We start from the raw sequence: 56,692 nt of genomic DNA, 5'->3' as shown, positions 1-56,692 counted from the left end.
CTGGCCCGCGCGTCGGACGACCAGCGGCGGCGGTTGCAGGAGGCGACGGTGGCCGTCGTCGCGCGGATCCACGGAATGGACGTGGCCGCCGACGAGGTGGCGTTCCTCGGGGATCTGTCGGCCGACGGGGACAGCGCGCTGCGCGCCCACTTCGAGGGATGGCGCGCGTATTACGACTGGGCGCACGGAGAGCAGCCGATTCCGGTGCTGGAGCGGATGTTCGGATGGTTGGAGGACCACTGGCCGGACGAGGTGGGGGCGCCGGTGGTGAGTTGGGGCGACGCGCGGATCGGCAACGTCATGTACCGGGACTTCGAACCGGTGGCGGTCCTGGACTGGGAGATGGCCGGGATCGCGCCCCGGGAGGTGGACCTGGGATGGCTGGTCTTCCTCCACCGCTTCTTCCAGGACCTCGCAGCGTTCTTCGGTCTCGCGGGGCTGCCCGGGTTCCTTGCCTTCGGGGACGTGGCCCATTACTACGCCGAGCTGACCGGGTACGTGCCGCGAGATCTTGAGTTCTACGAAGCCTATGCGGCATTACGGCAGGGCATTGTGATGGGGCGGGTGAACCAGCGGCGCGTACGGTTCGGCGAGCAGGAGGCGCCGGCCGAGCCCGACGGTCTGGTCAACCACGCCGCGACCCTTGAGCAGATGCTGAACGGCAGCTACCGGACCGGGACAGGGTACTGAGTTCGGGCCCGTATGATCGGCGGGACCGACAGGGCCGACCAGGGAGGGAACCGATGGCCGACGTGCCGCGGACGCCGGTGATTGTGCAACTCGACGCGGCTGTCCCGCCCGGCGAGGAGGCGGAGTTGCGAGAAGCCCTGGCTGAGGCCGGGTTCGACGTGTTCGCCCAGGACCTCCCGAAGGTGCGCGGCGCCGAGAACCTCGACGCGATCGCGCTGCTGATGATCCCCTTGCACGCCTTCCTCACCACGGCCGGTGAACACCTGGCCGCGGACGCGTACGCACACTTCAAGTCCGGCATCCGACGGCTTCTGCGCCGGCCCGCGAAGGACGCGGCCAAGCCGGCGCCGCTGATCGTGCAGGACACCACGACCGGCCTGAAGATCGTGATGGAGCGCGACCTGCCCGACGAGGCCTACGAGGCCCTGCGGACCCTGGACCTGACGACGTTCCGCTCCGGGCCGATCGACTGGGACGGCGGCCACAAGCGGTGGCGGTCGGTGGTGGACGAGGCCGACGGGGTCTGAAGCCGGGGCTGGATCGGGTCGGATCGGATCGGGCCGGGTCGCGCCATCGGGCCGGGCCGGGTCGGTCGGATCGGGTCAGTCGGATCGGATCGGGTCGGTCGGGTCGTGCGATCGGCCTGGCCGCGCCATCGGGCCGGGCCCGGATCCCTCCGGCCGCTACCGCACCATCCCCCGGCCGCCGCCGATCCCCCGGGCCCCCGAGGCGGTCGGCTGCCGGTTCACCGGGGTGATCACGTCGATCTGCGCCTCCGAGCTCCGTCTCGGACCGGACCACCGCGCCGGCACCGCGTCGATGCGGTGCGCGAGCGCGTAGGCCACCGCCTCGTAGTTGACCCTCCACCCACGGAAGTGCGGCCAAGCCTCCTCGGGCGTGCGTTCGAACTCGTACCCCTGGGCCCGCATCCGCTGCACCCCGTACAGAAACTCGTCGTACGTCAGCGTGATCGGATCCTCCGGCGACGGATCCGGGTTGTACGGCACCCGCTCGGTGCGGGCGATCTCCCGAAGCGTCACAAAGCCGCTCCGCAGCGCCATCCGGATCTCACCGACGTTCTGCGAAGGATTGAACGACACATGCAATGCCGCCGCGTCCAGCACCGCCAATAGCGCGATCAGCCAGTTGCGGTGCGCCCGCGGCGACCGGAAGTAGATCAGTACCGGATAACTGGTATGGCTCTCGGAAACATCCGCCGTCCACCGCTCCCAGCCCCGATAAAGATCAGGCAGCTGATCGCCAAGATTGACCATCGCATAGCGGGCGAGAATCTCCGGCCCCCATGCGGGCCCGCCCGCGCGGGCCTCCAACATCGTCACCTCGGTCTCGCGCCGCGCATAAGCGGCGTAGAGCGCCGGAAGGTACCCGACCAGAAGACCGATGGACACCGGTCCGGTCACGGCGGCGGCGAAGTCCACGGCATTGAGCCGGGACTTGTCCGCCGAGGCGAACCCGAGCGTGAACAGCGACGACCCGGCTTCCCGGGCCGACGCGCGCCACGACAGATCGGCCACCGCGTAGTTGATCATCGCGTAGCCGATCAGGAACGCGCCGATCCACCCCACCAGCTTGACGACCACCGACAGCGGGCCGGCGTAGGCCAGGATCCGGTCCTTCGCCTCGTAGGTCTTGAACCGGTCCGCCAGCGCCTGGAACGACAGGTAGACCGCACGGCCCAGGAGGTTCGACAGCCCCGGCCGGAACACCCGCGGCACCACCAGCGTCCGCACTTCCGACATGAAGGTACCCAGCACCACCAGGACCCCGACCACGCCCCACATCGCCCGCACAGCCCCAGCTCCCGTGATCATCGATGCCCTCTTGGGGCGATGGTAATAGGCTCAGTGCCATGTTGCGTCTTGGCGTCTGCATCATGCCCGATCGTCCGTTCCGTGAGGCCGCCGCCCGCTGGCGCCGCGCCGAGGAGCTCGGCTTCGCCCACGCGTGGACCTACGACCACATCACCTTCGGCGGCATCCCCGACGGCCCCTGGTACGACGCCGTCACGACGCTGGCCTCGGCCGCGGCCGTCACCGAGCGGATCCGGCTGGGCACCCTGGTGGCGACGCCGAACTTCCGCCATCCGGTGCCCTTCGCCCAGGAGGTCATGTCCCTGGACGACGTCTCCGAGGGCCGTTTCATCCTCGGCTACGGCGCCGGCTCCTACGGCCCGGACGCCGGCGTGCTGGGCTACGGCGAGGACGGCAAGGGCTGGACGCCCCAGGAACGCGGCGCCCGCTACCGGGAGTCGGTCGAGATCCTCGACCAGCTGCTCAGCGCCGGTACCGAGGGCCGGACCCGCACCACGTACCGCGGCACGTACTACAGCGCGCTCGACGCCCGGATGGAGCCGGGATGCGTGCAGCGTCCCCGGGTGCCGTTCGGCCTGGCCGCCACCGGGCCGCTGGGGCTGCGCACCGTGGTGGAGCACGCGCAGATGTGGATCGCCGACGACACGCTCGCGGGCCGGGACGGGGAGATCACCGAGGACGTCACCTGGGCCGCGCTGGAGAAGGTGACCAAGAAGCTGGACGCCGCGCTGGAGCGGGAGGGCCGCGATCCGGCGACCCTGCCGCGGCTGCTGCTGTCCGGACGCTCGCCGCTGCGGACGATGGATTCCAAGGCGCGCTTCGACGAGGTGTCGGCCCGGGTCGAGAGTCTGGGTTTCACGGACTTCGTGGTCCATTACCCCCGCGAATCAGGTACTTACGCCACCCCTGCGCACGTCCTTGACGAGATCGCGCCCGCGAACGCCTGAACCCTGCCTTACTCTATGTCACCATGGCGAACATAGACGTCCAGGGGTATCTCCGCCGCCTGGGCACCGTCGACCCCGGAAAGCCCACGATCGAGGGGCTTTTCGCGCTGCACCGCGCCCATGTGGAACGCGTCGCGTACACCTCCTTGCAGGTCCATCTCGGTCAGCGCACGACGCCGGACCCGTTCGAGTCCGCCGCCCGCATCGTGGGCGGCGAGGCCGGGTACTGCTACCACCTCAACGGCGCGTTCGGAACGCTGCTGGAGGCCCTGGGCTACGACGTCACCTGGCACCGCGGGCGCGTGTGGTCCCCGCCGCCGCGCGGGCGCGGGCTGGGCCCGATCCAGGACGAGCCGAACCACCTGGTGCTGCTGGTGGAGGTCGAGGACACGCTGTACTACTGCGACACCGGCCTCGGCGACGGCCTGCACGAGCCGCTGCTGCTGGTGCCCGGCGAGGTGACGCAGGGGCCGTACACGTACAAGCTGGAGCGGGTCCACTTCGAGAACGCCACCACCGGCTGGAGCTTCACCCACGACCCGAAGGCGGACTCCTTCACCGGCATGGTGTTCGAGGAGCGGATCGCCTCGCTGCCGGACTTCCTGGCCCGGCACGAGTGGATGGAGACCGATCCGGAGTCCGGGTTCGTGAAGAACCTGGACGTGTACCGCCGCGACGCCACCGGGGTGGACCACCTGCGGGGCGCGGTGCTGACCCGGTCGGACGGCACCACCACCAGCCGGCGCGAGCTCACCGATTCCGACGAGTGGTTCGACGCCCTGGCCGACGTCTTCAGCCTGCGGCTGCCGGGCATCGGCGAGGCGGCGCAGGAGCGGCTGTGGAAGCGCGTCTGGATCCAGCACACGGCATGGGCCGCCGCGCAGCCCTAGTGGCGCCGTGGCGGGCACGGGCGAGGCGGTGGTGGGCACGGGCGCGACCGGCACGGGGGTCGGCGCTCGACAGGCGCCGGTTTCCGCACCGCGGGAGCGCTCGGTGCCGGGGGACGGCGCTGTGCTGCGCGTCGCCCTCCCCCGGCGGCTGTCCGGTGGTTCGGCAGTGTTCCGGTCGGTTCGGCAGTGTTCCGGTCGGTTCGGCAGTCAGCGGTCAGCGGTCAGCGGTCAGGTACCGGCGATCGGCAGCTGGCGGTCAGTGTTTCGGCGCTCGGCGGTCAGCAGTCGGCAGCCAGAACTTAATCAGGCTTCCTCAGATCCGGTTGAGGTAGTCCGATTCCGGTCCGAACCCGCCGCAACAAGCCACTCCGGCCGACCGCCGGCCAATTGCCGACCCAATCGCCAAAACCGATCGCCGAAACCCATCGCCCTCGGGCGATCGCCGACCATCGGCCGCGGCCGGTCGCCAAAGCGGATCGCCGCGCCAGCCGGCCCGCTACAACCAGCCCTCGACGAAGTCCGCGGTGTCCTCCCACGACTTCACCGGCACCGAGCGGATCCCCATCGCCTGCACCGGATGGTCGTTGCCCTGCGGGTCGAGCCGGTCGCCCAGGAACAGGATGTCGCCCATCTCCACGCCGAGCTCGGCCATCAGCTTGTGCATGCCGTAGGCCTTGTCGATGCCCTTGGCGGTGACGTCCACCGAGGTGGAGCCGCCGCTGCGCACCTCCAGGCCGGGCAGCCGCTCGGCGGCCCAGGCGCGGAGCCGCTCCTTCTTCGCGCCGTCCGGGTCCCACGCGGACTTCGCGGACACCGGGGCGCTCTGGCCGAGCGCGGAGAAGGTGATCTGGCTGCCGCGGTCCTCGATGATGTCGCCCCAGGTGTGCTCCTCCCACAGCCCGAGCTCCTTGGCGCCCCGCGTCAGCACGTCGACGACCTCGTCCTTGGTCTGCCGGGGCAGGTCCTCGGCGTAGATCTCCTGCCAGGCCCCGTCGCGGAACAGGTAGTAGCGGGTGCCGTTGGTCGGCATCAGGTTCAGCCGGGCCAGCTGCTCCGGGGCGGCCGGCAGGTGGTCCAGCAGCTGGGCCTGGAACTGCGGGAAGGCGCCGCCGGAGATGACGCAGACCTGCACCTCCGCCAGCAGGCGGACCAGCAGGCCGGCCATCCGCGGGGTGATCGCGGTCTTGGACTCGGCCAGGGTCCCGTCCAGGTCGAAGGCGACGACACGGGCATCAGGGTCGTGATGATGGGTCATGGCTCCATATCACCCCAGATGGGTCAGCAGGGCCAGCGCCGAGGCCAGCACGCCGGCCGAGACCACCGTCGCCGAGCGGGTGACCAGCGGCTGGCCGCGTTCGGCGGCGATCCGGTATGCGGACAGCGCGGTGCGGGCCAGCACGCCGGCCACCGCCGCGGTGAGCAACGGCTGCGCCTTGGCGGGCAGGCCGAGCGAGCCGACCGCCAGCATCCCGACCGCCGGCGCGGCGCAGGCGACGGTGAGCCAGAGCACCGCGGCCCGGCGCCGGTGCTCCTCGGCCCCGAGCAGCGCGGTGAGCGCGAAGCCCTCACTGGCCGCGTGCACGACCAGGGCCAGCACCAGCGGGGCGGAGGCGGCCACGGCCAGCGCCGAGCCCTCCAGGGCGCGATGCACGCCCAGCGCCGCGGCGGTGCCCACGCCCCCGGCCAGGCCGGGCTCGCACGGGCAGCCGCGCTTCATCAGCACCCCGGCGGCGACGAAGCCCAGCGCCCCGACCAGCGCCACCGCCGGCCAGCCGACGCCGGTCTCGCGCACGTCCCCGGCCACGTCCGGGCCCAGGTCCGCGACCACCACCGCGAGCAGCGCGCCGCAGGAGGCCGCCAGCGGGACCGCCGAGGCGCGCGGCGAGCGCCGCCCCAGATCGGCACCCATGAGTGTGGCGGCGGCGATCAGCGCCACCCCCAGCCAGCCGTCGAAGGTTCCCATCCCAGCCCTCCCCTCCACCGATCCCCCAGGCCACTGTTCACTGAGTGTGACCGACCCGGGCGAATCATGACAGACCCCCACGGGGTATCGAATCCCGGGTCGTCACGGAACAGGGCGCGGACGAGGAGAGGACCCCGCGGGAGGCCCTCGGAAGACCAGGCGGCGCCCGGCAGCTCCTGAGCAGCTGCCGGGCGCCGGTGCGCCAGACCTTATTACGGGCCGACCGTCTCCCACCACCGCCGTTATGGAGACGCTATGCAGCCCTGTCCGAACGCTTACAGACGGGCCACTCCGTCCCGGCGCGCGGCGTCGGCGACGGCGGCGGTCACCGCCGGGGCCACCCGCTCGTCGAACGGGCTGGGGATGACCTGGTCCGCGGACAGCTCGCCGGCCACCACGTTCGCCAGCGCCTCGGCGGCGGCCAGCTTCATGCCCTCGGTGATCCGGGAGGCCCGCACCGACAGCGCGCCGGCGAAGACCCCGGGGAAGGCCAGCACGTTGTTGATCTGGTTCGGGAAGTCCGAGCGGCCGGTGGCGACCACGGCGGCGTACTTGCGGGCCACGTCGGGGTGGATCTCCGGGTTCGGATTCGCCATGGCGGCGATGATCGCGTTCGGCGCCATCGTCGCCACGATCTCCTCCGGGACGGTGCCGGAGGAGACGCCGATGAACACGTCGGCGCCGCGCATCGCCTCGGCCAGCCCGCCGGTCAGGCCGGCCCGGTTGGTCAGCGCGGCCAGCTCGGTCTTCACCGGGCTGTGCTCCAGGTCGGGGCGGCCGGTGGCGACGATGCCCTTGGAGTCGACCACGGTCAGGTCGCCGATGCCGGCGTCGAGCAGGATCTTGGCGATCGCGACGCCGGCCGCCCCGGCGCCGGAGATCACCGCGCGCAGCGTGGACAGCTCGCGTCCCACCACCTCGGCGGCGTTGCGCAGCGCGGCCAGCAGCACGATCGCGGTGCCGTGCTGGTCGTCGTGGAAGACCGGGATGTCCAGGCGCTCCTGGAGCCGGCGCTCCACCTCGAAGCAGCGCGGGGCCGAGATGTCCTCCAGGTTGATGCCGCCGAAGCCGGGGGCCAGCCGGGCCACGGTCTCCACCAGCGCGTCGACGTCGGTGCAGTCCAGGCACACCGGGACCGCGTCCACGCCGCCGAACTGCTTGAACAGCACCGCCTTGCCCTCCATGACCGGCAGCGCGGCCAGCGGGCCGATGTCGCCCAGGCCCAGCACCGCGGTGCCGTCGGTGACCACCGCGACGGTGTTGGACTTCCAGGTGTAGTCCATCGCCAGCTCGGGGCGTTCGGCGATGGCGGTGCAGATCTCCGCGACGCCCGGGGTGTAGGCCAGCGACAGATCGGCGCGGTCGCGGAGCGGGACGGTGGCGCGGACCTCCATCTTGCCGCCGCGGTGCAGGCTGAACACCGGCGGCTCCACCGGCGCCGGGACCGGCGCGGCGAGCTGGTCGTCGAGGAACTGGGAGGGGATGAGCTGCCCTGACATGGCTGACCCCTTAGCTGCCGCCCTGGGCGGCGTATTGAGGGAATGGACGAGGGACGGAACAAGAACGGGAAAGCGGGGAAATCGGGGATCGCGGAAGGGAACCGGTCGGGTCGGATCGGCTGAACGGTGGTGCGGGACTGGTGAACCTGTTGAGGGGTTGAGGGGAGGTTCGCCCGGCCGGCGGCGCTGCAGTCGGATTGTCTCCGTACCACGCTCCGCCCGCCGCTGATGGATCCACATCGACGCTGTCGCATCGAACAAGCGGGTTCGCCCGTGATGCGATTTTTACATGGCTGCCTATGTTCAACAGCACTTTGCCGGTGCAAGGATTCCAGCACCGTACCCCATGAAGGTGGCTGGAGCGGGGTGCGACCACCCACGAGGAGGAGAACAACATGCGAGCCGGGAGAACTCCCAAGGCCGTCATAGTCGGGGCCGCGGGGATCGCGCTGGCCCTCACCGCCGCGGGCTGCGGCAGCGGCAGCAAGCCGGGCGCCCCGGCCACGTCCGGCAGCGGCACCAGTGCCGCCAGTTCGTCGAGCCCGGCGCCGGCCACGTCCTCCTCGGCCTCGCCGTCGGGCAGCAGCTCGTCCTCGGCCGCCGCCGGTGTCGACAGCACCGCCGCCGCGCTGCTGCCGGACTCGATCAAGAGCAAGGGCACGCTGACCTTCGCCACCGACCCGAGCTACCCGCCGAACGAGTCCAAGGACGCCAACGGCCAGATCGTCGGCTGGGACGTGGACCTGGGCACCGCGATCGCGGCGAAGCTGGGCCTGAAGGCCTCGTTCACCGAGGTCACCTTCGACGACATCGTCACCGGCATCTCCACCGGCAAGTACGACGCCGGCATGTCCTCGATCACCGACAACAAGAAGCGCGAAGGCGTCGACGACTTCGTGACCTACTTCAACGCCGGCACCAAGCTGATGGTGGCCAAGGGCAACCCGAAGAAGCTGACCGGGTCCGGCGCGACCGACCTGTCGCTGTGCGGGATGACGGTCGGCGTGGAGAAGGGCACGGTCCAGGAGACCGACGACATCCCGAACCGCAACAAGGCGTGCGAGGCGGCGGGCAAGAAGGACATCAAGACCCTGTCGCAGGACACCCAGGACCAGATCAACCAGTCGCTGGGCACCGGCCGCTGCGACGCGGTGCTGGCCGACTCCCCGGTCGTGGACTACTACGCCAAGAGCGGCAACTTCGAGGCGGTCGGCGACATCTACGCCGGCGCGCCCTACGGCATCGCGATCGCCAAGAGCAACAGCGGCCTGTCCCAGGCGGTCCAGGCCGCGCTGAAGGACCTGGTGCAGGACGGCACGTACCACCAGCTCACCACCAAGTACGGGATCCAGGCCGGCGACTACACCACGCCGGGCCTGAACCAAGCGACGAGCTGAGCCGGCCTTGAGCGAGATCAACCCGGCGGCGGACGCGGACGACGCGTCCGCCGCGGTGCTTCCCCGGCCGCCCGCGATCCGCGCGGTGCCGCTGCGCCGGCCGGGCCGGGTGCTCAGCGCGCTGGTGCTGCTGGTGCTGCTGGCGATGTTCGGCCACATGCTGATCTTCAACCCGAACTTCGGCTGGGACCTGGTCGGGCAGTGGCTGTTCTGGCACACCATCACCGCGGCGGTCTGGATCACCCTGCAGCTGACCGTGCTGGCCATGCTGATCGGCGTGACCGGCGGCGTCGTGCTGGCGGTGATGCGGCTGTCGGACAACCCGGTGTCGTCCTGGGCGGCCTGGGCCTACACCTGGTTCTTCCGCGGCACCCCGGTCCTGGTGCAGCTGCTGTTCTGGCACGAGATCGCGGCCCTGGTCGGCCAGGAGGTCGGGTTCGGCATCCCGTTCGGCCCGCAGTTCCTGCACCTGCACACCAACGACGTGATCACCGACTTCGGCGCCGCGGTGCTGGCCCTGGGCCTGAACGAGGCGGCGTACATGTCCGAGATCGTGCGGGCCGGCGTGCTGTCCGTGGACGAGGGCCAGACCGAGGCCGCGGCCTCGCTGGGGATGCGCCGGGGCAAGATCATGCGCCGGATCGTGCTGCCGCAGGCGATGCGGGTGATCATCCCGCCGACCGGCAACGAGACCATCAGCATGCTGAAGACCTCCTCGCTGGCCTCGGTGATCGGCGTGGTGGAGCTCACCGACGCCAGCGAGTCCGCGATCCACCTGTACTTCAAGGCGATCCCGTTCTACGTCGTGGCCGCGCTGTGGTACCTGTTCTTCACCACGGTGCTGTCCATCGGCCAGTACTACGTCGAGCGGTACTACGCCCGCGGCTCGTCCCGCAGCCTGCCGCCGACCCCGTTCCAGAAGCTGCTGCGGGCCAACCTGCTGCTCCGCCGCCGCCGCGACCCCTATACGGAGATCCGGGAGGGCCTGCGATGACGGCCGACCACATCCTCGGGGTGCCCACGTCCCTGCCGGCCGTCAACATCGACACCGTCTACAAGTCCTTCGGGCTGCTGAACGTCCTGCGGGGCGTCTCGATGGCGGTCCGCGAGGGCGAGGTGGCCTGCCTGATCGGCCCGTCCGGCTCCGGGAAGTCGACGCTGCTGCGCTGCGTGAACCACCTGGAGAAGATCGACGCCGGGCTGATCAGCGTGCACGGCCGGCTGATCGGCTACCAGGAGCGCAACGGCCGGCTGCACGAGATGCACGACCGCGACGTCGCCAAGCAGCGGCGCGGCATCGGCATGGTGTTCCAGCGCTTCAACCTGTTCCCGCACAAGACCGCGCTGGAGAACATCGTCGAGGCGCCGACCCAGGTGCTCGGGATGGCCAAGGAGGCCGCGGTCGCCGAGGCCCGCGAACAGCTGGCGAAGGTGGGGCTGTCGGACAAGGCGAACAGCTACCCCAGCCAGCTGTCCGGCGGGCAGCAGCAGCGGGTGGCGATCGCCCGGGCGCTGGCCATGCGGCCCTCGCTGATGCTGTTCGACGAGCCCACCTCGGCCCTGGACCCGGAGCTGGTCGGGGACGTGCTGGCGGTGATGCGCGAGCTCGCCGAGTCCGGCATGACGATGATCGTGGTGACCCACGAGATGGGCTTCGCGCGCGACGTCGGCGACACCGTGGCGTTCATGGACGGCGGGGTGATCGTGGAGCACGGCGACGCCCGTCAAGTGATCTCCGAGCCGGAGCACGCCCGCACTCGAGCCTTTCTGGCGAAGGTCAGATAACCCGTACCGGAATGCCCTGTTCCCCCGGCCCCGGCCCGCTCGCGCGCCAACCCCGAGGCCGGGAACAGGGCGTCTGAGTGCGGTTTCGTGCGCGTTCCGGTTAAAGGTCCGATGGCATGATTGTTGAATCGGGAATGAATTGACCCTCGCGTACGGTCCCCGAACGGCGTACCGTCATGGCTACGAATCGAGCAGAACGTCGGGCATCGGACGCCTGTCGTACTGAAGGCGAACTGACGGCGAACAAGGACGAAGGCAGTGGAACTCGCATCCTACGCAGATCGGGCGGTGTCACTCGTGAACACCGCCGACCCCTATCGGCACCGCGACACGCTCACCACTTGTGAGCAGGCCAAGGAGCTGCTGGCGCCGGAAGGCCGGTGCCGGGTCACCAACGCCGACGTCGCGGAGCTGCGCGCCATCCGGGACCGGCTGCGCGAGGTCTTCGACGCCGCGGAGTCCGGCCGGGTCCCGCGGGCCGTCCAGGTCCTCAACTCCCTGATGAAGCAGTACCCGATCCGCCCGGTGGTCACCGACCACGACGGCGCCTCCTGGCACCTGCACCTGGCCGAGGGCGCGCCGACGATCGCCGCGGTCTACGGCGCCAAGGCCGCCATGGGCCTGGCGGTGCAGGCCACCGAGCTCGGCTTCGACCGGCTGGGCGTGTGCCAGGCCGCGCCGTGCCGCGAGGTGTTCATCGACACCTCGACCAACCGCTCGCGCCGGTACTGCTCGGACCGCTGCGCCACCCGCGCCAACGTCGCGGCCTACCGGGCCCGGCGCAAGGAGCAGGCCCGCGCCGCGGCGGCGAACGAGGCGGCCCAGGCCGGCTCCGCCGAGACCGTGGGCACCGCCGGCGGCAAGGTGATGGCGGCCGCCGCCACCTCCCGCTAGCGAGCTCCCAGCCCCACTGGGAGCTCGCCCGAAAGCGCTGACGCGCCGGCCCCGCCGGCGCGTCAGCGCTTTCCCGGGATCCGCGCCACCCGCAGCGGGTCCCGCAGCCGCAGCACGGCCCGGGCCAGCACCAGGCCGTCCGGCACCGCGCCGAACTCCCGGCTGTCCGAAGTGACGAACGCGTTGTCGCTCTCCAGCCACCAGCCCCCCGCCGTGCGCCGGACCGCGCGCTTGACCAGCAGCAGGCCGTCGGCGCGGGCCGGGTGCCGGGCCAGCACCACGTCCCCCGTCCGCACCAGCGCCGCGGTGGTCCGCCGGGCCAGCACGAAATCGCCGTCCCGCAGCGCCGGGGCCATGGACGGCCCGCTCACGCGGTGCACGGACCACCGGGCGGGCCGGCGGGCGGAAGGTCTCACAGGGCCCACCATGCCACGCGTCCGATCATGCGGGGCAGTAGGGTCGGGGACATCAGTTGTCCGCGCATCCGGCGCACCAGATAGGGGAACCTCACATGTTCTCGCGGATCTTCACCCGCTCCTCCTCCGTCCACGCCCACTGCGACCTGCCGTGCGGGGTCTACGACCCGGCACAGGCCCGGATCGAGGCCGAGTCGGTCCTGGCGATCACCAAGAAGTACGCCGACTCCTCCGACGAGGCCTTCCGGACCCGCGCCATCGTGATCAAGGAGCAGCGCTCCGAGCTGGTCAAGCACCACCTGTGGGTGCTGTGGACCGACTACTTCAAGGCCCCGCACTTCGAGAAGTACCCGCAGCTGAACACCCTGTTCAACGAGGCCACCAAGCTGGCCGGCGCGGGCGGCACCAAGGGCTCCATGGACCCCGCGGTGGCCGAGGACCTGCTGGCCAAGATCGAGGAGATCGCCAAGATCTTCTGGGAGACCAAGCAGGCCTGAGCCGCTGCGGCGGCCCCGGCCGCGACCGGCCGTCCGACACCGGAAATCCTCCGGCGCCGGACGGCCTTTTTATCGCCCGAACGGGGTACGTTGAGCGTGAGGGACAGGCACCGCGGGTGCGTCCGGGCAGCAGCCGGGCCCGCATTCGGCGTACGATCCGCAGCAGAATGATTCACCCCAGCAGCGGAGGTGTCGTGCATCAGCACTCTGCCCAGCAGACGGCCGTCCCCACACTCGCCTCTACGAGCGCAGGAAGCGGAATGGGACAACAAAACGGTGGTCCGCAGGACTTCGTCGAGGTACGCATCCCGGCCGAGGGCGCGTACCTGTCGGTGCTGCGGACGGCGACGGCGGGCTTGGCGGCTCGGCTGGACTTCACCCTGGACGAGATCGAGGACCTGCGCATCGCCGTGGACGAGGCCTGCGCCATCCTGCTCACCAAGGCGGTGCCCGGCTCCGGGCTGACCTGCCGGTTCGAGCTGCGCGACGGCGCGCTCGCGGTGGACGTCTCGGTCCCGACGCTGGACGGCAAGACGCCGGCCCGCGACACCTTCGCCTGGACCGTGCTCGCGGCGCTGGCCGGGCAGGTCGACGCGCACGTGTCGGAGGCCGCCGGCCCGGACGGCCCGGCCGGCCCGGCGATCGGGCAGACCGTCACCATCAGCATGCTCAAGCAGCGCGGCGTGGGAGCTCCGTGAGCGCCGCCGAGGAGATCCCCGTGCGCGCCTCCGAGCCCGACGAGATCCCGGCCGCCCGGCGGGCCGGGTACGGCGAGGACCGGCCCGGCGCGGCCGCGCCCGCCGGCTCGGAGCCGGACGCCCTGGACGAGGTGGACGGCGAGCCGGAGCTGGACCCGGAGTTCGACGAGCCGGTCCTGGACCTGGACGAGGAGGACCTGGCCCCGGACCTGGACACCGAGGAGGGCCCCGAGCGCGACACGCCGGCCGCCGGCCCGACCTACCCGCTGCGCCGCCCGCCGCGGCAGGGCGGCCCGCACGCCGAGGCGCACGCCCGGGCCCGCGAGCTGTTCGCCCGGCTGAACGAGCTCCCGGAGGGCTCCACCGAGCGCAAGCAGATCCGCGACGAGCTGGTCCAGATGCACCTGCCGCTGGTGGAGCACCTGGCCCGGCGGTTCCGCAACCGCGGCGAGCCGCTGGACGACCTGACCCAGGTCGCCACCATCGGCCTGATCAAGTCGGTGGACCGCTTCGACACCGAGCGCGGCGTGGAGTTCAGCACCTACGCCACGCCCACGGTGATCGGCGAGATCAAGCGGCACTTCCGGGACAAGGGCTGGGCGGTCCGGGTCCCCCGCCGCCTGCAGGAGCTGCGGCTGTCGCTGACCAGCGCCACCAGCGAGCTCTCGCAGCGCAACCGCCGCTCCCCCACGGTCGCCGAGCTGGCCGAGTACCTCAAGATCAGCGAGGAGGAGGTCCTGGAGGGCCTGGAGTCGGCGAACGCCTACTCCACGCTGTCCCTGGACGTCTCCGAGGGCGGCGACGAGGACTCGCCGGCCGTCGCGGACTCGCTCGGCAGCGAGGACGAGGCCCTGGAGGGCGTGGAGTACCGCGAGTCGCTCAAGCCCCTGCTGGAGCAGCTGCCGCCGCGGGAGAAGAAGATCCTGCTGCTGCGCTTCTTCGGCAACATGACGCAGTCGCAGATCGCCGAGGAGATCGGCATCTCCCAGATGCACGTCTCCCGACTGCTGGCCCGCACGCTGGAACAGCTGCGCGCCCAGCTCCTGGTCGACGAGTGACCGCGCCGCCGGACCCGCGGACCAGCGAAACCGGAACCGCGGACCGGCGGCACCGGGCAGCCGCCCGGACTCATGAGGTGGGACAGCCGGGCGATTGATTCCTGGGGGCGTCGACACCCCCGGGATCGATCGCCTAGTCCCGACGCCAGTCGCGCGTCAGGGCGGCGGTCGAGGCCGGAGCGAACACTCCGGCCAGGCCGGCCACCGCGGCCGCCACCGTGGGCACCGCCCCGACCCAGAACCCGGCCTTGACCATGAAGTACGCGATCCACAGCGAGAGCAGCTGGAGCATCACGGCGGGCGTGCGCGCGCGCATGTTCGCCCGCAGCAGCCCGCGCGCCACCAGCGGCAGCGGGGCCGCCAGGATCAGGAAGGTCACCGCCACGGCGATCGCCTGGCCCTGCTCGCGCGGGGTCCCGACGAACGCCTCGACCAGCAGCCACACCGTGTAGCCCAGGGCCACCAGCGCCTGGACCGCCACGACGGCGGCGGCGGCCAGCAGCGGACGCGGCACCTGGGGCGCCGGCGCGGCGGAGTCCGGTACGGCCTGCGGGGTCGGATTGCTCGGCATACGCAGGAGGGTAGCAACGGGACCGGCGGCTCAGGCGGCCGACCGCGACGATCCGGCCCGCCCCGGCCCGGCCGACCCCCGGCCGACCCCGGGCAGCCTTCCGGGTCGCGAATCCGGGTCGCATACCGTAGTGCCGATACGACCCAGTAACCTGTGGCCCATGCGCGCGCTCCTGGTCATGAACCCCAAGGCGACCAGCACGACCACCCGCACGCGCGACGTGCTCTCCCACGCCCTGGCCGGCGAGCTCGAGACCGAGATCGGCGAGACCGGCTACCGCGGCCACGCCGCCGAGCTGGCCCGCTCCGCCGCCGAATCCGGGTTCGACCTGGTGGTGGCGCTCGGCGGGGACGGCACCGTGAACGAGGTCGTCAACGGGATACTGAGCGCCGACCTGCCGCCGGGCGTCCCGCGACCGGAGCTCGGGGTGGTCCCCGGCGGCTCCACCAACGTCTTCGCCCGCGCGCTCGGCCTGCCCAACGACCCGGTCGAGGCCACCGGGGTGCTGCTCGACGCGCTGCACGAGAACCGCTCGCGCCCGGTGTCCATGGGCCAGGCCGACGACCGCTACTTCACCTTCACCGCCGGCTTCGGCTTCGACGCGGCGGTGGTCGGGATAGTGGAGGACCGGCGCCGGGCCGGCCACAAGTCCACCGGGGGCCTGTACGTCCGCTCCGCGCTGCGGCACTTCTGGAACGGCCTGGACCGGCGCAATCCCCCGATCGGCATGAAGCTGGCCGACGGCACCGAGATACCGGGACTGTTCCTGGCCATCGTCACCAACACCTCGCCGTGGACCTATCTGGGGAACAAGCCGATCGTCATCACCCCGGAGTCCACGTTCGACGACGGGCTGGACCTGTTCGGCATCACCAAGATGTCCGGCGGGGCGGCGCTGCGGATCGTCAGGCAGATGTTCACGGACTCTGAGAAGCTGGTGCGCGGAAAGAACGTCTGCGTGCATCACGACCTGACCGAGTTCACACTCACCGCGGCGGTGCCGACCGACTTCCAGGTGGACGGCGACCACCTGGGACTGCGCGAAAGTGTGACGTTCCGCGCGATTCGCGACGCGCTGCGCGTGAAGATGTGATGACATAGAGTCACGGCCGGTTCCGCAAGTCCTGACAACGCCGAGGAATCCCAGGTAATCGCCCGCTCCAGCACCTTTGGAGTTGTCGCCAGCGCTGACTTGCTTCCTTGGAAGGCAAGGTGTGAGCGAGGAGACACCCTGGAAATCCAAAAACATCGGACCAAGGGCTTGTGCACCGGCCGGAACCCCTGACAACCTTTGGTGAGGCACCTGTCGGCGGATCACCCGGCTTGGTGCGGTTGGACGATGAGGGAAAGAGCGGTACGGATCTTGTCCGGACCGCGGTTGTTCCTTTGCGTCTCGCCTCGTGAGCCGATCGCGTCCGCGCATCCGGCCGAGGCCAACTGCCCCAGAAGTTCGAGTGGTCCCGGTCGCCGGGGTTACTAGTGAAAGCGTTCACATTCACAAGGATGAGAACGCCGGAACCGGTGGCCCCCGTACGGCCGTCCACCAGTGGCAGGCCCGCCGTGATGAACGTACACAGGCGTACAACAGCAGGACCCACAGTGACCGGACACCCGCGTCCGGCGTTGTGGCTGTAGTAACCCGGCGTGCTGGACACCGCCGGACCCGCCGGGACCGTGGGGGACCTGGACGGGTCACCGGCGTCCGCACGGCGGCACCGCACACACGTACACCACGAATCCTAAGGAGTGGACCCCATGGACTGGCGCCACCGCGCTGCCTGCCGTGACGAGGACCCAGAACTCTTCTTCCCCATCGGGAACACCGGGCCCGCGCTGCTGCAGATCGAGGATGCCAAGGCTGTTTGCCGTCGTTGCGACGTGGTCGACCAGTGCCTGCAGTGGGCGCTGGAGAGCGGCCAGGACGCCGGCGTCTGGGGCGGGATGAGCGAGGACGAACGCCGCGCCCTGAAGCGCCGCGCCGCCCGGGCCCGCAGCCGGATGGCCTGACCCGACGCACAGTATCCGCCGCTTCGGCGACCGCCGAGGCCGTGCGGAACGATCACACCGCGAGTGCACGACAACTGAAGCAACGTGTGTATATCTCCGTACTGCGGCGTTCTTGGACCGCAGTACGGACGCCGAAGGTGAGCGGTCCGCAAAGGCCGCTCTCTTGGTTTTCCGGGATCTTTCTCCGGTGGGGTCCGGCTCCAGCGTAGCGGAGCCCTGTTACCGCTTCATTGCCGCCCCCGTCCACCCCTTTCACGGCTGGGGAGCGTCGCCGACCTCCAGCTCCAGCACGGCCACCGCGCCCCGGCCGCCGGGGGCCGGCCGAAGGTCGAAGCTGCCGTTGAGATCCCCCTGAACGAGCGTTCGGACGATCTGTAGTCCGAGGTTCCCGGCCGTCGCGGCGTCGAAACCCGCCGGGAGCCCGTTTCCGTCGTCGGTCACCACGACCCGCAGCCGCGGCCCCCAGCGGTAGGCCTCCACCTCCAGCGCTCCGCCCCGGTCGGCCAGGCCGTGCTCCAGCGCGTTCTGCAGCACCTCGGTCAGCACCATCGACAGCGGGGTGGCGACCTGGGCCGGCAGGATCCCGAACCGGCCGGTGCGCCGGGTGCGCACGGTCGGCCCGCCCGGACCGCCGGTGCCGACGTCCACCACCATGGCCAGCACCCGGTCGGCGATGTCGTCGAAGTCCACCCGCTCGTCCAGGGTCTGCGACAGCGTCTCGTGCACCAGCGCGATCGAGCCCACCCGGCGCACCGCCTCCTCCAGCGCCGCCCGGCCGGCCTCGCCGTCGATCCGGCGGGCCTGCAGCCGCAGCAGCGCGGCCACGGTCTGCAGGTTGTTCTTCACCCGGTGGTGGATCTCCCGGATCGTCGCGTCCTTGCTCACCAGCTCGCGCTCGCGCCGCCGCAGCTCAGTGACGTCGTGCACGAGCACCAGCGCCCCGGTCCGCTCGCCCTGCGGCCGCAGCGGGATGGCCCGCAGCTGGACCACGGCGCCGTTGCCCTCGACCTCGGCCTCGCGCGGCTTGCGCCCGGAGGCCACCACCTGGAGCGCCTCCTCCATCGCGCCCTTGACCGGCGCCAGCGCCGCGGTCAGGTCGCCGAGGTGCTCCCCCACCATGTCGGCGGCGTAGCCCAGGCGGTGGTAGGCGGACAGCGCGTTCGGGCTGGCGTAGACGACGGCGCCGTCGGCGTCCAGGCGGATCACGCCGTCCCCGACCCGCGGCGAGTTGTCCTGCTGGTCGCGGGACTCCGGGTAGGGAAATATCCCCTCGGCGATCATGCGCGCCAGGTCCGCGGCGGTCTGCAGGTAGGTCAGCTCCAGCCGGCTGGGCGTGCGCGCGGCCAGCAGGTTGGTGTTGCGGGAGATCACCGCGATCACCCGGTCGCCGCGGCGCACCGGGATCGCCTCCACCCGGACCGGGACGTCCTCGCGCCACTCCGGGTCGCCCTCGCGGCGGATCCGGCCGGCGTCCAGGGCCAGGTCCAGCATCGGCCGCTCGCCGCGCTTGATCGTGGAGCCGACCAGGTCGGCGGTGTAGCAGGTGGGCCCGGTGTTCGGGCGCATCTGGGCGACCGCGACGTAGCCGGGCGCGGCCGCGGCTCCGGCGCCGTTCGGGACGCCGGTGCCGTCCGGGTCCGGCTCGGCCTTCAGCGGCGCCCACAGGACCAGGTCGGCGAACGACAGGTCGGCCAGCAGCTGCCAGTCGGCGATCAGCAGGTGCAGCCAGTCCAGGTCCGCCTCGTCGAGGTCGGTCCGGGCGTGGATCAGGTCGTTCATGGACGGCATGGTTCTTGGTATCACACACCGAACCCCACAACGGTTCCTCGATCACCTTGGCAGTCCGGGCAGGTCCGGGCCCCCCCGCGGCGCCCGGTAGCCTCGTGCTCCGTGAGCACTGTCGACGACCACCGCTCCCCGCGGGACCCCTTGTCCTGGCTCGCCGAGCGCGCCGAGCACCGGCGGGCGGCCGGCCTGCGGCGCCGCCTGGTGCCGCGTCCGGCCGACTCGCCGCTGATCGACCTGGCCGGCAACGACTACCTGGGACTGACCCGCCATCCGGAGGTCACGGCCGCGGCGATCGCGGCGATCCGGGAATGGGGCGCCGGCTCCACCGGCTCCCGCCTGGTGACCGGCACCACCGAGCTGCACGCCGAGCTGGAGGCCGAACTCGCCGGGCACGCCGGGACCGAGTCGGCGCTGGTCTTCTCCTCCGGCTACCTGGCCAACCTCGGCGTGCTCACGGCGCTGGCCGGACGCGGCGACCTGATCGTCTCCGACAGCCTGAACCACGCCTCGCTGATCGACGCCGCCCGGCTGTCCCGCGCCCGGATCGCGATCACCCCGCACAGCGACGTCGACGCGGTCGCCGCCGAGCTCGCGAACCGGAGCGAGGAGCGGGCGCTGGTGGTGGTCGAATCACTGTTCTCCGTCGACGGCGACACCGCACCGCTCAGAGCCCTGCACACGGCCTGCCGGGCGCACGGGGCGGTTCTGGTGGTGGACGAGGCCCACGGGTTCGGTGTGGCCGGTCCTGGGGGCCGCGGGGCGGTCTTCGAGGCCGGACTCGCCGGCGAGCCGGACGTGGTGGTCGCCGCCACGCTCTCCAAGGCGCTGGCGTCGCAGGGCGGCGCGGTGCTGGGGTCGGCCGAGCTGACCGCGCACCTGGTGGACGCCGCCCGGTCGATGATCTTCGACACCGGGCTGGCCCCGGCCTCGGCCGGGGCGGCGCTGGCCGCGCTGCGGCTGATCCGGCGCGACCCGGGCCTGCCGGAGCTGGTCCGCAAGCGGTCGTGGGAACTGTACGAACTGGCGCTGGAGCTGGGGCTGCCGGCCACCGCGCCCAGCGGCGCCGTGCTGTCCGTCGTGCTCGGCGAGCCGGCGGCCGCGGTGGCCGCCGCGGCGTACTGCCTGGAGCGCGGAGTCCGGGTCGGATGTTTCCGGCCACCGTCGGTCCCGGACGGCCTTTCGCGGCTCCGTATGACGTCACGTGCGGATTTATCCGATATGGAAGTGGATCACATCCGCGCGGTCCTGAGCGAACTCGCGAAAAAACAACCATAGGTCTAGACATCCACGATTGGTCTAGTCCACAATCTCTAACCGTGACCAGCATCTCTGCTCCGCGCGTCCTCGTCGACGGACGCCTGGCGGGCCCCTCGACCGTCGTCATCGACGACGGTGTCGTGGCCGAGGTGCTGGACGGCGCCGCGCCCGACGCCGACATAGCCCTGACCTCGGGTGTTCTGACGCCCGGCCTGGTGGACATCCAGACCAACGGCTGCTTCGGCGTGGACTTCATCACCGCCACCGACGAGGACTGGCACCGGGTCTCCGAGCAGCTGCCCGGCACCGGCGTCACCGCGTTCCAGCCGACCTACATCACCGCGCCGCTGGACGTGCTGCTCGGCGGCCTGGAGCGGGCCGGCGCCGTGTTCGGCGCGCTGACCGGCGCCCAGGCGATGGGCATCCACCTCGAAGGACCGTTCCTGTCCCCGCACAAGCCGGGGGTCCACGACCCGCGGTACCTGGTCGCGCCGACGCCGGAACGCGTCGGCGCCGTGCTGAACACGCTGACCGCGGACGGCACCCGGGGCCTGGTCACCATGGTGACGCTGGCGCCGGAGCTGGACGGCGGCCCGGCGGCGGTGCGCCACCTGGCCAAGGCCGGCGTCCGGGTCTCGCTCGGGCACACCGACGCGCTGGCCGAGCAGGTGCTGGCCGCCGCCGACGAGGGCGCGACCCTGGTCACCCACATCTTCAACGCGCAGCGCCCGCTGAACCACCGGGAGCCCGGCGTGCCCGGCGCGGCGCTCTACGACACCCGCTTCACCTGCGGGCTGATCGCCGACCTGCACCACGTGGCCCCGGAGATCTGCACCCTGGTCTGGCGCGCCGCGCCGGGCCGGGTGGCCCTGGTCACCGACGCCATCGCGGCGGCCGGAATGCCCCCGGGCGAGTACGAGCTGTCCGGGATCCAGGTCTTCCTCGGCGAGGACGGCGTGCCGCGCGACGCGGCCGGCGTGATCGGCGGCTCGGCCCTGACCCTGGACCGCGCGGTGCGCAACATGATCGGCATCGGGCTGGACGAGGCCTCCGTGCTGGACGCCGCGACCCGGGTCCCGGCCGACGCGATGGGCCGCCGCGACCTCGGCCGGATCGAGCCCGGCGCCCGCGCCGACCTGGTCTGGTTCAGTGACGGGTACCACCCGCTGCGCACCTGGGTCGCAGGGCGTAGCGTATTCGAGGCCGGTTCCGGCGCCGAGGCGCCGGCCGACTCCCAAGAACTGGCGAGGGAACGCCAGCCCGCCTAGCCCTGACAGGCGCGGGAACGGCGTTTCCGACCAGGCCGCCACCCGGCGGCGACGCTCCACGAGGCTCCGCACGCCTCGCCGGGCGGCCGGGACGGCGGCGAACCAAGAAGGCCGCGGGCTAGCGCGGCGGTGGAGGTTGAGGGGCCGACACCGCCGCGGGCCCGGGGCCGGACGGCACCGGCGGCCGTGAGACCGGTCACATCGGAGCCGCCCGCACAGGTCGCCCGCACAGGTCGCCCACACAGATCTCCCGCACAGGTCGCCCACACAGATCTCCCGCACAGGTCGCCGACACAGATCTCCGAACAGCGACGACTTCCGGACAGCATCGACTTCCGAACAGCATTGCGCGGGCCCGCCGAGCCTCGGCGGGCCCGCGCAATGCTGTTCGGCGCGAAGGGTCCGGCACGAGAGGTCCGGCGCGAAGGGTCCGGCGCGAGCCGAACGGCCGCTACCTGCTCAGCGCGGCCTGGAGGTGCTCCAGCACAGTCGAGTCCGCACCGGTGCCCGTGCCCTCGCCGGTGCCGGTGCCGGTACTCGTCCAGGAGATCCGCAGCAAGGTCACCCGGTCCCCCACCTGGACCGCGTAGGAATGCGTCACCACCCGGGCCCCGTCGGCCGCCGTCTGCCGCCACAGCCAGGACACCCCGGCCTCCGTGTTCACTCCGGGCGAGGCGGCGTCCGCACCGGTACCGCCGCGGCAGGCCTTGGTCGAACCGGCGGTCCGCAGGCCGGCCAGGACGGTAGCCGCGCGGGCGCTGTCGGAGAACGTGAAGACCTCCTGGAAGGCGTCCAGCCGACCCTCGAACTCCCCACCGCTGAAGACCACGTTCCGCACGCTCGGGCCGCCGTTCGGATCCGGGGACACCGGGCACGGGCCGTAGTAGATCTGGGAGAGGTTGACCAGATTGGGCTGCACCAGTTTCTTCGGCTTCCAGTGCGCCTGGTCGTAGCCCGGCCACAGCTCGGGCTGGAGCAGGCCGTCGTCAGCGTGGGCCGCTCCGACCGTCCCGCCCCCGGGAGCCGCCCCCGCCGGCCCGCCGAGCGCGGCGGTCACGCCCAGCGCGCCGCCGACCGCCGCCACCCCGGCCACCGCGACCCCGCCCCGGGCCCTCAGGGTGCGCCTGCGTCCCCGGCGCACCGCGTCCGCCGCGCCGGGGAGCCGGCCGCGCTCCGCGGCGTCCTGCGCGGCCCGCGTCAGGGCGTCGTCGAACTCAGACATTGGTCACTGCCTCCTGCGACTCGTCGGCGTACTCGGACAGGTGCTCGGCCAGTGCCCTGCGACCCCGGGCCAGCCGGGACTTCACGGTCCCCTCCGGAACCCCGGTCTCGGCGCGGATCTCCGCCACGCTCAGGCCCACCAGGTGGTGCAGCACGATCACCCGCCGCTGGTCCGCCGGAATCGCCCGCAGCGCGGCGATCAGCGCCAGCCGGTCGGGCGAGGCGCCGGGGACCTCCTCGGGCCGGGCACCGCGCCGATGGGCCAGCAGGCGGCTCGTGGTCCTGCGCCACGCGCTGATCGTGATCCGGTACGCCACCGTGCGGACCCAGCCCTCCGGGTCCTCGTAGGCCGCGACCCGCCCCCACCGCTGCCAGGCCCGCGCGTAAGCCTCCTGCAACGCGTCCTCGGCCTCGGCCAGGTCGCCCGTCATCGCGTAGACATGGCCGAGGAGGCGGCGTGACGACGCGGCGTAGAACGCCTCGAAGTCGGCCTCCGCCGGTGCTGAACCCATGGCTCCCGCCCTCCGTCCGATCGATGGCGTCCAGTGCCACCGATCGGACACGCGGCACACGGCGGTCCGGTTCCCCGCCGGCGAGGAAACCGGCGGAGAAAAGCGGAAGCCCGCCGGTCGTCAGACCGGCGGGCTCCGCCTCGGATCCGAACTCCGATCCGTGATTCTCCGTGTTCTGTGTTTCCGTGCTTCCGTGCTCGCGTGCGTCAGTGCGTCTCGGTGACCTTCGCCAGCGCCCGCGGCGCGTCCGGGTTCAAGCCCCGGTTCATCGTCACGTGGTAGGCCAGCATCTGCAACGGCAGGATCTCCAGGATCGGCGAGAGCTCCTCCGGGGTCCCGGACGGCAGCACGAAGCCCGCCGTGGCCCCGGCGACGTGCTCGGCCGAGCCGACCACCACCAGGTCCGCGCCGCGCTCCCGGAGGCGCTCCAGCACCGGTTCCAGGGCCGTGCCGCCCACGCCCTCGGCCGCGACCGCGACCACCGGGCTGACGTTGTCCACCATGGCCAGCGGGCCGTGCAGGAGGTCCGCGCCGGAGAAGGCGTGGGCCGGCAGGTAGCTGGTCTCCATGATCTTCAGCGCCGCCTCGCGGGCCGTCGGGTAGGAGTAGCCGCGCGCGGTCACCACCAGGCGGGAGGCGAACCGGTAACGCAGCGCCAGCTCGGCCACCTCGGCGTCCCGGGCCAGCAGGCCCGCGGCCAGCTCGGGCAGGGCCTTGGCGGCCGAGCCGTCGCCGCCGCGCAGGGCGTCCACCAGCAGCCACAGGGTGAGCAGCTCGGCGGTGTAGGTCTTGGTGGCCGGGAGCGCGAGCTCCGGGCCGGCCAGGACGTCCAGGCCGAGCTCCGAGGCCTGATTCACCGGGGAGCCGGCGACGTTGGTCACGGCCAGGGTCAGACCGCCCCGGGCCTTGGCCATCTCGGTATACGCGACCAAGTCCGGAGAGCCGCCGGACTGGGAGACCGTCACGCACAGCGTGTCGGTCAGGTCCGGCTCCGCCCGGTACGCCGTCGTCGTCGACATGGAGGTCAGCCCGACCGGGAGGCCGAGCGTGATCTCCATGAGGTACTTGGCGTAGTACGCGGCGTTGTCACTCGTGCCGCGCGCGGTGAGCAGGGCGAAGCGCGGACGCGCCGCCCTGATCCGCTCGGCGGCCTCCCGGATGCGCGGAAGCCCCTCGGTGAGGATCCGCTCCAGCACCGCCGGCTGTTCGGCGATCTCCCGCGCCATGATCTCGCCGGACTTGGTCGCACTCACTCAGGCCGTCCCTTCGACCAGCACCCGCGCGACCGCGAGGCCGGACACCAGCGCCGCTCCGTGCGAGGCGACCTGCGTCGCGCCCACGGACTTCTCCCCCAGACCGTACGCGATCCCCATCTCGACCACGACGGCGTCGGGTCGGACGGCGGTCACGGCGGCCAGGGCCGAGGCCATCCAGGCGTGCCGGTGCGCGTCGCGCACCACCAGCACCAGCGGCCGCCCGGCGGCGGCCGCGACGGCCTCGGACACCGCGGCGGCGGTGTAGGACAGGGCACTCTGCGTCGGCCGCTCGCCGTCCGGGGAGTCGCCGGCGAAGCCGGTCACCGCCCCGGGCTGCACGAAGCGCACCGCCGTGCTGCCGGCCGGCAGCTCGGCCAGCACCGGGCTCAGTCCCCACGGCACCGCGGTGCCCGCGGCGTTGTTGGCGACCGGCACGAACTCCAGCACCGCGGCCGGCCCGGTGAGCGGGGCCAGCGGCGGGCCGGAGACGGACACCGCGCGGCGCGCGGCGGCCAGGCCGACGGACTCGCCGTGCGCCCCGTTCGCGGTCGGGACCGCGGCCGGCGGCGCCGGGACCCCGGCGCCCCCGGTCGGCGCCGGACCGGAACCGGCAGCGTGCGTCCCCTCCTCGAGCGTCGCACGCTGCGCGGCGGCCCAGGCCCCGAGCTCGCGCACCCGGGTCGCGGCGTCGTGCAGCCGCTCGGCCGGCAGCCGGCCGGCCTTGACCGCGGCCACCAGCGCGTCCCGGAGCATCAGGTAGTCGACCTCGTCCCGCAGCCCGCCGCCGACGCAGACCGCGTCGACGCCGGCGGCCAGCGCCAGCACCGTGCCCTCGGCGACCCCGTAGGTGTCGGCGATGGCGCCCATCTCGATGCCGTCGGTGACCACCAGCCCGGTGAAGCCGAGCTCGCCGCGCAGCAGGTCGACCAGCACCTTGCGGCTCATGGTCGACGGGAACTCGGCGTCGTAGCGCGGGGCCAGGATGTGCGCGGTCATCACCGACTTCACGCCGGCGGCGATCGCGGCCCGGAACGGCGCCAGGTGCTTGTCCCACTCGGCGTCCGAGTGCTGCACCAGCGGCAGGCCGTGGTGCGAGTCCACGGCGGTGTCGCCGTGGCCGGGGAAGTGCTTGGCACACCCGGCCACGCCCACCGCCTGCAGGCCGCGCACGTAGGCCGCCGAGTGCCGCGCCGCCACCTCGGGATCGGACCCGAAGGACCGGGTCCCGATCACCGGGTTGTCCGGGTTGGTGTTGACGTCGCAGTCCGGGGCGTAGTTCAGGTTGATCCCGGAGCGCCGCAGCACCTGGCCGATCTCGCCGGCCACCCGGGCGGTCAGCTCCGGGTCGTCGACGTGGCCCAGCGCGTAGTTGCCGGGGAACGCCGACCCCGTGGCGACGTCGAGCCGGGTGACGTCGCCTCCTTCCTCGTCCACCGCGACCAGCACGTGCGGGTTCTCGGCCCGCAGTGCCGCCGACAGCTCGCCGGTGCGCTCCGGCGTCGCGGCGATGTTCCGTCCGTAGTAAGCGATCCCTCCGAGGCCGTCCTCGGCCAGGGCGCGGCGCACCCAGTCCGGGACCCGGCCGGAGTCGTCGTTGACGAACCCCGGCTGGAGCACGGCCGCGGCGTCGCGGAGAAGCTGATCCCCCATGCGCCGCGTGCCCCTATCCCTTGACCGCGCCGGCGGTCAGGCCGGTCGCGAGGTTCTTCTGGATCGCCAGGAACAGGATGACCACCGGGATCGAGGTGATGGTCGCGCCGGCCATCAGCACGCCCCAGTCGGTGCCCCGGGAGCCCACCGCGGTGTCGATCAGCCACGCCTGCATGTTCTGCTTGCGGTGGTCGTGGTTGATCGTGGTGATCAGGATGAACTCGTTCCAGGCCTGGATGAAGCCGTAGACCGAGGTGGCCACCAGGCCGGGGCCGGTGAGCGGCAGGATGATCCGGATGAAGGTCTGCCACCGGCTGCACCCGTCGACCATCGCCGCCTCGTCCAGCTCGCGCGGGACGTTGGAGATGAAGCCGCGCAGGGTCCACACCGTGTAGGGCACGGTGAACACCAGGTAGGTGATCACGATGCCGATCAGGGTGTCGTTGAGCTTCAGGTCCTGCATGGTCTGGGTCACCGGGATCACCAGCACGACCAGCGGGACCATCTGCACCATCAGCACGGTGAAGATGACCGCCTTCTTGCCGTAGAAGGCGAACCGGGCGATGGCCAGCGCCCCGAAGAACCCGATCACCAGCGAGATGCCCACCGCGCCCAGCGTGATCACGAAGCTGTTGCGCAGCGAGATCGCGAAGTTCTCGGCGTGGAAGGCCCCGGTGAAGTTCTGGAACGTCGGGTGCTCGGGGATGAAGTGCGGCGTGTAGTCCTGCCACTCGTTCTGCTTCTTGAGCGCCGTGTTCACCATCCAGTAGGCCGGGAAGCCCATGATGATGAAGACCAGGACGCCGACGGTGTTCCACAGCGCCTTCCGGGACGACTTGCGCCCGGCGCCGGCGCGGCGCGGCGGCGGTGCCGGGGCGACCGCTCGGCGGCGTCCCGTGCCAGTGCTGACGGTCATATGTCACCGTCTCCGATCCGCAGCATCTGCCGCACGTAGAACACCATCATGCCGAGCATCGCCAGGATCGTGAGGATCGAGATGGCGGCGCCCAGGCCGTAGTCGCTGTGTCCGAAGGCCTCGGTGTAGGAGAAGATGCCCAGCACCTGGTACATCGGCTCGGGCTTGTTCTGCCGGATCACGAAGGCCTGGCCGAACAGCTGGAAGTCCCAGATCACCGACAGCGAGGTGGCGATCACCAGCAGCGGCTTGATGGTCGGGTAGGTGACGGTGCGGAACACCTGGATCGGGTTCGCGCCGTCCATCCGCGCCGCCTCGCCGAGCTCCTTGGGCACCATCGACATGCCGGCCGACAACGTGACCGTCAGGAACGGCAGCGCCTGCCAGATGACCAGCGCCATGATGACGATCCAACCCTGGGTCTGGTTGACGAACCAGTCGTGGGTCTTGAAGCCGCTGAACCCGAGCTTGGTCAGCAGGTAGTTGACCACGCCGAAGTTCGGGTCGGTGAACCAGGCGTACAGCTCCACCGCGACGATCTGCGGGATCGCCCAGACGAACAGCAGCAGCACCATCAGCGAGGTGCGCAGCCACTTGGACACCAGGTTCAGCAGCAGCGCCAGACCCAGTGCGAACAGCATCGAGAACACCACCAGCAGGATGGTGATGATGAAAGTCCGCTCCACCGAGGACCAGAACTCCTTGTCGGACAGCACGTCCGAGAAGTTCTGGAACCCGACCCAGTCGCCGGGCTGGTTGGTGTAGAGCTGACGCTTGCTCTGGTGCTGGAAGGCCAGCATGACGATCTTGTACAGCGGGACCCCGAGGGTCAGCACGATCACCAGGATCGTCGGGATCACCAAAACATACGGAGTCGACTCGAACCTCCGCCGCCGCTTGACGCCTCTGCGCCCGCGGGTCGGCGGCGGGTCGAGCGTGCCGACGGGTTCCATCACCGCGGCCATGTGCACACCTCAACTCGTCGAAAGGGCCGTGCCGCAGCGCGGCACGGCCCCCACCGGTAACTTCGTCCGGGCCGTCGATCCCGCACCCTATTCAGGAGCGGGATCAACGCTCCCCACGCCGATCAGCCTCAGCTCTTGTTCAGCAGCTCGGCGATCTTGTCGTCGGCGGCCTTCGCGGCGTCAGCCACGCTCGACTTGCCGGTGGCGATGCTCTCCAGCATGTTCTGCAGCACGTTGCTGGACTCCACGTCCGCCCAGTTCGGGGCGACCGGGGTGAACCAGCTGGACGCGGCCTGGTCGGCCACCTGCTGCGAGATCGCCGGGCCGACGGCCTTGGCCAGGTCCGTCTTGTTGTTCGGCAGGTTGCCCAGCTTGCCCTCGGCGGCGTTGGACGCGGCGTTGGTGTACAGCTGGACCCACTCGGCGGCGAGGTTCTGGTTCTTCGACTTGCTGGTGATGCCCAGGACCGAGCCACCGAGGAAGGCCGGCGAGGGCTTGTCGGCGGTCGGGCCCGGCAGCGGCGCGGTGTCGACCTTGCCCTTCACCTTGGTGTCCTGCAGCGGCGACTTCGGGTCGTTCGGGTTCTGGTGCACCTGCTGCACGGCGCCGGCGTGCCACGCCGAGTCGTACTCGAAGCCGACGTTGCCGGTCTCGAACAGGGTGTCCTGGTCCGACTCGTCCTTGCTGTGGCTGGCCGCGGTGGAGTACTTCGAGACCAGGTCAGCCCACTGCTGCAGGCCGGCGATGGACTTGGGGTCCTCCAGGTTGCCCTTCCACTTGCCGTCCGAGCCCTTGAGGGCGAAGGAGCCGCCCTGGCCGTAGACGAACGAGCCGGCCTGGTACCAGTCCTTGCCGGGCGCGTCGTAGGTGACGAAGTTGGAGTTCGAGGCGTTCGCGGCCTTGATCTTGTCCAGCGCCGCGGTGAAGTCCGCCCAGGTCTTCGGGAACGAGGCGACCCCGGCCGACTGGAGCAGGTCGGTGCGGTAGATCAGGGTGCGGGTGCCCGCGTAGTAAGGAATGCAGTACAGGTGGCCGTCCTGGGTGCAGGGGGCCGACAGGCCGTCCAGCCAGGTGTCGTTGTTGTCGAAGGTCGACTTGACCGACGACACGTCGGCGAAGGCGCTGTTGAAGGCGTACTTGGAGGCCTCGGTGTTCCCGACCTCGATCACGTCCGGGGCGTCGCCGCTGCCGGACAGCGCCGCGTCCAGGTTCGTGAGGTGGTTGCTCCAGGTCTGCCAGTTGATCTTGACGTCGGCGCCGGTCTTCGCCTTGAACTGGTCGGTGGCGTTCTGGATGATCTGCATCCAGTCCTTGTTGTCCTTGGGGTCCGAGACCAGCCAGACGTTCAGGGTGGTGCCGGCGGCGTTGTCCTTCGGGCCGGACAGGGCCGGGGCGTTGGTCGCGGTGACCGAGCCGCCCTGCGACGGGGCAGTCGTCGCGCCCTTGTCGGACTTGGACGAGCTGCACGCGGAGGCCATGAGCGCCACGGCGGCTGCGGCCGAGGTCAGGGCGATGAGCTTGCGCTGCATGCCGTACTCCTTGGGTGGGTGAGGGATCTGGACGATCCACAAGACCGACCGCGCGTCACGGCAACCCTGAGCGATGCCGTCGGCGTGCTGCGTCATAATTCGGTGTGAACCGGTCTGATGGATCTGTTGGCGTGTGGAGCGTTCGGAACCGGGGGGCAAGCGCCTCCTGAAGCGTTTCCCCGCCGTTCCCGATTGGTTTAGACCAGTCCGGAGACTGGCATAGACCAATCGGACCGTCAAGACTCTCCGGGTCCGGTTGTCCAAGCCGTTACCAAGACGCAACCAGCCCTGATCGATGCCTCGCCGCCCCAGGTAAAGGCCGGTATCCGAAGAAAGGCTCGGAACGCGGGGGGACGAGATCGTCCGGCTGGACACACGCGCGGGTCCATGGCACTTTGGGCCACGAGGAGGGGCCGTCCATGACCGCAGAACCCGCGAACATCGCGCTGGAGGCGCACGCCGCGGCGCCGGCGCTGGAATCAGCGCTCGAAACCGTCCGGGTGCCCAAGTACTACCGCCTGAAGCAGCACCTGCTGGACCTGACGCAAACGATGCCGCCGGGGACTCCGGTCCCGCCGGAACGCCTGCTGGCGACCGAGTTCGACACCTCGCGCACCACCGTGCGCCAGGCGTTGGCGGAGCTCGTCGTCGAGGGCCGCCTGGAGCGGATCCAGGGCAAGGGCACCTTCGTGGCCAAGCCGAAGGTGGCGCAGTCGCTGCAGCTGACCTCGTACACCGAGGACATGCGGGCCCAAGGCCTGGAGCCGACGTCCCGGCTGCTGGAGATGGAATACGTCGCCGCCGGCGTCGAACTCGGCGAGCGCCTGGGCATCCGCGCCTCGGCCAAGGTGCTGCGGATAAGCCGGCTGCGCCTGGCCAACGGCGAGCCGATGGCGATCGAGACCACGCACCTGTCGCAGCAGCGTTTTCCCAACCTGCGCAAGCTCCTGGGCCGCTACAGCTCGCTGTACACGGCGCTGGCCGAGGAGTACGGGGTGCACCTGGCCGAGGCCGAGGAGACGATCGAGACCGCGCTGGCCACCCCGACCGAGGCGGGCCTGCTGGGCACCGACACCGGCCTGCCCATGCTGCTGCTGTCCCGGCACTCCATCGACACCGGCGGCGAGCCGGTGGAGTGGGTGCGCTCGGTGTACCGCGGCGATCGTTACAAGTTCGTGGCCCGCCTGAACCGACCCGAGGACTAGCCGTATCCGGCAGGCCGGACCGCCCCAGGACCCGGCTCCGAGGTGTCCCAACTCACCCCGCCGTTCGCCGGGTGGGACCCTCGCGCTCCCGTAAAGTCGGCGCGTGTCCATCGTCGTAGTCACCGGAACCAACACCGACGTCGGCAAGACCGTCGTGACCGCCGCCGTCGCCACCCTGGCCGCCGCGCGCGGCGCGTCGGTGGCGGTGGTGAAGCCGGCGCAGACCGGCGTGTCCCCGGACGAGCCGGGCGACCTGGCCGCGGTCCGCCGCCTGGCCGGCGTCGCCGATCTGCACGAGTACGCGCGCTATCCGGACCCGCTGTCCCCGGCGGCGGCCGCCCGCCGCTCGGGCCTGGCGCCCCTGGACCTGGACGACACCGTCCGCCGGATCCGGGAGCTGGCCGCGACCCGCCGCCTGGTGCTGGTCGAGGGCGCCGGCGGCCTGCTGGTCCGGCACGACGAGGACGGCACCACCCTGGCCGACCTGGCGCACGCGCTGGCCGCCCCGGTGCTGCTGGTCGCCCACCCGAACCTGGGCACGTTGAACATCGCGGCCCTGACCCTGGAGGCGATGGCCGCGCGCGGCCTGGACCTGGCCGGCATCGTCCTGGGCAGCTGGCCGGACGACCCGGACCTGGCCATGCGCAGCAACATCCGCGACCTGGAGACGATCGGCGCCCGGCCGCTGGCCGGCGCCCTCCCGGCCGGGGCCGGCGCCCTGGATCCGGCCGAGTTCCTGCTCGTTTCCCGCGCCGGTCTGGCCCCGGCCCTCGGCGGCACCTTCGATCCGGCACAATTCAGGCAGACCTGGGACCCTCGGAAGGCGGGCTGAACGACCATGACCACCACGGACCACGACCTCCTCACCACGGCCCGGAGCCAGGTACTGGACGAGGGCACAGGCCTGACCGAGGAGCAGGTGCTCCAGGTCCTGAACCTCCCCGACCAGGCCCTGCCGGCGCTGCTGCACCTGGCCCACGAGGTCCGCGAGAAGTGGTGCGGCCCGGAGGTCGAGGTCGAGGGCATCGTCTCGGTCAAGACCGGCGGCTGCCCCGAGGACTGCCACTTCTGCTCGCAGTCCGGCCTGTTCCCCTCCCCGGTCCGCGCGGCCTGGCTCAACATCCCCGAGCTCGTCGAGGCGGCGAGGCAGACCGCGGCCACCGGCGCGACCGAGTTCTGCATCGTCGCCGCCGTCCGCGGCCCCGACGCCCGCCTGATGCAGCAGATGCGCGAAGGCGTGAAGGCGATCCAGGAGGCGGTCGACATCCAGGTCGCCGCCTCGCTCGGCATGCTGACCCAGGAGCAGGTCGACGACCTGGCCGACATGGGCGTCCACCGCTACAACCACAACCTGGAGACGGCCCGCTCGCACTTCCCGAACGTGGTGACCACCCACACCTGGGAGGAGCGCTGGGACACGCTGACCATGGTCCGCGCGGCCGGCATGGAGGTCTGCTGCGGCGGCATCGTCGGCATGGGCGAGTCCCTGGAGCAGCGGGCGGAGTTCGCCGCCCAGCTGGCCTCCCTGGAGCCCGACGAGGTCCCGCTGAACTTCCTCAACCCCCGCCCGGGCACGCCCTTCGGCGACATGGAGCCGCTGAGCGCCCAGGAGGCCCTGAAGACCATCGCGGCCTTCCGCCTCGCGCTGCCCCGCACGATCCTGCGCTACGCGGGCGGCCGGGAGATCACGCTCGGCGACCTGGGCACGGAGCAGGGGCTGCTGGGCGGTATCAACGCCGTGATCGTCGGTAACTACCTGACCACGCTGGGTCGCTCGCCGGAGGAGGACCTGGCGCTGCTGACGAAGCTGGAGATGCCGATCAAGGAGCTGTCGAAGACGCTGTGACGGCCGGGACGGTCGTCGGGGAAGGCCGGGTCCCGGCCTTCCCCGGCGGCGCCTCCCAGCGGCGCCCCGACAGCGAAGCACCGGTCTGGCGTTCCTCAGAACCGCTCGTCGAGCTTCATGGCCAACCCGTCCATCAAGGACCAGCAGTCGGCGTCGCCGAGAACGTCGGAGTCGTTCACGCTGACCCGGTCGCCCCCGTGGACCAGCTCCAGCCGGCAACCGGCCGGAAGCACTCCGTACTCGGCGATCGATCCGTGCGCCAAATGCCGGGCCTTCAAGAACCCGGCTTGTGTGACCTCGTTCCGAGCGGCCAGCGCGTCCTCGCCGCCCTGGAACGCGTAGTCGACGCGCGCCCCGCCGCTCGCGACCCACTCGTTGGCGGCCGGCACTCCTTGCTCACCCGTGACCGTGCCCTGCGACGACTCCGCGAACAGTTCCGCGGCGTCGACACGGCTGAAGATCTTTGCCGGATCGGCCACCGCCGGGCCGCTGTCCGACCACTGCGCGGTCGCCACCGCCACCGCCGCCGTCACGACCCCGACGCCCACGACGCCACCGCCGGCCCACACCGCAACCCTGCCTCCGCGCCGCTTCATCCACCCATCCTGGCCTACCCGACGCGCACCGTCCGTGCCCACCCCGCCAGCAGCTGCAAAGACGCCTCCGACGAGGACCCCGCCGGTGCCGTGTGCATGACCAGGGCCTGATCCGGATCGTCCGGCGCCCGGAACGTCTCGTACTCCAGCCAGATCTCGCCGACCACCGGGTTCCGGTACATGTACCCGCCGTGCGTCTTGTCCCGGACATCGTGGCGGGCCCAGACCTCGGCGAAGTCGGGATTCCCGCACAGTTCCTCGACCAGCGCCCCCAGTGACGGGTCCGACGGGTACCGACCCACATCGAGTCGCAGATAGGCGGCGATATCCGCCATCTTCATCTCCGGCCGGGCGAACAGCGCCCGGAACCCCTCGTCGTGGCACACCAGCCGCGCGAGGTTCCGTTCGCGCGGCGCCAGCGCCCCGAAATCCGTCAACAGCGCCGCCGCCAGCTGGTTCCATCCCAGGACATCGGTCCCCAGCCCGACCACGTACGCCGGCACGTCCCCCGCGGCGTCCAACAGCCGCTGCAACCCCGGCCGCACCCGCTGGGCCTCCAGGCCGCCCTGGCCCGGCCCCTGATCCGCGGATCCCTGATACGGCCGGGCCAACCGGTACAGGTGCTCCCGCTCCGTGGCGTCCAACCGCAGAGCCCTGGCCACCGCGTCCAGCACCTCTTCCGAGAACTGAAGCGTCCGCCCCTGCTCCAGCCGCACATAATGGTCCACGCTCACCCCGGCGAGCAGCGCCAGCTCCTCACGCCGCAGCCCCGGTACCCGACGCCGCCCGCCGTAGTCCGGCAGCCCCAGCTCCGCCGGGTTCAGCCGGCCTCTCCGTGATCGCAGGAACTCACCCAACTCCGCGCGCCTGTCGATGGTCACGATCCTCCCCAACGCCTCGATGCATCCTGGTCATCCCGTGCCTAGGCAACACATGCTCCTGGGTACCCGCGCGCGCAGCGCGGATCGTGGTGGTCATGACGAACGCGAACCCCCTCGAAAGCCCCGCCACCAACCATGGCACCACCGCACTGGACACGGCTCCTCTGGACACGGCTCGTCTCGGCACCACCGACATGCACATCACGCGCACCGGCTTCGGCTCCTGGGCCGTCGCCGGCAGCGGCTGGGCCTACAGCTGGGGCAGCACCGACGACGCCGACTCCGTCGCCGCCATGCGCCACGCCGTCGACTCCGGCATCAACTGGATAGACACCGCCGCCTACTACGGCCTCGGCCACTCCGAGGAACTCGTCGGCAAGGCGATAGCCGCCTACTCCGACGCCGACAAGCCTTACGTCTTCACGAAAGTAGGGCTCGTCGGCGACCCGGACGCCCCGGGGCAGCCTCCGGTCCGCACCATGAACCCCGCGAGCGTCCGCCGCGAGATCGAGGGCTCGCTGCGCCGCCTGGGCGTCGAGCGCATCGACCTCTACCAGGTGCACTGGCCCGACACCGGAGAGGCCTTCGTCTACGGCGAGGAAGGCGACGGCACGGTCTCCCCGAACCAGACCCCGCTCGACGAGTACTGGCAGCTCATGGCCGACCTCAAGGCCGAGGGCAAGGTCCGCGCCATCGCCCTGTCCAACCACGGCCCCGACCTGATGACCCCCGCGGAGCGCATCGCCCACGTCGAAGCCATCCAGCCGCCGTTCTCCGCGATCAACCGCTCGGCCGCCGCCGACATCGCCTGGGCCCATGAGCACGGCACCGGCGTCATCGTCTACTCGCCCCTGCAATCCGGTCTGCTCACCGGCACCTTCTCCGCCGACCGCGCCGCGAACCTGGCCGAGGGCGACTGGCGCCGCACCGCGCCGGACTTCACCTCCGGCCTGTCCGCGAACCTCCGGCTGGCCGAGGCGCTCCGGCCGATCGCGGTCCGGCACGGCGCGAGCGTGGCCGAGGTGGCGATCGCCTGGACGCTGGCGTGGCCCGGCGTCACCGGCGCGATCGTCGGCGCGCGGACCGCGGCCCAGGTCGACGGCTGGCTGCGGGCCGGCTCGCTGCGCCTGACCGCGCCGGACCTGGCCGAGATCGCCGACGCCGTCAAGGCCACCGGCGCCGGGGTCGGTCCCGCCACGCCGTGACCCGCCCGGAGCACCCGGAACCCGGCCGCCCGCGCGGCCGGGTCTATCGTGCGCCTATGACGGACGCCGCACCGAAGACCACGTCCACCTCAGCGTCGGCCACCGCTTCCGGCCCGGCCGATGCCTCCGCGGCGGCCAAGGCTTCCGCAGCAGCCAAGGCTTCCGCGTCGGCCACCGACCCGGTCCCGGTCACCGTCATCCCCGCCAATCAGGCCCCCTGGGACGACCTCCGCACCGTCTTCGGCGACCGCGGCACACCGCACGACTGCCAATGCCAGTGGTTCAAGCTCCTGGCCAAGGAATGGCGGGCCACGCCGAGGCGGGACCGCGAAGCGCTGTTCCGGAGCCAGACCCACTGCGGCGACCCCGACGCGGACACCACCGGCCTGGTCGCCTACCTCGGCGAGGAACCCGTCGGCTGGTGCGCGGTCGAGCCCCGCCCCGAATACCCGCGCCTGCCGAAGCTGAGAATCCCGTGGACCGGCCGCGACGAGGACCCCGACGACCCGGCCGTCTGGGCCGTCACCTGCTTCGTGGTCCGCACCGGCTTCCGGCGCCGGGGCGTGAGCCGCGCCCTGACCGCCGCCGCCGTCGATTACGCCCGCGAGCACGGAGCCCGCGCCGTGGAGGGCTACGCGCTGGTGACCGTGCCCGGCAAGGAGATCGTCTGGGGCGAGTTGTTCGTCGGCGCGCAGAGCGTCTACGAGGACTGCGGCTTCACGGAGGTGAGCGCGCCGACGCCGCGCCGACGCGTCATGCGGATCGACTTCACCGGCTGAAACCGCGACTCCGCCCCGCCCGACCCTTGCTAAAGGCATCCTCGGCCGGAAAGCTACTGACTCGTAACTTAGCCGCCCCGCCGACCCCAGCAGGTGACGCCGTGACCGAGCCGCAGCACCCCGACTCCGCCCCCACCCCGCTGCACGGCGGCCAGATCGCCGTCGAGATCGCCCGCGCTCACGGCGTCCGCACCATGTTCACGCTCTCCGGCGGACACGTCTTCCCGCTCTACGACGGCGCCGTGAAGGCCGACCCGCCGATGCCGATCCTGGACGTGCGCCACGAGCAGACCGCGGTGTTCGCCGCCGAAGCCACCGCCAAGCTGACCCGCTGCCCCGGCCTGGCCGTGCTCACCGCCGGTCCCGGCATCACCAACGGCGTCTCCGCCGTCACCACGGCGCACTTCAACGGCTCGCCGCTGCTCGTGCTCGGCGGCCGCGCCGCAGACTCCAACTGGGGCAAGGGCGCCCTCCAGGAACTCGACCACCCTCCGCTCCTGGCCCCGGTGACGAAGCACTCGGCGACCGTCCACACCACCGCGACGCTCGCCGCGGACCTCGACGACGCCTTCACCCTCGCCGACGCGCCGCACCGCGGTCCGGTCTTCCTCGACCTCTCCCTGGAAGCCGCGTTCGACGTGGACGCCAAACCGCTCCCGCCCGCCCCGACCGCGGCCTCCGGCCGCTCCGTCGCGCCCGACCCCGAGTCGCTGGCCGCCATCGGCACCCTGCTGGCCCGCGCCGCCAAACCGGTCCTGGTCATCGGGTCCGACGTCTGGATGGACGGCGCCGAATCCGCCGCCCTGGCCTTCGCCGAGGAGACCGGCGTCCCGGTCATCACCAACGGCATGGGCCGCGGCATCCTGCCGCGCGGCCACCGCCAGCTGGTCACCCGCGCCCGCTCGGCCGCGTTCGGCGGCGCGGACCTGGTGATCGTGGCCGGCACCCCGCTGGACTTCCGCCTCGGCTACGGCCTGTTCGGCGGCCGGGACGGGAATCCGCTGGCGCCGGTCGTGCACCTGGCCGACTCCCCGGAGCAGCTCAGCACCCATCTGGGACTGGCCGGCGGCGCGGCGGGCGACCTGGCGGCGGCCTTCACCGGCATCGCCGAGTCCTGGCGCGGCGCGGCCAAGCCCGGCGCCTACGCGGACTGGCTCAGCACCCTGCGGGACCGGGCCGCGGCCGCCGTCGCCACCGACACCGACCTGCTCACCGCCGCCTCCGACCCGATCCACCCGGCACGCATCTACGGCGAACTCCTGCCGCGCCTGGCCGACGACGCCGTGGTGATCGGCGACGGCGGCGACTTCGTGTCCTGGGCCGGCCGGTTCGTGGAGCCCGCGCGGCCGGGCTGCTGGCTGGACCCGGGCCCCTACGGCTGTCTGGGCACCGGCCTGGGTTACGCGATCGCGGCCCGGCTGGCCCGGCCGTCGTCGCAGGTGGTGCTGCTGTTCGGCGACGGCGCGGCCGGCTTCTCGCTGATGGACGTGGACACGCTGGTGCGGCACCGGCTGCCGGTGGTGATGGTGGTCGGCAACAACGCGTGCTGGGGCCTGGAGAAGCACCCGATGCAGGCTTTGTACGGGTACGACGTCGCCGCCGACCTGAACCCCGAGGCCCGCTACGACAACGTGGTGCGGGCGCTCGGCGGCGGCGGGGAACTCGTCACAGACCCGCGCGGGATCGGCCCGGCACTGGACCGCGCCTTCGCCTCCGGAGTGCCCTACCTGGTCAACGTCGCCACCGACCAGGGCATCGCCTATCCGCGATCGACCACGGGGCTGTAACTCCCGTAGTCTCCAGGCTCGTGACTGACTGGGTGACCATAGCCTCGCTGGCCACCGCCGGGACCACCGTGGTCCTGGCGGCGGCCACGCTCTCCTCGGTCCGAGCCGCCTCCCGCGCCGCGGCCGCGGCCGAGCGCGCGGTCCAGGTGGGCCTGCGGCCGGTGCTGCTGACCTCCCGGCTCGGCGACCGCGACGAGAAGGTCTTCTGGGCCGACGACCACTGGGCCCTGGTGCCCGGCGGCCACGGCTACGCGGAGATCGTGAACGGCAACATCTACCTGGCGGTGTCGGTCCGCAACGTCGGCACCGGGCTGGCCGTGCTCCAGGGCTGGGACGTCCACTCCGAGCGCCGCAACGCCGAGGACGCCCACACCCCGCCGGGCGAGCACCGCCGGATGATCCGCGACCTGTACATCCCGGCGCACGACGTCGGGTACTGGCACGCGGCCCTGCGCGACGCCGACGACCCGCGCTACGCGGGGTTGGCGGCGGCGGTCAAGGAGCGGCGGGCGTTCAGCGTGGAGGTGCTGTACAGCGACCACGACGGCGGGCAGAGCAGCATCAGCCGCTTCATCCTGCGGCCGCGCGGCGACGGGAACGGCGGTTCGGACTGGATCGCCGGGACCGGACGGCACTGGAACCTGGACCGGCCCGATCCGCGGTCTACGCAATACGGGTGAGAACGGCGGCAGGGCGGCAAAACCAGTGGCCGCGGGCTGCGGACCGGAACTAGCGTCGGGCGCATGAGCCCCGCCCCGACCGCGCCGGACCCCGCGAACTGGCTCGACCACAACCGCGCCAACTGGGACGAGCGCGTCCCGATCCACGCCGCCGGCGCCTTCTACGACCTGCCCGGCTTCGTCGCCGGCCGTGAGACGGTGCCCGCGTTCGCGCTGGCGGAGGTCGGCGACGTGCGCGGCAAGCGGCTGGTGCACCCGCAGTGCCACATCGGGACCGAGACGCTGGGCTGGGCCCGGCACGGGGCGTCGGTCACCGGTCTGGACTTCTCCCGGCCGGCGCTCGACACGGCCGCCGGGCTCGCGGAGCGGATCGGCGTCGAGGACTCGCGGTGGGTGGCGGCGAACGTCTACGACGCGGTCGAGGCGCTGGACGGGGAGCAGTTCGACATCGTCTACACCGGCCTGGGCGCGTTGTGCTGGCTGCCGGACGTCGAGCGCTGGGCCCGGGTGATGGCGGCCCTCGTACGGCCGGGCGGGTTCCTGTATCTGGCGGAGTTCCACCCGTTCGGCAACACGCTGAAGCCCGACGGGCTGACGGTCGAGTACGACTACTTCGACCGGTCGCCGCAGGTGTGGGACGAGCCGGGGACGTACGCGGATTTCGAGGCGGAGACGGAGCAGAACGTCACGGTGCAGTTCGACCACGGGCTCGGGGAGATCGTCAGCGCCGTGATCAAGGCCGGGCTGCGGCTGGAGTTCCTGACCGAGCACGAGATGACGATGTTCAAGCGGTACGACGTGCTGGAGGAGCGGGACGGCTTCCTGTGGATGCCGGAGGGGCATCCGCGCGTGCCGTTGATGTACTCGCTGCGGGCGTCGAAGGCAGCGGGCTGAGTCAGGGGTCTGCGAGCGCCGTACACACTGCCGGCGTAGCCACGTTTGCGTTCGCGTTAGCTACAGCTTGGCCATGAACCGCTGCGCGTCGACGATCACCCGGGTGATCTCGCCCTCGCCGACCAGGCGGCCGTCGCCGTCGTGCGCGGCCACCGTGAAGCGCAGGAGGCGGTCGTCACGGTGCGCGAGCTCGGCGGCGGCGGTGACGGTCCCGCCGACCGGCGTCGGGTAGAGGTGGTCGAAGCGGACGCGGGTGCCGACCGTGGTCTGGCCCGGCGCCAGCAGACCCACGGCGGCGGCCACCGTCGCCTGCTCGGCCAGGGCGATCAGGCGCGGCGTGCCGAGGACCGGCAGGTCGCCGGAGCCGACCGCCTGGGCGGTGTCGGCGGGGGTGACGGGCAGGATGATCCGGGCACTCGGGGTCTGATCGTCGGTCACGCGTAGACACTACACAGGCTGTGGAAGACGCCCCGGCCGCGCATGAGCTCGTCCCAGGTGCCGCGCTCGACCACGCGGCCGGCGTCCAGGACCACGATCTCGTCGACGTCCTCCAGCCCGGCGAGGCGGTGGGTCACCAGCAGCACGGTCTGCGGGAGCGCGAGCAGGTCGCGCAGCAGCGCGTCGGCGGTCGGCGGGTCGAGGTGCTCGGTGGGCTCGTCGAGCAGCAGCACCGGGAAGCCGGCGAGCAGCGCGCGGGCCAGCGCCAGGCGGCGGTGCTGCCCGCCGGAGAGCCGGGCGCCGTGCTCGCCGACGAAGGTGTCGAGGCCGTCGGGCAGGGTGCGGACCCACTCGGCGAGGCGGGCGTCGGCCAGGGCGGCTTCGAGGTCGCGGTCGGTGGCGTCGGGGCGAGCCAGGCGCAGGTTCTCGCGCAGGGTGCTGTCGAAGACGTGGGCGTCCTGGGCGCACAGGCCGATGACGCGGCGGACGTCGTCGGCGGCCAGGGCGGTCGTGGGCACCCCGGCGAGGACGATCCGGCCACCGCCGGGCTCGACGAAGCGGAGCAGGGCGTTGACGAGGGTGGTCTTGCCCGAACCGCTGGGCCCGACGACGGCGACCTTGCGGCCGGGGGCCAGGTCGAGATCGAGGCCCTGGAGCGCCGGGACCGCGCGGCCCGGCCAAGTGACTTCGAGGTCTTCGACGACGACGGCGGGAGCCCACTGCGGCCCTCCCGCCGTATGCGGAACGGGAACGGGAACCGGAAGCGGCAGGGGGTGCTCGGGCTCCGTCACCGCGTCGGGCGCGTCGAGAACCTCCCGCACCCGCCGCTCGGCCGCCCGCGCCCGGCAACGAAACTGGAGCGCTTGGGGCATACCGGCCGTCGCTTCGAAGATCGCCAACGGTGTCAGGACGACGACTGCGAGCAACAAGCCGTCCATCGCCTTGGAATGCACGGCTTGCAGGCCCACGAACGCGGCGGCCCACACCGTGGCGCCGGTCGCCAGGACCGCGAGAGCGGCGCCCAGAGCCCTCGCAGCGGCCGAACGCCGCTCCGCATCGGTAAGGGCCCTGTCGGCCTCCTGGAGGCGCGCCAGGCGGCTCTGGACGGCATCCGCGGCGATGAGGTCGGGCGCGCCGCGCAGCAACTCGTGGAACTCGGTCGCGAGGCGCCCCCTCCCCGGAGCCACCGCGGCATCCGCACGCCGCGAAACCCCCGACGCCACCACAGGAATCACCACACCGGACGCGACCAGCCCGCACCCGGTCACCACGGCGGCGGCAGGCAACGCGGCAGCGAGCGCCAGCGTGGCCCCGACCCCCACAACCACCGCCGAGAGCGCCGGAATCAGAAAGCGGACATAGCGATCCTGCACAGCATCGACATCGGCCACGAACCGCGACAACAGATCGCCGCGCCGCCGCCCCGGCGCCTGCCGCGCCAGCCGCTCGTAGGTCCGCACCCGCAACCCGGCGAGAACCCGGAACGCGGCATCGTGCGCCACCAACCGCTCCGCATAGCGGAACACCGCGCGACCGATGCCCAAAGCCCGCACCCCGGTGATGGCCACCATCAGCACCAGAATCGGCGGCTGCTGCGACGCCCGCGAGATGAGCCACGCCGAGGTCGCCGCCAGACCGGCCGCCGAACCGAGGGCCAGGGCGCCGAGCATGGCGGCGAGCGCCAAGCGCGCGACCGGCGGGCGGGACACCGCAGGGCCGACTTCGAAATCGCTCGACTCCGACGCGCTCCCGATCTCCGCCGACTCCTTGACCGCATCGTGCGCTGGCATGGCTTGGCCGCCACCGCTTCCACCCTCAGCACCTAGCGCAAGTGCTACCGAGCCACTCGCACCATCCAGCTCGCCCACCACCAGACCTTGGCTGGCACCGCTTCCACCAAGCGCGAGCATCACCGAGCCGCTCGCACCACCCAACTCGCCGACCGCGAGCGACTCCCAACCATTCGCACCATCCAGCCCGCCCACCGCCACGCCCTGGCCGGCACCGACCGCGAGCGACTCCCCATCGTTCGCACCATCCAGCTCGCCCACTGCCACGCCTTGGCCAGCACCGACCGCGAGCGATTCGAAATCGTCCGCGCCACCCCGATCGCCTACCGCCACGCTTTGCCGAGCACCGTTTTCCGCGCCAAGCACCAGCGACCCCCACCCATCCGCACCACTCCCACCCCCCCCACAACCACCACCCGGTCCGCCACCCCCACCAAAGCCGCCCGATGCGCCACCACGATCGCCGTCCGCCCCGCGACCAGCCGCCGCACGCTCGCCACGACCTCCGCCTCCGCGGCCGCGTCGAGGGCCGCCGTCGGTTCGTCGAGGAGTACCACCGGGCGGTCGGCGAGGAAGACTCGTGCCAGTCCCAGGCGTTGCCGTTGGCCTGCTGAGAGTCCGTGGCCGCGTTCGCCGAGCGGTGCCGACAGGCCGCCGGGCAGCGCGGCCACGAACTCCGCCGCCGAGGCCGCGCGCAGTGCGGACCAGACCTGGGCGTCCGTCGCGTCGGGGCGGGCCAGGCGCACGTTGTCGGCCACCGTGCCCGCGAACAGGTGCGGGTGCTGCGGCAGCCAGGCGACGGCTCCGCCGGCGGCGGCGGTCCCCGACTCCGGGGCCGCGAAGCCGAGCAGGGCCTTCAGCACCGTCGACTTCCCCGCGCCCGAGGCGCCGACCAGGGCCACGCATTCGCCAGGGGCGACGGTCAGCGAGAAGGCGGTCAGCGCCGGCTCGGTGCGGTCCGGGTACCGGACCGTCAGGTCCCTGATGGTGATGCCGGATCCCGCGGAGCGCTGGGCCGGCATCGGCGGCGCCGTCGCCAGCACCTCCAGCGCCTCCTCCGTCGCCGCCTTCCCCTCGGCGCTCGCGTGGTAGAACGCCCCCGCCTGCCGCAGCGGCCAGTACGCCTCCGGCGCCAGGATCAGCACCAGCAGGCCGGTGCGCAGGTCCAGCGTTCCGGACACCAGGCGCAGGCCGATGCCGACCGCGACCATGGCCACCGAGATGGTCGAGGCCAGTTCCAGCACCAGCGAGGACAGGAACGCCAGCCGGAGCGTGCGCAGGGTCGCCGCGCGGTTCCGGTCGGTCGCCCGGCGGATCGCGGCGGCCTGGGCCCGGGCCCGCCCGAACACCAGCAGGTCCGGCAGCCCCGCCACCACGTCCAGGAAGTGTCCGGCCAGCACGTCCAGCGTCCGCCGCTGCCGCTCCACCTGGGCCCGCGTCGCCAGTCCCACCAGGGCCAGGAACAGCGGGATCAGCGGCAGGGTCACCAGGACGATGAGCCCTGATTCCCAGTCCGCGCCGAACAGCACCGCCAGCACCGCCGCCGGGACCGTCACCGACAGCACCACCTGCGGCAGGTAGCGCGCGAAGTAGCCGTCCAGCGCGTCCACGCCCCGCGTCGCCAGGGTCACCAGCGCCGCCGTCCGGCGGTCGGCCAGCCATTGCGGCCCCAGCGCCAGCGCGTGCGCCGCCAGTCGCCCGCGCAGCTCCGACTTCACCGACGCCGCCGCGCGGAACGCCGCCGCCTCCGTCGCCCAGGCGATCGCCGCCCGCGCGGTGACGCAGACCGCCAGCCACGTCAGCGGCCCCCACAGCGCCGACGGCGCCGCGCCGCGCTGGAACCCGGCCACGATCAGCGCCGCGAGCGCCCACGCCTGCCCGATCACCGCCACCGCCGCCAGCGTGCCCAGCGCCGCGCACGCCGCCACCCACGGCCGCACGGCCCGCGCGTGCCGCGCCAACCGCCGATCGAGCATCAGTGCGCCGCCGGGATGTTCCGGACCCCGATCCGCTTGCGGAACACCCAGTACGTCCAGCCCTGATACAGCAGCACGATCGGCGTGAACACGCACGCCACCACCGTCATCACGGTCAGCGTGTAGTGCGAGGACGAGGCCGAGTGCACCGTCAGCGACCACTCCGGGTTCAGCGAGGAGGGCATCACGATCGGGAACATCGCGATGAACATCGACGCCACCATCGTCGCCACCGCCGCCCCGGACAGCACGAACGCCCAGCCGTCGCGCCCGGCCCGGGTCAGCGCCGCGCACGCCAGCAGCGCGAGCACCGGCACCGCCGCCACCGTCCAGGACAGCGCCCCGCCCCAGCGGTGGTTCACCCGGAACAGCAGCAGCCCGACCAGCAGCACGCCGACCAGCGCCGCCGGCACCGCGATCCGCCGGGCCCCGTCCCGGATCGGGCCGACGGTCTTCAGCCCGGTGTAGACCGCGCCGTGCGCCAGGAACAGGACCACGAAGGCCAGCGCCCCGACGATGCCGTCGAAGGTGGTCAGGAAGTCCGACATCCGACCGTGGAAGTTCATGTCGTCGCGGATCTTGGTGCCGGAGAACATGCAGCCGAACACCAGCCCCCACAGCACCGGCGGCAGCAGCGAGCCGAGGAACAGGCACCAGTCCCACACCGGCCGGTAGCGGGCGTCGGACTTGCCCCGGTACTCGAAGGCGATGTTGCGCACGATCAGCAGCAGCAGAATCAGCAGCATCGGCACGTAGAAGCCGGACAGCAGAGTGGCGTACCAGTTCGGGAAGGCCGCGAAGGTGGCGCCGATCGCGGTGATCACCCACACCTCGTTGCCGTCCCACACCGGGCCGATGGTGTTGATCAGCACACGACGGTTCACCTCGTCGCGGGCCAGGAACTTGGTCAGCATCCCGACGCCGAAGTCGAAGCCCTCCAGGAAGAAATAGCCGATCCACAGCACCGCGATCAGCAGGTACCAGAAGTTCTGAAGGCTCACGGCCGTCCCTTCCTCGTCTTACCTCGGTCCGCTCCGGCGCGCGGATCAGTACGCGAACGCCATCGGGCGGTCGTCGCCGTCCCCGGAGTCCGGCTCGGCGCTCGGCGGGGTGTCGTGGGCGCCGCCCCGGACGTACTTGACCGTCAGCGCCACCTCGGCCACGGCCAGCACCGCGTACAGCGCGGTGAACAGGAGCAACGAGGTCAGCACCCGCCCGGCCGGCACCGCCGCGGACACGCCGAGCCGGGTGCGCATCAGGCCGTAGACGATCCACGGCTGGCGGCCGGTCTCGGTGAAGATCCAGCCCCAGGCCGCGCCGATCACCGGGAAGACCACGGTCCACAGCCCGAACCGCCAGAACCACCGGCCCCAGGCCCCGCCGGGGGTCCGACGGCCGCGGGTGAGCCAGAGCCCGAACAGCGCGACCAGCACCGAGAACATCCCGAAGCCGATCATCCAGCGGAAGGACCAGTACGCCATCGGGATCCACGGCCGGTAGTCGCCGGGCCCGAACCGGGCCTGCTGGGCGGCGTTGGTCTGGTTGATGCCGGTCACCGGGTCGTGGAAGTTGCCGTGCGCCAGGAAGGACAGCAGCCGCGGGATCTCGATCTCGACCGAGTTCCGGCCCTTCTCCACGTCGCCGATGGCGAACACCGAGAACGGCGCCGGCCCCTGGGTGTCCCACAGCGCCTCGGCCGAGGCCATCTTCATCGGCTGCTGTTCGAACATCACCTTGCCCTGCATGTCGCCGGACACCGCGACGCCGACGCCGGCGATCAGCAGCGCCCACAGCCCGACCTTCAGCGAGGGCCGGAACACCTCCGGCTGCCGCTGCTTGCGCAGGTGGAAGCAGGCGATGCCGACCAACGCCGCGCCCGCGCACAGGAAGCAGGCGGTGAGCACGTGGAAGAAGGTGATCACGGTCGTCTTCTGGGTGATGACGGCCCAGAAGTCGGTGAGCTCGGCGCGGCCCTTGAGCGCGTTGACCTCGTAGCCGACCGGGTGCTGCATGAAGGAGTTGGCGGCCAGGATGAAGTAGGCGCTGGCGGCGGTGCCCACGGCGGCCAGCCAGATGCAGGCCAGGTGCGCGCCGCGCGGCAGCCGGTCCCAGCCGAAGATCCACAGCCCCAGGAACGTGGACTCCAGGAAGAACGCCAGCAGCGCCTCGATGGCCAGCGGCGAGCCGAAGATGTCGCCGACGAACCGCGAGTACTCCGACCAGTTCATGCCGAACTGGAACTCCTGCACGAGCCCGGTGACCAGGCCCAGTGCGAAGTTGATCAGGAACAGCCGGCCCCAGAACTTGGTCGCCCGGTAGTACTCCGCCTTCCCGGTGCGATACCAGGCGGTCTGGAACCCGGCCACCAGGAACGAGGTCCCGATGGTCAGCGGCACGAACAGGAAGTGGTAGACCGTCGTGATGCCGAACTGCCAGCGCGCCACCGTCACCGGATCCATGGCGATGTTCACGGTCGGATGCACGTCTCGGCCTCCAGCGGGCGTTATCAGGTGATTACGCAGAGTAGCTGAGGCGCGTTGTGTGATGTCAATGCCGTGTCACCTGTTCGGCGGCACGGACGGACCGGCGGGGAGCCGGGCGGGCGATTGGCGGCGGAAGACGGGCGCGGGCTACCTTGCCTGCATGGAATTCTGCGGGCAGTGCGGCGAGCCGGCGACGGCCGCCGGGCACGAGCGGTGCGCCGCGCGGGCCGAGCTGGAACCGCCGCGCTACTGCGGACAGTGCCGGCGGCGGATGGTGGTGCAGATCGTCCCGACCGGCTGGGCCGCCCGCTGCGTCGAGCACGGCACGACCACGGGCTGAGCGGGCTGAAACCGCCCGCGGGGCGCCCGGGAGGAACAGCGGGCGCGCCGCCGAAACCCGTCCGGCCGGCGCGCCCGGCGCGCGGGGATGCTCAGCCGATCTCGGCGATCAGGTCGCCCTCCTGGACCACGTCGCCCTCGGCGACCGCCAGCCGGGTCAGCGTCCCGGAGACCTCGGCCAGCACCGGGATCTCCATCTTCATCGACTCCAGGATCACGATGGTGTCGCCGTCCTCGACCGCGGCGCCCTCGGCCGCCACGACCTTCCACACGTTGGCCACCATCTCGGCGCGGACTTCCTCGGCCACGTTCGACGCTCCCTCGCAGTCAGGGTAAAGGTGTACGAGCGCATCCAATCACGCCCGGACGCCGCCCGCGCCCGGCGGCCCTACTCCCCCACCATCCGGCTCAGCGACTCCACCACCGCCGGGTCGTAGTGCACGGCCAGGCCCAGCCGGATGTGCCGCAGGGCCTCGACCCGGCGGGCCTCCTCCGGGGCGGCGCCGGCCAGGTCGTCGTAGTCGTTGGCGACCCGCAGGATCCGGCTGGGCAGCGGCCCGGCCGCGCCGAACGGGTCGGGATGGTGCTCGACGATGTCGGCGGCGTTGCCAAGGGCGCCGGCGCGGCGGATCACCTCGGCCCCGGCCCGGGCCAGCTCCCGCTGCCGTTGCAGGGGCAGCGGCGCGGTGCGGCCGCCGTGCACCGGCTCGGCCACCGAGAGCTGCCCGATGTCGTGCATCAGGCTGGCGTACTCCAGATCCAGCAGCTGCGCCTCGCTCAGGCCCAGCTCCCGGCCGATGCGCTGGCAGGTGCGGGCCACCCGGCGGGCGTGCCCGGCGTCGGTCAGGCCGGCCACCTCGGTGATCCGCGACAGCGCGCGGATGGTCTCCAGGTGCACTTCCTTGATCCGGGCGAAGCGGCGCAGCGACAGCTGGGTGAACGTCAGCGGCAGGCACAGCACCGGCAGCACCCAGATGCTCATGGTGCGGGTGGCCAGGCACACCAGCAGCGCGGTGGCCACCACGGCCAGCCCGACCCGGGTGGTGAAGCGCAGCTCGTCCCGCAGCGCCGCCACGATCGGGCGCCGGTGGTGGCCGGCCTGGAGCGTGGCGCCGAGCACCGCGTCGGAGACGATCGCCAGGGCCAGCAGGGCCGCGGTCACCAGCCCCACGGACAGGCTGTGCAGGTGCCGGGTCAGGAACGCCGGATCGCGGGCGATGTCGGCGGTCAGATGTGGATCGTCGGGCAGCATGCCCAGCACCCAGCGCAGGTAGAACATCCGGAACAGCTCGGCGGTCAGCGCCACCATGAGGAACCGGCGCGCGGTGTAGTCCAGGGTGGTGGGCCGCCGGACCGCCAGGTGCGGCACCGAGCCGACGAGGAACCCGAAGGCGGCCACGGTGATCGCCTCCGCGGCGGTGTGCCTGGCCGGCTCCCGGCCGATCTCGGTCACCACCGCGTACGCCAGCGCGGTCGCCGACCCCAGCGGCGCCGCCTCGCGCCCGCCGGGCAGCCGCACCCGGAACGCCTCCCCGGCCGCGACGATGACGCCGAAGGTGAGGGCGTATCCGGGCTGGACGAAGCCGTGCACCGCGCCGGCGGCCACCGCGGCGAAGGCCACGAAACAGGCCAGGACCAGCAGCACCGGGTTGCTCTGCGCCCACGCGGTCGGGACGCCACCGTCCGGGTCGAAGGCGCGGTGGCCCGCGGGTTTGGCGTGCGTCATGCCGCGGATCCTTCGGAGTCCCGCGGGTCGTCGGAGTCCGCGTCGAGCTCGGTCTCGGCGTCGAACCCGGTGTCCGCGTCGAGCTCGGAGCCCGGCGCGCGGTGCGACACGCGGTCCGGACCGCCGTCCGGCGTCACGCCGGTTTCGGCGCCGGCTCCGAAGCCGGCCGCCTCGGCGTCCCCGGCACCCCCGGCGCCCGTGAAGTCCCCGGCATCGCCGGCGTCCACCGGTTCCCTCAGCTCCATCGGCCCCGACGATTCGGCGGCGAGGTCCCGCGAGAACCAGCTCGAACCGGCCGCCCCGGCGTCCTCGCCCTCGGCCTCCCGCACGTCGTCGACGCCGCGGATCCGCATCGAGCCGTGCGACATCCGGAACGGCCCCGCGGCGCCCTCGGCGGCCGGGCCCGGCGACGGGTCGTCCACCGGCTTGATCGACCTGCGCTCCTCGACCGGCTCGGTCCGCTCGGTCCGCTCGCCGCGCTCGGCCCGGCCGGCCTCCGACTGGCCGCGCAGCCGGCGCTCGTCCCGGTCCTCCCGGTAGTCCTCCGGATCCGGCCCCGGGCCCCGCACCACCGCCGAGTGCATCCGCGCCGACCAGCCGTCGTCGAAGTCCGCGCCCGGCGGCAGCTCCGCGGAGCGCTGCCCCGGGATCCCGCCCGGCCCCGGCGGCGGCACGCCCTCGTCCAGCGGCCAGTCGAACGGGCCCTGCGGGCCGCCGCCGCCCGGCGTGCCCTCCCAGGCGTCGGCCAGCCAGCTGGGGAACCAGTCCGAGAACCACTCCGCCGGGACGAACGGGTCGTCGTGGTCGGCGAAGGAGAAGCCGGGCACCCGCTTGGGCAGCGGCCACGGGCCGGCCGGGATCGCGGGCACCGCGCCGGCCTCGGCCGGCGGCGCGGCCGGCAGCTCGGTCGGCACCCAGGGCCGTCCGGCCCGCTCGGCCAGCGCCAGCGCCTCCTCGAAGGCGCGCACCAGCACCGGGTCGAACTGGGTCCCGGCGCCGCGGCGCAGCTCGGTCACCGCCTCCTCGACGGTGCGCGCGGCGCGGTAGGAGCGGGTGGAGGTCATGGCGTCGAAGGCGTCGGCCACCCCGATGATCCGGGCGAACTCCGGGATCTCGTCCCCGGACTTGCCGGTCGGGTAGCCGCGGCCGTCCAGGCGCTCGTGGTGGTAGAGCACGCCTTCGTAGACCTCGGTCAGGAACCTGATGTCGCGCAGCACCGCCACCCCGTGGTTCGGGTGCATGCACAGCAGCTTGAACTCCTCCTCGGTCAGGCCGCCGGTGCTGGTCAGCAACCGGGTCGGCACCCCGAGCTTGCCGATGTCGTGCAGCAGCCCGGCGAAGCGCAGCATCGCCACCCGCTCCTGCGGCATCCGCAGCTGCCGGGCCAGCATCTCCGAGCCGAGCGCGACCCGTTCGCTGTGGCCCCGGGTGTAAGAGTCCTTGATCTCCACCGCGTGCACCAGCGCGGCGATCGTGCCCTCGTGCGCCGCCTCCTCGCGGGCGAACTGCGACAGGCTCCAGTGCGCGATGTACATCGGCACCACCATCAGCGGCGCGGTGTACCACCCGATGTCGTTCCACAGCGCCAGGAAGATCAGAGCCAGCACCGCCGAGGAGTAGTACGGCATCGCGGCCCGCTGCAGGGTGCCGCGCAGCACGTCGCCGAACGCGGCCTGGTCGTACAGCGTCAAGAAGCCCGCGGCGATCAGCCCGTTGGCCACCAGGCAGGTGGTGACCGCGGCGGCGAAGGGCCACAGGAACCCGGGGAAGCTCAGGAAGCGCCCGGGCTCGTGGCCGCCTGTGAGATAGCACACAGCCGCGCCCGAGGCGGGCACCAGGGACAGCATCGCGCTGTTCAGGATCTCCTTGGTCCAGACCAGCGAGGAGCCGCGCGGTGAGAACAGCGAGGTGACCAGACCGATCAGCGCGGCCGCCGGAGGCGGCAGGACCAGCACGGTGATGACGGTCACGACCAGCGAGACGGACATGGTCCAGCCGGACACCGCGATCTTGACGCGGGAGAGCCGTTCGGTGGCGAACACCAGCACGCACATCGCGAGCAGCAGCAGGGGCCTGGTCCGCGACATCGGCAACGCGGCGATGGTCGCCACGGCCACCGCCACCAAACCGAATATGTAGCACCGCACGGAGAACGGCATCGGGCATCCTCTTGTCCGCGCAGGGAGCGCGTCGGCACCGGTCAACGCAGAACCCTGTCACGAAATGTGCCGCGGGTCCACAGGCCAGCACATGGGGCGGCGCTGGCCTGTGGGGTCACAGAGCGGAGATTACAGTCCGATCCCGACGATTCTGAGCATCTGAGGCCACCGTCCTTCACCCGGCCCGCGATCGTAGGGGGTACCGCGGGAATTGATCAAAGCACGTACGAGTACAGAGGAAAACCGGCGCTCCGTCAAGAAAAGATCCACACTCGCGGGCGACGACGGCCGGAACGCGCCAGGGGCGCGCCATGGCGCGCCCCTGAGGTCTGTTCGAGCCTTGCTATTCGCCGCCGCCGGACACCGCGACCTCGCCGCGCACCTGACGGATCCGGGCGAGCACCTTGTCACGCAGGTCCACCGGCGGCTCGTCACATCCGCAACAGCGCTGCACGAGCTTCTTCACCATCGCGTCAAGGCCGTACTTCTCCAGACACGGCCGGCACTCGTCCAGATGGCGCTTAAACGCCGCGCAGTCCTCCTCGGGCATCTCGTTGTCGATGTACTCGTAGAGATGGTCGAGAATCTCCGTGCACGGGGTCTCGTGCGGCTGGCCGCAGCTCATGACGGTTCAGTTCCCTTCCGACGCGGCGGCCACCAGGCCGCGCTCCCGTGCGTAGTCCTCCAGCATCGCACGGAGCTGCCGCCGCCCGCGGTGCAACCGCGACATGACGGTGCCGATGGGCGTCCCCATGATGTCGGCGATCTCCTTGTAGGCGAATCCCTCGACGTCGGCCAGGTAGACGGCGATGCGGAACTCCTCGCCGATCGCCTGGAGGGCCTCCTTGACGTCGGAGTCCGGCAGGTGGTCCAGCGCCACCGTCTCGGCCGAGGGCAGGCCGGCCGAGCTGTGCGACTCGGCCCGGGCCAGCTGCCAGTCCTCGATCTCCTCGGTGGGGCTCACCTGGGGCTCGCGCTGCTTCTTGCGGTAGCTGTTGATGAACGTGTTGGTGAGGATGCGGTACAGCCAGGCCTTGAGGTTGGTGCCCTCGCGGAACTGGTGGAAGGAGGCGAAGGCCTTGGCGAAGGTCTCCTGGATCAGGTCCTCGGCGTCGGCCGGGTTGCGGGTCATCCGCAGCGCGGCCGGATAGAGCTGGTCCAGGTAGACGAGGGCGTCGCGCTCGAAGCGCTCGTTGCGCGCCTCCTCGCTCTCGGCCTCCTCGACGCGCGCGGCCTCGGCCTGCGCGGCGTCGTCGGACGCGGCCTGCACGGCCTCGTCCAGCGGCACGGCCTCGGCGATGACGGCCTCACCACGTGCGTCGTCAGCGGTCACGGCGACCGTCCTCACCTCCTCGGGGGTACCCGATGAGCTTATCCAAGGCGAGACGCGCGACAAATCGATCTTGACCGCCGGGCGACGCTCCTTCAGTGCCAAAGTCATTCCTGTCCCCTCGACAGCGGGTGGTGAACCTGGAGGGTTCACCGTGCTGAAACAGGGCGAGGATCTCCGATATTCCCCTCGGTCCCGGGCGTGACGTGCGCCTGCGCCCGGGCCGCCGCGATGTGACAGGTGTCTCACCGCGCCCCGTCGGTGATCTCCCGGGCCACCTTGCAGTCGTCGGCCATCCGGTCCAAAAGCGCCTCGACCGAGTCGAACTTCAGCGTGTCGCGGATCCGGGCGGCGAACTCCACCGCCACGTGCGTGCCGTACAGGTCCAGGTCGTCGCGGTCCAGCGCGTAGGCCTCGACCCGGCGCTCGGTGCCGTCGAAGGTGGGGTTGGTGCCGATGGACACCGCCGCCGGGTGCCGGTAGGCCTTCTCCGGCTTGTCCACGTCGGTGATCAGCCAGCCGGCGTAGACGCCGTCGGAGGGCACGGCGGCGAACGGCACGGTCTCCACGTTCGCCGTCGGGTAGCCGAGCTCGCGGCCGCGCTGGTCGCCGCGGACCACCACGCCCTCGACCCGGTGCGGCCGGCCCAGCAGCCCGGCGGCCTCGGCCACCGCGCCGTCGGCGATCAGCGCCCGCACCCGGGTGGAGGAGAACCGGTCGTCGCCGGTGGCGCCCTCCGGCCCGCGCAGGCTGACCGGCACCACCTCGAAGCCGTGCCGGCCGCCGGCGTACTCCAGCGCCGCGACGTCGCCGGCCGCCCGGTGCCCGAAGCGGAAGTTGGCGCCGACCACCACAGCCCGCGCGTGCAGGCTCTCGACCAGCACCGCCCGGATGAACTCCTCGGGCGACCAGCGCGACATCTCCAGGCTGAACGGCAGCACCAGCACCGCGTCCACGCCCTCGGCGGCGAGCAGCTCGGCCCGGTGCCGCTGGGTGGTGAGCAGCGGCGGGTGGCTGCCCGGCCGGACGATCTCGCTGGGATGCGGGTCGAAGGTCAGCACCACGGTCGGCAGGCCCAGCTCCCGGCCCCGGGCGACGGCGGTGCGGACCACCTCCCGGTGGCCGCGGTGGACGCCGTCGAAGACGCCGATCGTGACGACCGAGGGGCCGAAGTCCTGCGGGACCTCGGCGGTGCCGTGCCAGCGTTCCACGGGGATGCCTGCCTTGTGGTTGGAAGAGATCTGCCGGAACACAAGAGTGCCATCCGCGGACCGCGCACGCGCAATCGGCCGGGGCCCTCAGGCGAAGACCGCGACCGGCTTGGACTTCTTCCCGCTCGGCAGATCCTCGTACAGCGCCAGGAACCGCCCGTCGGGGCCGAACACGCCCACCGGCTCCCCGGCGGTCCCGAAGGGCTCCAGGAAGCCGCCGTGCGCCACCGAGGCGGCCTCCTGCTCGCTCACCTCGCGGGCCGGGAACGCCGCCCGGGCGGCGGCGTCCAGCGGCACCAGCGGCAGCTCCCCGCCGGCCTGGACCAGCTCGGTCAGCTCGGCCAGCGGCCGGGCCGCCGCCAGGGTGTACGGGCCGACCGCGGTGCGGCGCAGCATCGTCAGATGCCCGCCGACGCCGAGCGCCGCGCCGAGGTCCCGGGCCAGGGCCCGGATATAGGTCCCGGAGGAGCACTCGACGGTCACGTCGACGTCGAGCAGCGTCCCGGTCCGCCGCAGCGCGTGCACCTGGAAGCCGAAGACGGTCACCGGCCGCGCGGCCAGCTCCACCTCCTCGCCGTCCCGCACCCGCTGGTAGGACCGGACGCCGTCGACCTTGATCGCCGACACCGCCGACGGGCGCTGCGCGATCGCGCCGGTGAACGACGCAATCGCGCCACCGACCATGTCATCTGACACGTTCGAGGCGTCCGCGGTGGCCGTCACCTCACCCTCGGCGTCGTCGGTGACCGTGCTCTGACCTAGGCGGATCGTCGCCTCGTAGGTCTTGCGGGTCAGCGCCAGGTGCCCCAGCAGCCGGGTGGTCTTCTCCACCCCGACCACGAGCACGCCAGTGGCCATCGGGTCCAGGGTGCCGGCGTGGCCGACCCGCCGGGTGCGCGCCAGCCGCCGCACCCGGCCCACCACGTCGTGCGAGGTCCAGCCGGCCGGCTTGTCGACGATCACCAGGCCGCCGGGCCCGTCGTCGGCCTTGGTCCGCCTGCCCACGGCTCAGGCGTCCTCGTCGTCGAAGTCGTCGTCGGCGCGCGGTGCCCGGTAGGGGTCGGGCTCCCCGGCGTAGCTCGCCCCGGCCGCCGCGTCCCGGACCTCGGCGTCGGAGACCGCCACCTTGGCCAGCAGGTCCTCGATGTTGCGCGCGCCCTCCGGGATGGCGTCGGCGATGAAGGTCAGCGACGGGGTGTGCTTCACCCCGGTCTGCCGCCCCACCTCGGTGCGCAGGATGCCCTTGGCCGACTCCAGGGCGGCGGTGGACTCCGCCCGCTCCTCCTCGCTGCCGTACACGGTGTAGAAGACCGTGGCGTCGCGCAGGTCGCCGGTGATCCGGACATCGGTGATCGTGACGAATCCGAGCCGGGGGTCCTTGACCCGCGTCTTGAGGGTCTCGGCGACGATCACGCGGATCCGGTCGGCCAGCTTGGCGGCACGCGTTCCGTTGTTCGCCATGCGAACTCACTCCTTTGTTGCTCGGATTCCTAGTCGTCCTGGTCGCTGTGCAGCCTCCGGCGGACGCTGAGCAGCTCGATCTCCGGGCGCCATGCCACGGCGCCCTCAAGGTCGTCGAGGACTTCGTTCACTCGTGCGGCCGAGGCCGCGACCACCGCCACGCCGATCTCGGTGCGGCGGTGGAGGTCCTGGTGGCCGGTCTCGGCGGCGGCGACGCCGGCGCGCTTGTCGAGCTCGGCCAGGATCGGCTTGACGATCCCGCGCTTCTCCTTCAGCGAGTGCACGTCGCCGAGGAGGATGTCGAGGGTCAGAGTGCCCACGAACATTTCGCATCAGGGCCAACCCGGCCCAGGGGATGAGTCTCTACCCGGGTAGAGAGGGGTAGGGGCGGCCCGGACGGACCGCCCCCGCACCGATCACGTCAGACGCGCGGCTTCTCGCGCATCTCGAAGGTCTCGATGATGTCGCCTTCCTTGATGTCGTTGAAGTTCCCGAGGTTGATACCGCACTCGAAACCTTCGCGGACCTCGGTGACGTCGTCCTTCTCGCGCCGCAGCCCCACGATGCTGAGGTTGTCGGCCACGACGGACCCGCCGCGGATGAGGCGCGCCTTGGAGTTCCGCTTGATGAGCCCGTCCTGGACCATGCAGCCGGCGATGTTGCCGATCTTGCTGGAGCGGAAGACCGCGCGGATCTCGGCGGTGCCGAGCTGCACTTCCTCGAACTCCGGCTTGAGCATGCCCTTCAGGGCCGCCTCGATCTCCTCGATCGCCTGGTAGATGACCGAGTAGAAGCGGATCTCGACGCCCTCGCGGTCGGCCTTGGTCTTCGCCCGCCCGTCGGGGCGGACGTTGAAGCCCAGGATGACCGCGTCGGAGGCCATCGCCAGGTCCACGTCGGACTCGGTGATGGAGCCGACGCCGCGCAGCACGACGCGCAGGTCGACCTCGTCGCCGACGTCCAGCTTGAGCAGCGAGTCCTCCAGGGCCTCGACCGAGCCCGCACCGTCACCCTTGATGATGATGTTGAGCTGCTGGACCTCGCCGGCCTGGATGACCTTCTCCCAGTCCTCGATCGAGACGCGCTTGCGGGAGCGGGCCATGGCCGCGTTCCGCTCGCGGGTCGCGCGGCGCTCGGCGATCTGCCGGGCCACGCGGTCCTCCTCGACCACCAGGAAGGTGTCGCCGGCGCCGGGGACGCTGGTCAGGCCGAGCACCTGGACCGGACGCGACGGCCCGGCCTCGGCGACCGACTCGCCGTTCTCGTCCATCAGGGCGCGCACGCGGCCGTAGGCGTCGCCGACCACCATCGAGTCGCCGACCCGCAGGGTGCCGCGCTGCACCAGGACCGTGGCCACGGCGCCGCGGCCGCGGTCGAGGTTGGCCTCGATCGCCACGCCCTGGGCGTCCATGTCCGGGTTGGCCCGCAGGTCCAGCGAGGCGTCCGCGGTCAGGATGACCGCCTCCAGCAGCGCCTCGATGTTCAGCCCCTCGCGCGCGGAGATGTCGACGAACATGGTGTCGCCGCCGTACTCCTCGGCCACCAGGCCGTACTCAGTGAGCTGGCCGCGCACCTTCGTCGGGTCCGCGCCCTCCTTGTCGATCTTGTTCACCGCGACCACGATCGGCACGTCGGCGGCCTGGGCGTGGTTCAGCGCCTCGATCGTCTGGGGCATCACGCCGTCGTCCGCCGCGACCACCAGGATCGCGATGTCCGTCGCCTTGGCACCGCGGGCCCGCATGGCGGTGAACGCCTCGTGGCCCGGGGTGTCGATGAAGGTGATGGCCCGCTCGGTGCCCGCGACGTCGGCGACCACCTGGTAGGCGCCGATGTGCTGGGTGATGCCGCCGGCCTCGCCCTCGATGACGTTGGTCTTGCGGATGGCGTCCAGCAGGCGGGTCTTGCCGTGGTCGACGTGACCCATCACGGTCACCACCGGCGGCCGCGCCTGCAGGTCCTCCTCGCCGCCCTCGTTCTCGCCGAAGCCGATGTCGAAGGACTCCAGCAGGGCCCGGTCCTCCTCCTCCGGCGAGACGATCTGCACGATGAAGCTGAGCTCCTGGCCGAGCAGTTCGAACACGTCGTCGGGGACCGACTGGGTCGCCGTCACCATCTCGCCGAGGTGGAACATCACCTGCACCAGCGAGGCCGGGTTGGCCCCGATGCGCTCGGCGAAGTCGGTCAGCGAGGAGCCGCGCGGCAGGCGGATGGTCTGCCCGTTGCCGCGGGGCAGCATCGCGCCGCCGAGCGAGGGCGCCTGCATGTTGTCGAACTCTTGACGCCGCTGCTTCTTGGACTTGCGACCGCGGCCCGGACGACCGCCGGGACGGCCGAACGCGCCGGCCGTGCCCCCGCCGCCCGCGCGACCGCCGCGGCCGGTGAAGCCGCCGCCGGGACGCG

52 protein-coding genes and 2 pseudogenes (1 of these 54 cut by a window edge) are annotated in these 56,692 nt (G+C 71.8%); 24 read left to right on the top strand and 30 right to left on the bottom strand.

Translation table 11 applies throughout. From position 1 onward, the window contains the following. Together ABD481_RS35780 and ABD481_RS35775 are read left to right on the top strand one after the other, a co-directional pair. On the top strand, window positions 1-690 hold the 3' portion of the coding sequence (locus ABD481_RS35780) for a phosphotransferase family protein (protein ID WP_344670280.1). 324 nt of this gene lie to the left of the window's left edge; only the last 690 of its 1,014 coding nucleotides appear in the window; its start codon lies off the left edge, out of view; its stop codon occupies window positions 688-690. A gap of 53 nt (window positions 691-743) precedes the next feature. Then, the gene (locus tag ABD481_RS35775) at window positions 744-1,217 is read left to right on the top strand and encodes a hypothetical protein (protein WP_344670279.1); all 474 of its coding nucleotides are present in this window, start codon (window positions 744-746) and stop codon (window positions 1,215-1,217) included. A 156-nt stretch (window positions 1,218-1,373) separates the two neighbouring features. On the opposite strand, the gene ABD481_RS35770 is transcribed toward ABD481_RS35775, so the two are convergent. Continuing rightward, window positions 1,374-2,522, bottom strand: coding sequence for a hypothetical protein (locus tag ABD481_RS35770; RefSeq protein WP_344670278.1), 1,149 nt, complete (start codon window positions 2,520-2,522; stop codon window positions 1,374-1,376). A gap of 62 nt (window positions 2,523-2,584) precedes the next feature. On the opposite strand from ABD481_RS35770, the gene ABD481_RS35765 reads away from it, so the two are divergent. Both ABD481_RS35765 and ABD481_RS35760 read left to right on the top strand, forming a co-directional pair. Next, the gene (locus ABD481_RS35765) at window positions 2,585-3,469 is read left to right on the top strand and encodes an LLM class flavin-dependent oxidoreductase (protein WP_344670277.1); all 885 of its coding nucleotides are present in this window, start codon (window positions 2,585-2,587) and stop codon (window positions 3,467-3,469) included. 23 nt (window positions 3,470-3,492) lie between these two features. After that, complete coding sequence (locus ABD481_RS35760; protein WP_344670276.1) at window positions 3,493-4,359, top strand: arylamine N-acetyltransferase family protein; 867 nt, start codon at window positions 3,493-3,495, stop codon at window positions 4,357-4,359. Window positions 4,360-4,855: 496 nt separating this feature from the next. Here the strand turns inward: ABD481_RS35760 and ABD481_RS35755 are convergent, their stop codons facing one another. The 3 genes from ABD481_RS35755 to ABD481_RS35745 form a co-directional block, all read right to left on the bottom strand. Further along, complete coding sequence (locus tag ABD481_RS35755) at window positions 4,856-5,614, bottom strand: HAD-IIB family hydrolase (protein WP_344670275.1); 759 nt, start codon at window positions 5,612-5,614, stop codon at window positions 4,856-4,858. Window positions 5,615-5,623: 9 nt separating this feature from the next. Continuing rightward, entirely contained in the window at window positions 5,624-6,322 is a 699-nt protein-coding gene (locus ABD481_RS35750) for a ZIP family metal transporter (RefSeq protein ID WP_344670274.1), read from the bottom strand. Window positions 6,323-6,597: 275 nt separating this feature from the next. After that, a complete protein-coding gene (locus tag ABD481_RS35745) occupies window positions 6,598-7,821 on the bottom strand; it encodes an NAD(P)-dependent malic enzyme (RefSeq protein ID WP_344670273.1) in 1,224 nt (407 codons plus the stop codon). Between the two features lie 395 nt (window positions 7,822-8,216). Between ABD481_RS35745 and ABD481_RS35740 the strand changes: the two genes are divergently transcribed. From ABD481_RS35740 to ABD481_RS35725, 4 genes are all read left to right on the top strand, one after another. Then, entirely contained in the window at window positions 8,217-9,218 is a 1,002-nt protein-coding gene (locus tag ABD481_RS35740) for an ABC transporter substrate-binding protein (protein ID WP_344670272.1), read from the top strand. A 7-nt stretch (window positions 9,219-9,225) separates the two neighbouring features. Next, complete coding sequence (locus tag ABD481_RS35735) at window positions 9,226-10,212, top strand: amino acid ABC transporter permease (protein ID WP_344670271.1); 987 nt, start codon at window positions 9,226-9,228, stop codon at window positions 10,210-10,212. Further along, entirely contained in the window at window positions 10,209-11,003 is a 795-nt protein-coding gene (locus ABD481_RS35730; RefSeq protein ID WP_344670270.1) for an amino acid ABC transporter ATP-binding protein, read from the top strand. The genes ABD481_RS35735 and ABD481_RS35730 overlap by 4 nt, the downstream gene beginning before the upstream one ends. 258 nt (window positions 11,004-11,261) lie before the next feature. Then, a complete protein-coding gene (locus ABD481_RS35725) occupies window positions 11,262-11,897 on the top strand; it encodes a CGNR zinc finger domain-containing protein (RefSeq protein WP_344670269.1) in 636 nt (211 codons plus the stop codon). 62 nt (window positions 11,898-11,959) lie between these two features. Here the strand turns inward: ABD481_RS35725 and ABD481_RS35720 are convergent, their stop codons facing one another. After that, a complete protein-coding gene (locus ABD481_RS35720) occupies window positions 11,960-12,325 on the bottom strand; it encodes a S24 family peptidase (protein WP_344670268.1) in 366 nt (121 codons plus the stop codon). Between the two features lie 83 nt (window positions 12,326-12,408). Here ABD481_RS35720 and sodN point away from each other — a divergent pair, with 83 nt between their 5' ends. From sodN to ABD481_RS35705, 3 genes are all read left to right on the top strand, one after another. After that, window positions 12,409-12,810, top strand: a complete 402-nt coding sequence (gene sodN, locus ABD481_RS35715; RefSeq protein ID WP_344670267.1) for a superoxide dismutase, Ni — start codon at window positions 12,409-12,411, stop codon at window positions 12,808-12,810. 260 nt (window positions 12,811-13,070) lie between these two features. Next, window positions 13,071-13,508: an ATP-binding protein gene (locus ABD481_RS35710; RefSeq protein ID WP_344670266.1), complete on the top strand. Its 438-nt coding sequence runs from the start codon at window positions 13,071-13,073 to the stop codon at window positions 13,506-13,508. Further along, window positions 13,505-14,566 (top strand): RNA polymerase sigma factor SigF, encoded by a 1,062-nt coding sequence (locus ABD481_RS35705; protein ID WP_344670265.1) that lies wholly within the window; start codon window positions 13,505-13,507, stop codon window positions 14,564-14,566. Before ABD481_RS35710 ends, ABD481_RS35705 begins: the two co-directional genes overlap by 4 nt. A gap of 133 nt (window positions 14,567-14,699) precedes the next feature. Here the strand turns inward: ABD481_RS35705 and ABD481_RS35700 are convergent, their stop codons facing one another. After that, window positions 14,700-15,137, bottom strand: a complete 438-nt coding sequence (locus ABD481_RS35700; protein ID WP_344670264.1) for a hypothetical protein — start codon at window positions 15,135-15,137, stop codon at window positions 14,700-14,702. A 160-nt stretch (window positions 15,138-15,297) separates the two neighbouring features. Here ABD481_RS35700 and ABD481_RS35695 point away from each other — a divergent pair, with 160 nt between their 5' ends. Both ABD481_RS35695 and ABD481_RS35690 read left to right on the top strand, forming a co-directional pair. Then, window positions 15,298-16,230: a diacylglycerol/lipid kinase family protein gene (locus tag ABD481_RS35695; RefSeq protein WP_344670263.1), complete on the top strand. Its 933-nt coding sequence runs from the start codon at window positions 15,298-15,300 to the stop codon at window positions 16,228-16,230. 662 nt (window positions 16,231-16,892) lie between these two features. Continuing rightward, window positions 16,893-17,144 carry a WhiB family transcriptional regulator gene (locus tag ABD481_RS35690; RefSeq protein WP_015796260.1) on the top strand — a complete coding sequence of 84 codons (252 nt, stop codon included), beginning with the start codon at window positions 16,893-16,895 and terminating at the stop codon, window positions 17,142-17,144. 252 nt (window positions 17,145-17,396) lie between these two features. Here the strand turns inward: ABD481_RS35690 and ABD481_RS35685 are convergent, their stop codons facing one another. Beyond that, window positions 17,397-18,932, bottom strand: coding sequence for a sensor histidine kinase (locus tag ABD481_RS35685; protein WP_344670262.1), 1,536 nt, complete (start codon window positions 18,930-18,932; stop codon window positions 17,397-17,399). Window positions 18,933-19,034: 102 nt separating this feature from the next. On the opposite strand from ABD481_RS35685, the gene ABD481_RS35680 reads away from it, so the two are divergent. Beyond that, window positions 19,035-20,207 carry an 8-amino-7-oxononanoate synthase gene (locus ABD481_RS35680; RefSeq protein WP_344670261.1) on the top strand — a complete coding sequence of 391 codons (1,173 nt, stop codon included), beginning with the start codon at window positions 19,035-19,037 and terminating at the stop codon, window positions 20,205-20,207. 41 nt (window positions 20,208-20,248) lie between these two features. Continuing rightward, complete coding sequence (gene nagA / locus ABD481_RS35675; RefSeq protein WP_344670260.1) at window positions 20,249-21,457, top strand: N-acetylglucosamine-6-phosphate deacetylase; 1,209 nt, start codon at window positions 20,249-20,251, stop codon at window positions 21,455-21,457. 451 nt (window positions 21,458-21,908) lie between these two features. On the opposite strand, the gene ABD481_RS35670 is transcribed toward nagA, so the two are convergent. The 7 genes from ABD481_RS35670 to ABD481_RS35640 all read right to left on the bottom strand — a co-directional run bounded on the left by ABD481_RS35670 (window position 21,909) and on the right by ABD481_RS35640 (window position 29,506). Beyond that, a complete protein-coding gene (locus tag ABD481_RS35670) occupies window positions 21,909-22,679 on the bottom strand; it encodes a hypothetical protein (RefSeq protein WP_344670259.1) in 771 nt (256 codons plus the stop codon). Beyond that, window positions 22,672-23,190: a SigE family RNA polymerase sigma factor gene (locus ABD481_RS35665; protein WP_344670258.1), complete on the bottom strand. Its 519-nt coding sequence runs from the start codon at window positions 23,188-23,190 to the stop codon at window positions 22,672-22,674. The genes ABD481_RS35670 and ABD481_RS35665 overlap by 8 nt, the downstream gene beginning before the upstream one ends. 206 nt (window positions 23,191-23,396) lie before the next feature. Continuing rightward, window positions 23,397-24,416: an SIS domain-containing protein gene (locus ABD481_RS35660; protein WP_344670295.1), complete on the bottom strand. Its 1,020-nt coding sequence runs from the start codon at window positions 24,414-24,416 to the stop codon at window positions 23,397-23,399. A gap of 27 nt (window positions 24,417-24,443) precedes the next feature. Continuing rightward, window positions 24,444-26,096 (bottom strand): glycoside hydrolase family 3 protein, encoded by a 1,653-nt coding sequence (locus ABD481_RS35655; protein ID WP_344670257.1) that lies wholly within the window; start codon window positions 26,094-26,096, stop codon window positions 24,444-24,446. Between the two features lie 13 nt (window positions 26,097-26,109). Next, complete coding sequence (locus tag ABD481_RS35650) at window positions 26,110-27,012, bottom strand: carbohydrate ABC transporter permease (protein ID WP_344670256.1); 903 nt, start codon at window positions 27,010-27,012, stop codon at window positions 26,110-26,112. Further along, window positions 27,009-27,977 (bottom strand): carbohydrate ABC transporter permease, encoded by a 969-nt coding sequence (locus tag ABD481_RS35645; RefSeq protein WP_344670255.1) that lies wholly within the window; start codon window positions 27,975-27,977, stop codon window positions 27,009-27,011. Before ABD481_RS35645 ends, ABD481_RS35650 begins: the two co-directional genes overlap by 4 nt. Before the next feature lie 128 nt (window positions 27,978-28,105). Continuing rightward, window positions 28,106-29,506, bottom strand: coding sequence for an extracellular solute-binding protein (locus tag ABD481_RS35640; protein ID WP_344670254.1), 1,401 nt, complete (start codon window positions 29,504-29,506; stop codon window positions 28,106-28,108). A gap of 419 nt (window positions 29,507-29,925) precedes the next feature. Between ABD481_RS35640 and ABD481_RS35635 the strand changes: the two genes are divergently transcribed. The 3 genes from ABD481_RS35635 (at window position 29,926) to bioB (ending at window position 32,557) form a co-directional block, all read left to right on the top strand. Then, the gene (locus tag ABD481_RS35635) at window positions 29,926-30,711 is read left to right on the top strand and encodes a GntR family transcriptional regulator (RefSeq protein WP_344670253.1); all 786 of its coding nucleotides are present in this window, start codon (window positions 29,926-29,928) and stop codon (window positions 30,709-30,711) included. A 103-nt stretch (window positions 30,712-30,814) separates the two neighbouring features. Further along, entirely contained in the window at window positions 30,815-31,543 is a 729-nt protein-coding gene (gene bioD / locus ABD481_RS35630; protein WP_344670252.1) for a dethiobiotin synthase, read from the top strand. A gap of 6 nt (window positions 31,544-31,549) precedes the next feature. Continuing rightward, window positions 31,550-32,557 carry a biotin synthase BioB gene (gene bioB, locus ABD481_RS35625; protein WP_344670251.1) on the top strand — a complete coding sequence of 336 codons (1,008 nt, stop codon included), beginning with the start codon at window positions 31,550-31,552 and terminating at the stop codon, window positions 32,555-32,557. 95 nt (window positions 32,558-32,652) lie between these two features. Here the strand turns inward: bioB and ABD481_RS35620 are convergent, their stop codons facing one another. Both ABD481_RS35620 and ABD481_RS35615 read right to left on the bottom strand, forming a co-directional pair. Continuing rightward, window positions 32,653-33,153: a hypothetical protein gene (locus ABD481_RS35620; RefSeq protein WP_344670250.1), complete on the bottom strand. Its 501-nt coding sequence runs from the start codon at window positions 33,151-33,153 to the stop codon at window positions 32,653-32,655. A 14-nt stretch (window positions 33,154-33,167) separates the two neighbouring features. After that, on the bottom strand, window positions 33,168-34,034 hold the full coding sequence (locus ABD481_RS35615) for a helix-turn-helix transcriptional regulator (protein WP_344670249.1): 867 nt from the start codon (window positions 34,032-34,034) through the stop codon (window positions 33,168-33,170). A 194-nt stretch (window positions 34,035-34,228) separates the two neighbouring features. On the opposite strand from ABD481_RS35615, the gene ABD481_RS35610 reads away from it, so the two are divergent. From ABD481_RS35610 to ABD481_RS35585, 5 genes are all read left to right on the top strand, one after another. Then, the gene (locus ABD481_RS35610) at window positions 34,229-35,239 is read left to right on the top strand and encodes an aldo/keto reductase (protein WP_344670294.1); all 1,011 of its coding nucleotides are present in this window, start codon (window positions 34,229-34,231) and stop codon (window positions 35,237-35,239) included. 56 nt (window positions 35,240-35,295) lie between these two features. Then, a complete protein-coding gene (locus ABD481_RS35605; RefSeq protein WP_344670248.1) occupies window positions 35,296-36,018 on the top strand; it encodes a GNAT family N-acetyltransferase in 723 nt (240 codons plus the stop codon). A gap of 194 nt (window positions 36,019-36,212) precedes the next feature. Then, complete coding sequence (locus ABD481_RS35600; RefSeq protein WP_425559374.1) at window positions 36,213-37,805, top strand: acetolactate synthase; 1,593 nt, start codon at window positions 36,213-36,215, stop codon at window positions 37,803-37,805. 20 nt (window positions 37,806-37,825) lie between these two features. Then, window positions 37,826-38,485 (top strand): hypothetical protein, encoded by a 660-nt coding sequence (locus ABD481_RS35590; protein ID WP_425559372.1) that lies wholly within the window; start codon window positions 37,826-37,828, stop codon window positions 38,483-38,485. A 63-nt stretch (window positions 38,486-38,548) separates the two neighbouring features. Then, window positions 38,549-39,379, top strand: coding sequence for a class I SAM-dependent methyltransferase (locus tag ABD481_RS35585; protein WP_344670245.1), 831 nt, complete (start codon window positions 38,549-38,551; stop codon window positions 39,377-39,379). Between the two features lie 60 nt (window positions 39,380-39,439). On the opposite strand, the gene ABD481_RS35580 is transcribed toward ABD481_RS35585, so the two are convergent. The 4 genes and pseudogenes from ABD481_RS35580 to ABD481_RS35565 all read right to left on the bottom strand — a co-directional run bounded on the left by ABD481_RS35580 (window position 39,440) and on the right by ABD481_RS35565 (window position 46,054). Beyond that, window positions 39,440-39,817 (bottom strand): thioesterase family protein, encoded by a 378-nt coding sequence (locus ABD481_RS35580; RefSeq protein WP_344670244.1) that lies wholly within the window; start codon window positions 39,815-39,817, stop codon window positions 39,440-39,442. Beyond that, a pseudogene (gene cydD / locus ABD481_RS35575) lies at window positions 39,814-43,583 on the bottom strand (thiol reductant ABC exporter subunit CydD). The gene ABD481_RS35580 and the pseudogene cydD overlap by 4 nt, the downstream one beginning before the upstream one ends. Beyond that, the gene (cydB, locus tag ABD481_RS35570; protein WP_344670243.1) at window positions 43,583-44,584 is read right to left on the bottom strand and encodes a cytochrome d ubiquinol oxidase subunit II; all 1,002 of its coding nucleotides are present in this window, start codon (window positions 44,582-44,584) and stop codon (window positions 43,583-43,585) included. Before cydB ends, cydD begins: the two are co-directional and overlap by 1 nt. Window positions 44,585-44,629: 45 nt before the next feature. Next, a complete protein-coding gene (locus ABD481_RS35565) occupies window positions 44,630-46,054 on the bottom strand; it encodes a cytochrome ubiquinol oxidase subunit I (protein WP_344670293.1) in 1,425 nt (474 codons plus the stop codon). A 79-nt stretch (window positions 46,055-46,133) separates the two neighbouring features. Between ABD481_RS35565 and bsaP the strand changes: the two genes are divergently transcribed. Next, on the top strand, window positions 46,134-46,406 hold the full coding sequence (bsaP, locus tag ABD481_RS35560; protein WP_425559373.1) for a biotin synthase auxiliary protein BsaP: 273 nt from the start codon (window positions 46,134-46,136) through the stop codon (window positions 46,404-46,406). A gap of 91 nt (window positions 46,407-46,497) precedes the next feature. Here the strand turns inward: bsaP and ABD481_RS35555 are convergent, their stop codons facing one another. From ABD481_RS35555 to infB, 10 genes and pseudogenes are all read right to left on the bottom strand, one after another. Beyond that, window positions 46,498-46,713 (bottom strand): biotin/lipoyl-binding carrier protein, encoded by a 216-nt coding sequence (locus ABD481_RS35555; RefSeq protein WP_344670241.1) that lies wholly within the window; start codon window positions 46,711-46,713, stop codon window positions 46,498-46,500. An 80-nt stretch (window positions 46,714-46,793) separates the two neighbouring features. Next, a complete protein-coding gene (locus ABD481_RS35550; RefSeq protein WP_344670240.1) occupies window positions 46,794-48,131 on the bottom strand; it encodes an HD-GYP domain-containing protein in 1,338 nt (445 codons plus the stop codon). Continuing rightward, a complete protein-coding gene (locus ABD481_RS35545; protein WP_344670239.1) occupies window positions 48,128-50,290 on the bottom strand; it encodes an HD-GYP domain-containing protein in 2,163 nt (720 codons plus the stop codon). The genes ABD481_RS35550 and ABD481_RS35545 overlap by 4 nt, the downstream gene beginning before the upstream one ends. A gap of 343 nt (window positions 50,291-50,633) precedes the next feature. Continuing rightward, the gene (rsrA, locus tag ABD481_RS35540; RefSeq protein ID WP_344670238.1) at window positions 50,634-50,915 is read right to left on the bottom strand and encodes a mycothiol system anti-sigma-R factor; all 282 of its coding nucleotides are present in this window, start codon (window positions 50,913-50,915) and stop codon (window positions 50,634-50,636) included. A gap of 6 nt (window positions 50,916-50,921) precedes the next feature. After that, window positions 50,922-51,512: pseudogene (locus tag ABD481_RS35535) on the bottom strand (sigma-70 family RNA polymerase sigma factor); the annotation flags it as partial. Between the two features lie 353 nt (window positions 51,513-51,865). Further along, window positions 51,866-52,831, bottom strand: coding sequence for a bifunctional riboflavin kinase/FAD synthetase (locus ABD481_RS35530; protein WP_344670236.1), 966 nt, complete (start codon window positions 52,829-52,831; stop codon window positions 51,866-51,868). An 87-nt stretch (window positions 52,832-52,918) separates the two neighbouring features. Next, window positions 52,919-53,836 carry a tRNA pseudouridine(55) synthase TruB gene (gene truB, locus ABD481_RS35525; RefSeq protein WP_344670235.1) on the bottom strand — a complete coding sequence of 306 codons (918 nt, stop codon included), beginning with the start codon at window positions 53,834-53,836 and terminating at the stop codon, window positions 52,919-52,921. A gap of 3 nt (window positions 53,837-53,839) precedes the next feature. Then, the gene (gene rbfA / locus ABD481_RS35520; RefSeq protein WP_344670234.1) at window positions 53,840-54,292 is read right to left on the bottom strand and encodes a 30S ribosome-binding factor RbfA; all 453 of its coding nucleotides are present in this window, start codon (window positions 54,290-54,292) and stop codon (window positions 53,840-53,842) included. Window positions 54,293-54,321: 29 nt separating this feature from the next. Continuing rightward, window positions 54,322-54,618 carry a DUF503 domain-containing protein gene (locus ABD481_RS35515; RefSeq protein ID WP_344670233.1) on the bottom strand — a complete coding sequence of 99 codons (297 nt, stop codon included), beginning with the start codon at window positions 54,616-54,618 and terminating at the stop codon, window positions 54,322-54,324. A gap of 95 nt (window positions 54,619-54,713) precedes the next feature. Continuing rightward, window positions 54,714-56,692 (bottom strand): translation initiation factor IF-2 (infB, locus tag ABD481_RS35510; RefSeq protein WP_344670232.1); only part of this gene is annotated, 1,979 nt, incomplete at its 5' end.

This window comes from Catenulispora yoronensis, assembly GCF_039531695.1.
Classification (GTDB): Bacteria; Actinomycetota; Actinomycetes; order Streptomycetales; family Catenulisporaceae; genus Catenulispora; species Catenulispora yoronensis.
Note: the sequence above shows the minus strand (reverse complement) of the source record. Positions and strands in the feature narration are given on the sequence as shown.

Bases quoted from the DNA above. Each gene is read 5' to 3' on its own strand.
- ABD481_RS35775 (WP_344670279.1), top strand. From the start codon at position 744: ATGGCCGACGTGCCGCGGACGCCGGTGATTGTGCAACTCGACGCGGCT.
- ABD481_RS35770 (WP_344670278.1), bottom strand. From the start codon at position 2,522: ATGATCACGGGAGCTGGGGCTGTGCGGGCGATGTGGGGCGTGGTCGGG.
- ABD481_RS35765 (WP_344670277.1), top strand. From the start codon at position 2,585: ATGCCCGATCGTCCGTTCCGTGAGGCCGCCGCCCGCTGGCGCCGCGCC.
- ABD481_RS35760 (WP_344670276.1), top strand. From the start codon at position 3,493: ATGGCGAACATAGACGTCCAGGGGTATCTCCGCCGCCTGGGCACCGTC.
- ABD481_RS35755 (WP_344670275.1), bottom strand. From the start codon at position 5,614: ATGACCCATCATCACGACCCTGATGCCCGTGTCGTCGCCTTCGACCTG.
- ABD481_RS35750 (WP_344670274.1), bottom strand. From the start codon at position 6,322: ATGGGAACCTTCGACGGCTGGCTGGGGGTGGCGCTGATCGCCGCCGCC.
- ABD481_RS35745 (WP_344670273.1), bottom strand. From the start codon at position 7,821: ATGTCAGGGCAGCTCATCCCCTCCCAGTTCCTCGACGACCAGCTCGCC.
- ABD481_RS35740 (WP_344670272.1), top strand. From the start codon at position 8,217: ATGCGAGCCGGGAGAACTCCCAAGGCCGTCATAGTCGGGGCCGCGGGG.
- ABD481_RS35730 (WP_344670270.1), top strand. From the start codon at position 10,209: ATGACGGCCGACCACATCCTCGGGGTGCCCACGTCCCTGCCGGCCGTC.
- ABD481_RS35720 (WP_344670268.1), bottom strand. From the start codon at position 12,325: ATGGTGGGCCCTGTGAGACCTTCCGCCCGCCGGCCCGCCCGGTGGTCC.
- sodN (WP_344670267.1), top strand. From the start codon at position 12,409: ATGTTCTCGCGGATCTTCACCCGCTCCTCCTCCGTCCACGCCCACTGC.
- ABD481_RS35710 (WP_344670266.1), top strand. From the start codon at position 13,071: ATGGGACAACAAAACGGTGGTCCGCAGGACTTCGTCGAGGTACGCATC.
- ABD481_RS35700 (WP_344670264.1), bottom strand. From the start codon at position 15,137: ATGCCGAGCAATCCGACCCCGCAGGCCGTACCGGACTCCGCCGCGCCG.
- ABD481_RS35695 (WP_344670263.1), top strand. From the start codon at position 15,298: ATGCGCGCGCTCCTGGTCATGAACCCCAAGGCGACCAGCACGACCACC.
- ABD481_RS35690 (WP_015796260.1), top strand. From the start codon at position 16,893: ATGGACTGGCGCCACCGCGCTGCCTGCCGTGACGAGGACCCAGAACTC.
- ABD481_RS35685 (WP_344670262.1), bottom strand. From the start codon at position 18,932: ATGCCGTCCATGAACGACCTGATCCACGCCCGGACCGACCTCGACGAG.
- ABD481_RS35670 (WP_344670259.1), bottom strand. From the start codon at position 22,679: ATGTCTGAGTTCGACGACGCCCTGACGCGGGCCGCGCAGGACGCCGCG.
- ABD481_RS35665 (WP_344670258.1), bottom strand. From the start codon at position 23,190: ATGGGTTCAGCACCGGCGGAGGCCGACTTCGAGGCGTTCTACGCCGCG.
- ABD481_RS35660 (WP_344670295.1), bottom strand. From the start codon at position 24,416: ATGGCGCGGGAGATCGCCGAACAGCCGGCGGTGCTGGAGCGGATCCTC.
- ABD481_RS35655 (WP_344670257.1), bottom strand. From the start codon at position 26,096: ATGGGGGATCAGCTTCTCCGCGACGCCGCGGCCGTGCTCCAGCCGGGG.
- ABD481_RS35650 (WP_344670256.1), bottom strand. From the start codon at position 27,012: ATGACCGTCAGCACTGGCACGGGACGCCGCCGAGCGGTCGCCCCGGCA.
- ABD481_RS35645 (WP_344670255.1), bottom strand. From the start codon at position 27,977: ATGGCCGCGGTGATGGAACCCGTCGGCACGCTCGACCCGCCGCCGACC.
- ABD481_RS35640 (WP_344670254.1), bottom strand. From the start codon at position 29,506: ATGCAGCGCAAGCTCATCGCCCTGACCTCGGCCGCAGCCGCCGTGGCG.
- ABD481_RS35635 (WP_344670253.1), top strand. From the start codon at position 29,926: ATGACCGCAGAACCCGCGAACATCGCGCTGGAGGCGCACGCCGCGGCG.
- bioB (WP_344670251.1), top strand. From the start codon at position 31,550: ATGACCACCACGGACCACGACCTCCTCACCACGGCCCGGAGCCAGGTA.
- ABD481_RS35620 (WP_344670250.1), bottom strand. From the start codon at position 33,153: ATGAAGCGGCGCGGAGGCAGGGTTGCGGTGTGGGCCGGCGGTGGCGTC.
- ABD481_RS35610 (WP_344670294.1), top strand. From the start codon at position 34,229: ATGCACATCACGCGCACCGGCTTCGGCTCCTGGGCCGTCGCCGGCAGC.
- ABD481_RS35605 (WP_344670248.1), top strand. From the start codon at position 35,296: ATGACGGACGCCGCACCGAAGACCACGTCCACCTCAGCGTCGGCCACC.
- ABD481_RS35600 (WP_425559374.1), top strand. From the start codon at position 36,213: ATGTTCACGCTCTCCGGCGGACACGTCTTCCCGCTCTACGACGGCGCC.
- ABD481_RS35585 (WP_344670245.1), top strand. From the start codon at position 38,549: ATGAGCCCCGCCCCGACCGCGCCGGACCCCGCGAACTGGCTCGACCAC.
- bsaP (WP_425559373.1), top strand. From the start codon at position 46,134: ATGCCGTGTCACCTGTTCGGCGGCACGGACGGACCGGCGGGGAGCCGG.
- ABD481_RS35550 (WP_344670240.1), bottom strand. From the start codon at position 48,131: ATGACGCACGCCAAACCCGCGGGCCACCGCGCCTTCGACCCGGACGGT.
- ABD481_RS35545 (WP_344670239.1), bottom strand. From the start codon at position 50,290: ATGCCGTTCTCCGTGCGGTGCTACATATTCGGTTTGGTGGCGGTGGCC.
- rsrA (WP_344670238.1), bottom strand. From the start codon at position 50,915: ATGAGCTGCGGCCAGCCGCACGAGACCCCGTGCACGGAGATTCTCGAC.
- rbfA (WP_344670234.1), bottom strand. From the start codon at position 54,292: ATGGCGAACAACGGAACGCGTGCCGCCAAGCTGGCCGACCGGATCCGC.
- ABD481_RS35515 (WP_344670233.1), bottom strand. From the start codon at position 54,618: ATGTTCGTGGGCACTCTGACCCTCGACATCCTCCTCGGCGACGTGCAC.